Annotated in this window: 58 protein-coding genes (1 of these 58 only partly in view); 31 read left to right on the forward strand and 27 right to left on the reverse strand. The window is 69.0% G+C overall.

Features of this window, described 5'->3' with window-relative positions; all coding sequences use genetic code 11:
- A partial coding sequence (locus E2493_RS11585; protein WP_225421412.1) for a hypothetical protein occupies nt 1–343 on the forward strand: 343 nt, incomplete at its 5' end.
- A 161-nt stretch (nt 344–504) separates the two neighbouring features.
- Here E2493_RS11585 and E2493_RS11590 read toward each other — a convergent pair.
- Nucleotides 505–1,563 carry an alpha/beta hydrolase family protein gene (locus E2493_RS11590; protein WP_135086911.1) on the reverse strand — a complete coding sequence of 353 codons (1,059 nt, stop codon included), beginning with the start codon at nt 1,561–1,563 and terminating at the stop codon, nt 505–507.
- A gap of 141 nt (nt 1,564–1,704) precedes the next feature.
- Here E2493_RS11590 and E2493_RS11595 point away from each other — a divergent pair, with 141 nt between their 5' ends.
- Nucleotides 1,705–2,733, forward strand: a complete 1,029-nt coding sequence (locus tag E2493_RS11595; RefSeq protein WP_135086913.1) for a glycoside hydrolase family 5 protein — start codon at nt 1,705–1,707, stop codon at nt 2,731–2,733.
- A gap of 20 nt (nt 2,734–2,753) precedes the next feature.
- On the opposite strand, the gene E2493_RS11600 is transcribed toward E2493_RS11595, so the two are convergent.
- A complete protein-coding gene (locus E2493_RS11600) occupies nt 2,754–3,155 on the reverse strand; it encodes an endonuclease domain-containing protein (protein ID WP_225421414.1) in 402 nt (133 codons plus the stop codon).
- 164 nt (nt 3,156–3,319) lie between these two features.
- Here E2493_RS11600 and E2493_RS11605 point away from each other — a divergent pair, with 164 nt between their 5' ends.
- From E2493_RS11605 to tatC, 5 genes are all read left to right on the forward strand, one after another.
- Entirely contained in the window at nt 3,320–4,084 is a 765-nt protein-coding gene (locus tag E2493_RS11605; protein WP_135086917.1) for a segregation and condensation protein A, read from the forward strand.
- On the forward strand, nt 4,081–4,689 hold the full coding sequence (gene scpB / locus E2493_RS11610) for an SMC-Scp complex subunit ScpB (RefSeq protein ID WP_225421416.1): 609 nt from the start codon (nt 4,081–4,083) through the stop codon (nt 4,687–4,689). The genes E2493_RS11605 and scpB overlap by 4 nt, the downstream gene beginning before the upstream one ends.
- Nucleotides 4,690–4,920: 231 nt before the next feature.
- Nucleotides 4,921–5,181, forward strand: a complete 261-nt coding sequence (locus tag E2493_RS11615; protein ID WP_135086919.1) for a twin-arginine translocase TatA/TatE family subunit — start codon at nt 4,921–4,923, stop codon at nt 5,179–5,181.
- Between the two features lie 23 nt (nt 5,182–5,204).
- Nucleotides 5,205–5,720, forward strand: a complete 516-nt coding sequence (gene tatB, locus E2493_RS11620; RefSeq protein WP_135086921.1) for a Sec-independent protein translocase protein TatB — start codon at nt 5,205–5,207, stop codon at nt 5,718–5,720.
- Nucleotides 5,717–6,502 (forward strand): twin-arginine translocase subunit TatC, encoded by a 786-nt coding sequence (gene tatC / locus E2493_RS11625; RefSeq protein ID WP_135086923.1) that lies wholly within the window; start codon nt 5,717–5,719, stop codon nt 6,500–6,502. The genes tatB and tatC overlap by 4 nt, the downstream gene beginning before the upstream one ends.
- Nucleotides 6,503–6,529: 27 nt before the next feature.
- Here tatC and E2493_RS11630 read toward each other — a convergent pair whose 3' ends face one another.
- Nucleotides 6,530–6,877, reverse strand: coding sequence for a hypothetical protein (locus E2493_RS11630; RefSeq protein ID WP_135086925.1), 348 nt, complete (start codon nt 6,875–6,877; stop codon nt 6,530–6,532).
- A gap of 91 nt (nt 6,878–6,968) precedes the next feature.
- Between E2493_RS11630 and E2493_RS11635 the strand changes: the two genes are divergently transcribed.
- Nucleotides 6,969–9,023 (forward strand): putative bifunctional diguanylate cyclase/phosphodiesterase, encoded by a 2,055-nt coding sequence (locus E2493_RS11635; protein WP_167737495.1) that lies wholly within the window; start codon nt 6,969–6,971, stop codon nt 9,021–9,023.
- 67 nt (nt 9,024–9,090) lie between these two features.
- Here the strand turns inward: E2493_RS11635 and E2493_RS11640 are convergent, their stop codons facing one another.
- The gene (locus E2493_RS11640) at nt 9,091–9,216 is read right to left on the reverse strand and encodes an entericidin A/B family lipoprotein (protein ID WP_135086929.1); all 126 of its coding nucleotides are present in this window, start codon (nt 9,214–9,216) and stop codon (nt 9,091–9,093) included.
- Between the two features lie 420 nt (nt 9,217–9,636).
- On the opposite strand from E2493_RS11640, the gene E2493_RS21230 reads away from it, so the two are divergent.
- Nucleotides 9,637–9,810, forward strand: a complete 174-nt coding sequence (locus E2493_RS21230; RefSeq protein WP_167737496.1) for a hypothetical protein — start codon at nt 9,637–9,639, stop codon at nt 9,808–9,810.
- Nucleotides 9,811–9,912: 102 nt separating this feature from the next.
- Here the strand turns inward: E2493_RS21230 and E2493_RS11645 are convergent, their stop codons facing one another.
- Together E2493_RS11645 and E2493_RS11650 are read right to left on the reverse strand one after the other, a co-directional pair.
- A complete protein-coding gene (locus E2493_RS11645) occupies nt 9,913–11,493 on the reverse strand; it encodes a sensor histidine kinase (RefSeq protein ID WP_135086931.1) in 1,581 nt (526 codons plus the stop codon).
- Nucleotides 11,494–11,520: 27 nt separating this feature from the next.
- Entirely contained in the window at nt 11,521–11,724 is a 204-nt protein-coding gene (locus E2493_RS11650; RefSeq protein WP_135086933.1) for a NepR family anti-sigma factor, read from the reverse strand.
- 297 nt (nt 11,725–12,021) lie between these two features.
- Here E2493_RS11650 and E2493_RS11655 point away from each other — a divergent pair, with 297 nt between their 5' ends.
- The 3 genes from E2493_RS11655 (at nt 12,022) to E2493_RS11660 (ending at nt 13,754) form a co-directional block, all read left to right on the forward strand.
- The gene (locus tag E2493_RS11655; RefSeq protein ID WP_135086935.1) at nt 12,022–12,816 is read left to right on the forward strand and encodes a response regulator; all 795 of its coding nucleotides are present in this window, start codon (nt 12,022–12,024) and stop codon (nt 12,814–12,816) included.
- Between the two features lie 68 nt (nt 12,817–12,884).
- Complete coding sequence (locus tag E2493_RS21235) at nt 12,885–13,022, forward strand: hypothetical protein (RefSeq protein ID WP_167737497.1); 138 nt, start codon at nt 12,885–12,887, stop codon at nt 13,020–13,022.
- A gap of 90 nt (nt 13,023–13,112) precedes the next feature.
- Nucleotides 13,113–13,754 (forward strand): sigma-70 family RNA polymerase sigma factor, encoded by a 642-nt coding sequence (locus E2493_RS11660; RefSeq protein WP_404828317.1) that lies wholly within the window; start codon nt 13,113–13,115, stop codon nt 13,752–13,754.
- Between the two features lie 150 nt (nt 13,755–13,904).
- Here E2493_RS11660 and E2493_RS22070 read toward each other — a convergent pair whose 3' ends face one another.
- Nucleotides 13,905–14,033 carry a hypothetical protein gene (locus tag E2493_RS22070; RefSeq protein WP_263854082.1) on the reverse strand — a complete coding sequence of 43 codons (129 nt, stop codon included), beginning with the start codon at nt 14,031–14,033 and terminating at the stop codon, nt 13,905–13,907.
- Nucleotides 14,034–14,164: 131 nt separating this feature from the next.
- Between E2493_RS22070 and glnE the strand changes: the two genes are divergently transcribed.
- The 3 genes from glnE to E2493_RS11675 all read left to right on the forward strand — a co-directional run bounded on the left by glnE (nt 14,165) and on the right by E2493_RS11675 (nt 18,491).
- Nucleotides 14,165–16,885 carry a bifunctional [glutamate--ammonia ligase]-adenylyl-L-tyrosine phosphorylase/[glutamate--ammonia-ligase] adenylyltransferase gene (gene glnE / locus E2493_RS11665; protein ID WP_135086937.1) on the forward strand — a complete coding sequence of 907 codons (2,721 nt, stop codon included), beginning with the start codon at nt 14,165–14,167 and terminating at the stop codon, nt 16,883–16,885.
- Nucleotides 16,885–17,349, forward strand: coding sequence for a peroxiredoxin (locus E2493_RS11670; protein ID WP_135086939.1), 465 nt, complete (start codon nt 16,885–16,887; stop codon nt 17,347–17,349). Before glnE ends, E2493_RS11670 begins: the two co-directional genes overlap by 1 nt.
- Before the next feature lie 113 nt (nt 17,350–17,462).
- On the forward strand, nt 17,463–18,491 hold the full coding sequence (locus tag E2493_RS11675; protein WP_135086941.1) for a ribonuclease Z: 1,029 nt from the start codon (nt 17,463–17,465) through the stop codon (nt 18,489–18,491).
- Here the strand turns inward: E2493_RS11675 and phhA are convergent.
- Nucleotides 18,443–19,276, reverse strand: a complete 834-nt coding sequence (gene phhA, locus E2493_RS11680; protein WP_135086943.1) for a phenylalanine 4-monooxygenase — start codon at nt 19,274–19,276, stop codon at nt 18,443–18,445. The genes E2493_RS11675 and phhA overlap by 49 nt on opposite strands.
- Nucleotides 19,277–19,785: 509 nt before the next feature.
- Between phhA and aroF the strand changes: the two genes are divergently transcribed.
- From aroF to E2493_RS11705, 5 genes are all read left to right on the forward strand, one after another.
- A complete protein-coding gene (gene aroF / locus E2493_RS11685) occupies nt 19,786–20,802 on the forward strand; it encodes a 3-deoxy-7-phosphoheptulonate synthase (protein ID WP_135086945.1) in 1,017 nt (338 codons plus the stop codon).
- Nucleotides 20,799–22,361, forward strand: a complete 1,563-nt coding sequence (locus E2493_RS11690) for an anthranilate synthase component 1 (RefSeq protein WP_167737498.1) — start codon at nt 20,799–20,801, stop codon at nt 22,359–22,361. Before aroF ends, E2493_RS11690 begins: the two co-directional genes overlap by 4 nt.
- Nucleotides 22,358–22,963: an anthranilate synthase component II gene (locus E2493_RS11695; protein ID WP_225421418.1), complete on the forward strand. Its 606-nt coding sequence runs from the start codon at nt 22,358–22,360 to the stop codon at nt 22,961–22,963. The genes E2493_RS11690 and E2493_RS11695 overlap by 4 nt, the downstream gene beginning before the upstream one ends.
- Before the next feature lie 31 nt (nt 22,964–22,994).
- Nucleotides 22,995–23,804: a ferritin-like domain-containing protein gene (locus E2493_RS11700; protein WP_135086949.1), complete on the forward strand. Its 810-nt coding sequence runs from the start codon at nt 22,995–22,997 to the stop codon at nt 23,802–23,804.
- A 138-nt stretch (nt 23,805–23,942) separates the two neighbouring features.
- Nucleotides 23,943–24,875, forward strand: coding sequence for a M23 family metallopeptidase (locus E2493_RS11705; RefSeq protein ID WP_225421420.1), 933 nt, complete (start codon nt 23,943–23,945; stop codon nt 24,873–24,875).
- A gap of 273 nt (nt 24,876–25,148) precedes the next feature.
- Here E2493_RS11705 and purC read toward each other — a convergent pair whose 3' ends face one another.
- From purC to E2493_RS11730, 6 genes are all read right to left on the reverse strand, one after another.
- The gene (gene purC / locus E2493_RS11710) at nt 25,149–25,925 is read right to left on the reverse strand and encodes a phosphoribosylaminoimidazolesuccinocarboxamide synthase (protein WP_135086951.1); all 777 of its coding nucleotides are present in this window, start codon (nt 25,923–25,925) and stop codon (nt 25,149–25,151) included.
- Nucleotides 25,926–26,081: 156 nt separating this feature from the next.
- On the reverse strand, nt 26,082–28,106 hold the full coding sequence (locus E2493_RS11715; RefSeq protein ID WP_135086953.1) for a S9 family peptidase: 2,025 nt from the start codon (nt 28,104–28,106) through the stop codon (nt 26,082–26,084).
- Nucleotides 28,107–28,224: 118 nt separating this feature from the next.
- Nucleotides 28,225–29,454, reverse strand: a complete 1,230-nt coding sequence (kynU, locus tag E2493_RS11720) for a kynureninase (protein WP_135086955.1) — start codon at nt 29,452–29,454, stop codon at nt 28,225–28,227.
- Nucleotides 29,451–30,293, reverse strand: coding sequence for an alpha/beta hydrolase (locus E2493_RS11725; RefSeq protein WP_225421421.1), 843 nt, complete (start codon nt 30,291–30,293; stop codon nt 29,451–29,453). Before E2493_RS11725 ends, kynU begins: the two co-directional genes overlap by 4 nt.
- 108 nt (nt 30,294–30,401) lie before the next feature.
- Nucleotides 30,402–30,527, reverse strand: a complete 126-nt coding sequence (locus tag E2493_RS22075; RefSeq protein ID WP_263854083.1) for a hypothetical protein — start codon at nt 30,525–30,527, stop codon at nt 30,402–30,404.
- 22 nt (nt 30,528–30,549) lie between these two features.
- Nucleotides 30,550–30,744 (reverse strand): hypothetical protein, encoded by a 195-nt coding sequence (locus E2493_RS11730; protein ID WP_135086959.1) that lies wholly within the window; start codon nt 30,742–30,744, stop codon nt 30,550–30,552.
- Nucleotides 30,745–30,870: 126 nt separating this feature from the next.
- On the opposite strand from E2493_RS11730, the gene gcvA reads away from it, so the two are divergent.
- A complete protein-coding gene (gene gcvA / locus E2493_RS11735) occupies nt 30,871–31,794 on the forward strand; it encodes a transcriptional regulator GcvA (RefSeq protein WP_135086961.1) in 924 nt (307 codons plus the stop codon).
- Here gcvA and E2493_RS11740 read toward each other — a convergent pair.
- Nucleotides 31,775–32,638, reverse strand: coding sequence for a DUF4349 domain-containing protein (locus tag E2493_RS11740; protein WP_135086963.1), 864 nt, complete (start codon nt 32,636–32,638; stop codon nt 31,775–31,777). The genes gcvA and E2493_RS11740 overlap by 20 nt on opposite strands.
- Before the next feature lie 109 nt (nt 32,639–32,747).
- On the opposite strand from E2493_RS11740, the gene parC reads away from it, so the two are divergent.
- Nucleotides 32,748–34,991, forward strand: a complete 2,244-nt coding sequence (gene parC, locus E2493_RS11745; RefSeq protein WP_135086965.1) for a DNA topoisomerase IV subunit A — start codon at nt 32,748–32,750, stop codon at nt 34,989–34,991.
- 127 nt (nt 34,992–35,118) lie between these two features.
- The gene (locus E2493_RS11750) at nt 35,119–36,876 is read left to right on the forward strand and encodes a putative bifunctional diguanylate cyclase/phosphodiesterase (RefSeq protein ID WP_135086967.1); all 1,758 of its coding nucleotides are present in this window, start codon (nt 35,119–35,121) and stop codon (nt 36,874–36,876) included.
- Here the strand turns inward: E2493_RS11750 and E2493_RS11755 are convergent.
- From E2493_RS11755 to E2493_RS11765, 3 genes are read right to left on the reverse strand one after another with little or no spacing between them, the layout of a single operon-like run.
- Nucleotides 36,852–38,051 (reverse strand): CCA tRNA nucleotidyltransferase, encoded by a 1,200-nt coding sequence (locus E2493_RS11755; RefSeq protein WP_135086969.1) that lies wholly within the window; start codon nt 38,049–38,051, stop codon nt 36,852–36,854. The genes E2493_RS11750 and E2493_RS11755 overlap by 25 nt on opposite strands.
- Nucleotides 38,048–38,641 carry a CoA pyrophosphatase gene (locus tag E2493_RS11760; RefSeq protein WP_135086971.1) on the reverse strand — a complete coding sequence of 198 codons (594 nt, stop codon included), beginning with the start codon at nt 38,639–38,641 and terminating at the stop codon, nt 38,048–38,050. The genes E2493_RS11755 and E2493_RS11760 overlap by 4 nt, the downstream gene beginning before the upstream one ends.
- The gene (locus E2493_RS11765) at nt 38,638–39,198 is read right to left on the reverse strand and encodes a DUF1285 domain-containing protein (RefSeq protein ID WP_135086973.1); all 561 of its coding nucleotides are present in this window, start codon (nt 39,196–39,198) and stop codon (nt 38,638–38,640) included. Before E2493_RS11765 ends, E2493_RS11760 begins: the two co-directional genes overlap by 4 nt.
- A gap of 75 nt (nt 39,199–39,273) precedes the next feature.
- Here E2493_RS11765 and E2493_RS11770 point away from each other — a divergent pair, with 75 nt between their 5' ends.
- The gene (locus tag E2493_RS11770) at nt 39,274–40,038 is read left to right on the forward strand and encodes an SDR family NAD(P)-dependent oxidoreductase (protein WP_135086975.1); all 765 of its coding nucleotides are present in this window, start codon (nt 39,274–39,276) and stop codon (nt 40,036–40,038) included.
- Entirely contained in the window at nt 40,031–40,432 is a 402-nt protein-coding gene (locus E2493_RS11775; protein WP_135086977.1) for a dihydroneopterin aldolase, read from the forward strand. Before E2493_RS11770 ends, E2493_RS11775 begins: the two co-directional genes overlap by 8 nt.
- 36 nt (nt 40,433–40,468) lie before the next feature.
- Here E2493_RS11775 and E2493_RS11780 read toward each other — a convergent pair whose 3' ends face one another.
- The gene (locus E2493_RS11780; RefSeq protein WP_225421423.1) at nt 40,469–41,332 is read right to left on the reverse strand and encodes a hypothetical protein; all 864 of its coding nucleotides are present in this window, start codon (nt 41,330–41,332) and stop codon (nt 40,469–40,471) included.
- 242 nt (nt 41,333–41,574) lie between these two features.
- On the opposite strand from E2493_RS11780, the gene E2493_RS11785 reads away from it, so the two are divergent.
- The 4 genes from E2493_RS11785 (at nt 41,575) to E2493_RS11800 (ending at nt 44,146) form a co-directional block, all read left to right on the forward strand.
- Nucleotides 41,575–42,261 (forward strand): TonB family protein, encoded by a 687-nt coding sequence (locus E2493_RS11785; protein WP_135086978.1) that lies wholly within the window; start codon nt 41,575–41,577, stop codon nt 42,259–42,261.
- A gap of 59 nt (nt 42,262–42,320) precedes the next feature.
- Nucleotides 42,321–43,124 carry a MotA/TolQ/ExbB proton channel family protein gene (locus tag E2493_RS11790; protein WP_135086980.1) on the forward strand — a complete coding sequence of 268 codons (804 nt, stop codon included), beginning with the start codon at nt 42,321–42,323 and terminating at the stop codon, nt 43,122–43,124.
- An 83-nt stretch (nt 43,125–43,207) separates the two neighbouring features.
- Nucleotides 43,208–43,696 carry an ExbD/TolR family protein gene (locus E2493_RS11795; RefSeq protein WP_135086982.1) on the forward strand — a complete coding sequence of 163 codons (489 nt, stop codon included), beginning with the start codon at nt 43,208–43,210 and terminating at the stop codon, nt 43,694–43,696.
- Nucleotides 43,697–43,714: 18 nt separating this feature from the next.
- Complete coding sequence (locus E2493_RS11800) at nt 43,715–44,146, forward strand: ExbD/TolR family protein (protein WP_404828318.1); 432 nt, start codon at nt 43,715–43,717, stop codon at nt 44,144–44,146.
- 427 nt (nt 44,147–44,573) lie between these two features.
- Here E2493_RS11800 and E2493_RS11805 read toward each other — a convergent pair whose 3' ends face one another.
- The gene (locus E2493_RS11805) at nt 44,574–46,340 is read right to left on the reverse strand and encodes an ABC transporter transmembrane domain-containing protein (RefSeq protein ID WP_135086984.1); all 1,767 of its coding nucleotides are present in this window, start codon (nt 46,338–46,340) and stop codon (nt 44,574–44,576) included.
- Nucleotides 46,341–46,470: 130 nt separating this feature from the next.
- Between E2493_RS11805 and E2493_RS11810 the strand changes: the two genes are divergently transcribed.
- Nucleotides 46,471–47,691: a polyhydroxyalkanoate depolymerase gene (locus E2493_RS11810; RefSeq protein WP_135086986.1), complete on the forward strand. Its 1,221-nt coding sequence runs from the start codon at nt 46,471–46,473 to the stop codon at nt 47,689–47,691.
- 399 nt (nt 47,692–48,090) lie between these two features.
- On the opposite strand, the gene E2493_RS11815 is transcribed toward E2493_RS11810, so the two are convergent.
- The 7 genes from E2493_RS11815 to E2493_RS11845 all read right to left on the reverse strand — a co-directional run bounded on the left by E2493_RS11815 (nt 48,091) and on the right by E2493_RS11845 (nt 52,636).
- Nucleotides 48,091–48,360, reverse strand: coding sequence for a hypothetical protein (locus tag E2493_RS11815; protein ID WP_135086988.1), 270 nt, complete (start codon nt 48,358–48,360; stop codon nt 48,091–48,093).
- 76 nt (nt 48,361–48,436) lie between these two features.
- Entirely contained in the window at nt 48,437–49,393 is a 957-nt protein-coding gene (locus E2493_RS11820) for a hypothetical protein (RefSeq protein ID WP_225421424.1), read from the reverse strand.
- A gap of 14 nt (nt 49,394–49,407) precedes the next feature.
- Nucleotides 49,408–49,797: a YkvA family protein gene (locus E2493_RS11825; protein WP_135086992.1), complete on the reverse strand. Its 390-nt coding sequence runs from the start codon at nt 49,795–49,797 to the stop codon at nt 49,408–49,410.
- Nucleotides 49,798–49,816: 19 nt separating this feature from the next.
- Nucleotides 49,817–50,998 (reverse strand): acetyl-CoA C-acyltransferase, encoded by a 1,182-nt coding sequence (locus E2493_RS11830; RefSeq protein ID WP_135086994.1) that lies wholly within the window; start codon nt 50,996–50,998, stop codon nt 49,817–49,819.
- A 2-nt stretch (nt 50,999–51,000) separates the two neighbouring features.
- A complete protein-coding gene (locus tag E2493_RS11835; protein WP_225421425.1) occupies nt 51,001–51,486 on the reverse strand; it encodes a carboxymuconolactone decarboxylase family protein in 486 nt (161 codons plus the stop codon).
- Nucleotides 51,487–51,548: 62 nt separating this feature from the next.
- Nucleotides 51,549–52,004: a MaoC family dehydratase gene (locus E2493_RS11840; protein ID WP_135086998.1), complete on the reverse strand. Its 456-nt coding sequence runs from the start codon at nt 52,002–52,004 to the stop codon at nt 51,549–51,551.
- A 179-nt stretch (nt 52,005–52,183) separates the two neighbouring features.
- Nucleotides 52,184–52,636, reverse strand: coding sequence for a winged helix-turn-helix transcriptional regulator (locus E2493_RS11845; RefSeq protein WP_135087000.1), 453 nt, complete (start codon nt 52,634–52,636; stop codon nt 52,184–52,186).
- Nucleotides 52,637–52,742: 106 nt separating this feature from the next.
- On the opposite strand from E2493_RS11845, the gene putA reads away from it, so the two are divergent.
- A protein-coding gene (gene putA / locus E2493_RS11850; protein WP_135087002.1) for a bifunctional proline dehydrogenase/L-glutamate gamma-semialdehyde dehydrogenase PutA crosses the window boundary here: on the forward strand, nt 52,743–54,075 show its start. It continues 1,679 nt past the right edge of the window; the window shows 1,333 of its 3,012 coding nt (coding positions 1–1,333); the start codon lies at nt 52,743–52,745; the stop codon falls past the right edge of the window.

Raw genomic sequence — 54,075 nt, forward strand, 5'->3', positions numbered from 1 at the left:
CTTCCTCAGCGAGAGCTACATCTTCGAGCACAATGACCGCTTCGCGGTCGCTGCGGCCGAGGAGGGTGATGCCTTTGTCCCGTTCGTCGGCGATCTCGCCGGCGTGCTCTGCGCCAAGCACGAGCGGGTCGTCAGCAACGACAATTGCATCCGCTTCGAGGGCTTGGTGCTGCAAATTCCCGAGCAGCGTCACCGCCGTCACTACGTCAAGGCGACCGTCCAGGTGCGTCAGCAAGGCGACGGCTCCATCGCGATCTATCACGGTCCGAGGCGCCTCGCCGGCTACATGAGCGATGGCCGCCTGGTCATCGAACAGGGAGGACCCACGAAATCGGCCGCTTAAGTCTGCTCGGCGGCCGACCTGTGGCCTCCTGGTCGGTGCTCCGCACCGCCCACGATCCCACAGGTCGAACAGGAAAGAAGCGGACATTTGATGTGCTACGAAAGCCGGACATCTTTACGTGCTAGCGACATGCCGCTGCCTCTCCCCGGGGACGCGGCGCTTCAGCGCAGCGCCTCGAGCCAGCGCACCACCTCCGCCGCCAGCGTGATCCTCTTGTCCGCGAAGGCGTGGTCGCTTTCCAGGCCGACGTCCGTCACCCGCTTCGCGCCGGCCTTGCGCAGCGCCGCGGCGAAGGCCCTGTTCTCGGCGGCGAGCCCGCCGCTGGCATAGACGCTGAGCACTGGCGTCACGCTGAGGCGCGCGGCGAGCGGCGCCAGCGCCCATTGGCCGCCGCGGCGGTCGAGCTCGTCGGCGATGTCGGCGGCGGTGATCGGGCCGAGGGCGTGGCCGAGGTCGTCGAAGCTCGCGATCAGCGCCTGGCGCCCGGCGGCGCCGGCCGCCTTCACCTGGGCCGCGGTCTCGCCGATCGGCCAGGCGTCGAGCAGGATGAGGCCGGCCAGCGGCTCCCAACGCTCGGGCGGGCCGTGATCGGCGCGGGGCGCCGACAGCAGATCGTTCGCCGCGGTGAAGGCCGCCGCATAGCCGCCCATCGAATGGCCGGCGAGGACGAGACGGCTGCGGTCGATGCCGTATTCGCGCGCCGCCGCGTCGGAGCGGAGGAAGGCGAGGGCGGCCTTCGTGTCCTCCAGCGCGTGCTGGATCGAGAAGGTCCCCTGGCTGCCCCAGGCGCCGCGATAGGTGAAGGTGAGAACGTTCCATCCGGCGCGGCGGACCGCCTGGGCGAGATCGAGATTGCGCTCGTTGCCGGGCAGGCCGTGGAGGAGGAGCATGGTCGGCTTCGGCCCCTCGCCGGCGGCGAGCAGGAAGAGCGCGTTCATCCCGAAGCCGTTGGAGGGAATGACGAGCTGGCGGTTGCTCGCGGGATGCGCGGCATCGCGCGGCAAGTCCGCATAGGCCGCCTCCGGGATCTCGCGCCCCTGCGCGTCGAGGTAGATCGGCCTGCGACTCGGATCGCCTTGCATTGCGTCGAACGGCTCGAGCCTTTCCAGCTGGTTGGTCGTCACGGCCGCGGCCGTCGGATCGTCCGACGAGGTCTGCTCGGCGCTCGCGGAGGCGCAGGCGCCAAGAAAGAGACAGGCCACAAGGATCATGTGCTTCATAAAGGCTCCCCCTAGAGCCGGAGCCTAAGGCGCAGTCCGGCGCCTGACCAGCATTGAAGCAGGCGATTGCGCATCAAGCTTTGTGAACGCTAACATGTACGCGAGACCTGCTTCAGCAGGCATCAACAGGGAGAGTGATCGATGGGCTTCAGACATTTCCTCGCCGGTCTGGCGGCGCTGGCGGCGAGCGCCTGCGCGAGCGCGCCGAGCGAGACCGCGTCGGCGGGCGACAATGCCGCGCCGGCCGCGCCGGCGGCGACCGCGTTCAGGCGCGGGGTCAACATCATCGGCTACGATCCGATCTGGGAGGATGCGTCCAAGGCGCGCTTCCAGGAGCGGCATTTCGGCGAGATCAAGCGCGGCGGCTTCGACTTCGTCCGGGTCAATCTGATGGCCTTCCGCCACATGGACGGTGAGAACCGGCTCGACCCCAAGTGGCTGGAGCGGCTCGACTGGGTGGTGCGCGAGGCGACCGAGGCGGGCCTTGGCGTGATCCTCGACGAGCATGATTTCGATCCCTGCGCCAAGGACGTGCCGACCTGCCGGGTGAAGCTCGCCGCTTTCTGGCGCCAGGTCGCGCCGCGCTACAAGGACACGCCGGCGAGCGTCGCCTACGAGCTGATGAACGAGCCCTACGGCCCGGTCGACGCCGCCACCTGGAACGAGATGTCGGCCGAGCTGCTCGCCATCGTCCGCGAGACCAACCCGACCCGCATTGTCGTGATCGGCCCGACGCAGTGGAACAACTTCAGCCAGCTCAAGACGCTGAAGCTGCCCGAGAACGACCGCAACATCCTCGTCACCTTCCATTATTACGAGCCGTTCCGCTTCACTCACCAGGGCGCGAGCTGGGCCGGCGACATGAAGGACGTGAAGGGCGTGCAGTGGACCGAGGAGGGCCGGCTGCAGGCGCGCAGGGACTTCGCCGAGGTCGCTGCCTGGGCGGGGGCCAACGACCGGCCGGTGCTGCTCGGCGAGTTCGGCGCGTACGACAAGAGCGGCACGCCGGTCGACCAGCGCGTCGCCTATACGGTCGCGATCCGCGAGGAGGCCGAGGCGGCCGGCTTCCCCTGGGCCTATTGGCAGTTCGATTCGAACTTCCTGGTCTGGGACATGGAGAAGAACGGCTGGGTCGAGCCGATTCACAGGGCGCTGATCCCGCGGGAGTAAGGGCGCCCTGATCCTCCCTGTCAGCCCGCAGGGCTGATGGGGAGGGGGACCGCGCGCAGCGCGGTGGAGGGGCCAGCAGCGCAGGACGCCAGTATCTCCTTCAACACGCTTTCCGGCTCGCGGATCACGTCCTCAGCGATGAACCGGACGATCGTCACGCCGTGCTCTCGAAGCCACGCATCTCGCTTCGCATCTCTCTCGGGATTGTTCCCCATGTCGTGCACGGCACCGTCCACCTCGACCCCCAAGCGAGCAGCCGGACAGTAGAAGTCCAGGATGAACGGCCCGAGCGGGTGCTGCCTGCGAAACTTTACGCCTTGCGGCCGCTGTCTGAGAATGGTCCAGAGTATCTCCTCCGGAGGTGACATCGTTCTCCGCAGTGCCCGTGCTTTTGCGACCGTCCTCTTCGTCGTGCTCCGCACCGGCCCCTCCACCGCCTTCGGCGGTCCCCCTCCCCACCGCCTTCGGCGGCAGGGAGGATAACCCATCGGCATGGGGAAGTCAGTGGCCCGCCGAGCGTAAAGCGCCTCCACGCGGAGCACGAACCCCCTTCGCAACCTCGCCGCCGCGGCTTAGGCTCGCGCGCATGGACGAGAGCGACTCCCTGTTCGAGGATACGCCGCAGGTCGGATCGGCCGATCGGCTGACGCTCGACCTCGACGGCTGGGAGGGGCCGCTCGACCTCCTGCTCACCCTGGCGCGGTCGCAGAAGGTCGATCTCGCCAAGATCTCGATCCTGGCGCTGGTCGAGCAATATCTCGCCTTCATCGCCGACGCGAAGAAGCTGAAGCTCGAGATCGCCGCCGATTATCTCGTCATGGCGGCGTGGCTCGCCTACCTCAAATCGTGCCTGCTGCTGCCCAAGGATCCGGAGCAGGATCCCTCGCCCGAGGAGCTGGCGCTGCGCCTGCAATTGCGGCTGCAGCGGCTCAGCGCGATGCGCGAGGCGGGGGCGCGGCTGATGGCGCGGGACCGGCTCGGCCGCGACGTCTTCCTTCGCGCGGCGCCGGAAGGGCTGCGGGTGGTGCGCAAGTCGCTGTGGCAGGCGGACCTCTACGACCTGATCGCCGCCTACGGCAACGTCCGGGCGCGCAACGAGCCGGCGGTGCACGTCGTCGGCCGCCGCCCGGTGATGACGCTCGACGAGGCGCTGCACCGGGTCGAGCGGCTGCTCGGCCTGCGGCTCGAATGGACCCGGCTGGAGAGCTTCCTGCCCGAGACCCAGGACGGCGAGTATCGCAAGTCGGCGCTCGCCTCGAGCTTCGTCGCGGCGCTCGAGCTGGCCAAGCGCGGCAGGCTCGAGATCGACCAGGAAGCCGCCTTCGCGCCCCTGTTCGTGCGGGCGGCATGAGCACGGAAATGCCGGACGAGCCCGGCCCGGAGCCGCTGTCCGACGCGGTCCGCGCCGTCGAGGCGGTGCTGTTCGCCGCCGCCGAGCCGCTCGGCGCCGACGAGATCGGCGAGCATGTCGGCCAGGGGGTGGACGTCAAGGCGGCGCTCGCCGCGCTCGAGGCGCATTATGCCGGCCGCGGGATCAACCTGGTCGAGCGGGCGAAGCGCTGGCATTTCCAGACGGCGCCCGATCTCGCCAACCTGCTCCGCCGCGAGCGCGACGAGAGCCGCAAGCTGTCGCGCGCGGCGGTCGAGACGCTGGCGATCATCGCCTATCACGAGCCGGTCAGCCGCGCCGAGATCGAGGCGATCCGCGGCGTCCAGATCTCCAAGGGCACGCTCGACGTGCTGATGGAGGCGGGCTGGGTGCGGCCGGCTGGCCGGCGCGAGGTGCCGGGGCGACCGCTGACCTATGCCACCACCGCCGATTTCCTCGCCCATTTCGGCCTCGCCAGCCGCCGCGACCTGCCGGGCATCGACGATCTCAAGGCCGCCGGCCTGCTCGACCCGATCGACGCCGCGATGGAGCAGCTCGTGCTGGAGACGGGGCCGGAGGGAGAGTAGGGGGGGGCACATCCTCCCCATGAGGCTGCGCCTCAAAGTGAGGATTGTCTCCCGCCGCGCAAAACGCTTTCCCGACATCCGTCGAAGGGCTAGAGGCGCAGGCGGGGGTGACCGGCGTGACGAGCGCCGGCGCGCATCTATTTGGCGCGGGAGGCGCGGAATCGGGCCCGGCGCATTGAGCCGGGGCCGTTCAGTGCCTAGGTACGCACCAGGTTTTTTCGGAGAAGTCCCATGGGTGGTTTGAGCATCTGGCACTGGCTGATCGTCGGGGTCATCATCCTGCTGCTGTTCGGCAAGGGGCGTTTCTCCGACATGATGGGCGATGTCGCTAAGGGCCTGAAGAGCTTCAAGAAGGGCATGGCCGAGGACGACGAGCCGACGACCCGCACGCCGCCGCAGGCACCGCCGCGGCTGCGCGACGAGAGCAATCTCGAGGTTCCGGTCGATCGCACCAAGGACATCGACGGCGCCGGCAGCCGCCGCGAGCCCTGAACCCCCGCCGAGACGGACCCTAGATGTTCGACATCGGCTATTCGGAGCTCCTCGTCGTCGCGATCGTCGCCCTGGTGGTGATCGGGCCGAAGGACCTGCCGCGGGTGATGCGCACGGTCGGCCAGTGGGTCGGCCGCGCCCGCGGCATGGCCCGCCATTTCCGCTCGGGCATCGACACGATGATCCGCGAGGCGGAGCTCGAGGAGATGGAGCAGAAGTGGCGCGCGGAGAACGAGCGGATCATGCGCGAGCATCCGGCCGCGGCGAGCTGGGACGATCCGGTCGCGCTGCCGCCGCCGGCCGCCGGCGACGCTGAGGCCGACGCCGGCGAAATCATCCCCGCGACGGTGCCCGCGCCCGATCCGGGCAATGTGATGCTGCCGATCGAGCCGCCGGCTGCGGCCGAGCCGGCATCAAGCGCGCCCGCCGCGCCGCCGCCCGCCGACGACGGCCAGCTATCGCTGCTGCCGCCCGATCCCGCGCCGCCTCGGGGCGCGAGCGAAGGGGAGGGCGGCGCCGTCCGCCGGCCGCTGCCATGATCCGCGACATCGACGACAGCCGCGCGCCGCTGATGGACCATCTGATCGAGCTGCGGCGGCGGCTGATCTGGTCGTTCCTCGCGCTCGGCGCCGCCTTCGCCGTCTGCTTCTATTTCGCCGACGACATCTACGCCTTCCTCGCCCAGCCGCTGGTCCAGGCGTTCGGGCCCGGCCAGGGCAAATTGATCTACACCAAGCTCTACGAGGCCTTCTTCACCGAGGTCAGGGTCGCGCTTTTCGCCGCCTTCTTCCTCGCCTTCCCGATCATCGCCATGCAGATCTGGCTGTTTGTCGCGCCCGGCCTCTACGCCAAGGAGAAACGGGCGTTCCTGCCGTTCCTGATCGCGACGCCGATCCTGTTCCTGATGGGCGGGGCGCTGGCTTATTACGTGGTGATGCCGACCGCCTTCCGCTTCTTCCTGAAATACCAGGGGAACATGGGCGGGATCGAGCAGGAGGCGCTGCCCGCGATCGGCGAATATCTGTCGATGGTGATGCAGTTCATCTTCGCCTTCGGCGTCGCCTTCCTGCTGCCGATCCTGCTGATGCTGCTCGAGCGGGCCGGACTGGTCACCCGCAAGCAACTGGTCGGCGGCCGCCGCTACGCCATTCTCGTCGCGTTCGTCGTCGCGGCGGTGGCGACGCCGCCCGACGTCGTCTCGCAGTTCATGCTCGCGATACCCCTGTGGCTGCTCTACGAGATGTCGATGATCGCGATCTGGTTCACCGAACGCCGCCGGGCCCGAGAGGTCACCGCGAGCGCCGAAGCCGAGCAGGGCTGAGCCCGTCCCGAGCGACGGGCCCGGGATTCAGCGCGCCGTCACCTGGACCTTGTTGCCGCGATCGCTGGTGATCGCCCGGGTCTGGCCTCGGCGCAGCGGCACCGCATAGGGCCAGCATTCGCGGAAATTGCCCGACCAGGTGAAGCAGAGCTCGTCGCCGTCCATCGCCCAGCGGCCGGCCACCTCGCGGCCGCCGAACCGCGCGGTCACCGCCCCGCCGTCGCCGAGGCGCAGGGTGGACACCTGGCCCGCCGCGGTCCTCACCTCGAGGGTCTGACCGACGAGCGCGGCCGAGCGCGGCGACCGGTCGCCGCCGCCTCCGGTGGCGCAGGCGCCGAGCGCCGCAGCCAGGCCGAGCGCGAAAAATCGTCTCATGTCTCTTTCCTCCAGCTTCGTGTCGAACGCGGAACGAGGCCGCCGGTTCAACGGCAAAGCCGACGCACCCGTATTGTTACGTAACCGCCGGTTGACCGGCGTTAAGCACGGCCGGGCGATCACCCGCGTGCGCTCGGGGGAGCGCGAGGCGGCCGAGGGCCGGTCGGGGGGAGCAGGACCTTTGTGGAGCGCGTTCGATTCGGCGGAGCCACGCGTTCCGGGGGAGCGGTCGCTGCTGCACGAGCAGTTCCGCATCCTCGCCGCCCAAATCCCCTTCATGTACGCGTTGATGTTCGTCGACGCCTGCTTCCTCAGCTTCGCGATCTACGAGAAGGTGCCGGTTGCGCAGAGCCTCGGCGTGCCGGCGCTGCTCGTCCTCGCCGCGCTGGTCCGGGCCATGTTCTGGCTGCGCCGCCGCGACGCGCATCTCTCCGAGGCGAGGATCGCCCGCTATCTGAAGGTCACGCTCGTCACGGCGGGCGTGCTGAGCTTCGGCTTCGGCGGATGGGGCCTGCTGCTGTTCGAGAGCGCTGACCTGACCCAGCGCACCTGCATCGCGCTCTACATCTTCATCGGCGCGATCAGCTGCTCCTATTGCCTGCAGGCGCTGCCCGGCGCGGCGCGGCTGGTTCTCTATTGCGGGGCGGCGCCGATGACCTTGCGCCTGCTGGTCGGCAACGACCTTCTGCTGATCGGCCTTGGCGTCGACATGCTGCTGGTCATGCTGCTGATCCTGCGCCTGCTCGGCACCAGCTATTCGGGCTTCGTCGAGGTCGTCTCGTCGCGCACGACCGTGATCGCCGAGCGCGAGCGCGCCCGCGACGCCGAGCAGCGCGCGCACCAGCTCGCTTACCATGATCCGCTCACCGGTCTCGCCAACCGGCGTGCGCTCAGCGACCATATCGATCGCGCCCTCGCGGCACCGGCCGGGGGGGCCGGAGTCGGGCTGCTGGTCATCGATCTCGACCGCTTCAAGATCGTCAACGACGTGCACGGCCACCCGGTCGGCGACGCGCTGCTGCGCGACGTCGCGGCGCGGCTGATCGAGCTCGATGCCGAGAATGCCCGCGCCTTCCGGCTCGGCGGCGACGAGTTTGCGATCGTGGTCGAACCCGGCCCCGACGACAAGGACGCGCCGCGGCGGCTCGGCCGGCAGATCGTCCAGCATCTGGGCGAGCCGTTCGCGATCGGCGGGGTCATCCACCATATCGGGGCCAGCGTCGGCATCTCCCTCTTCCCGCACGACGCGCAGGATCGCGAGACGCTGATGCGCCGCGCCGACATCGCCCTCTACCGCGCCAAGGAAGCCGGCCGGAACCAGCATCGCTGCTTCGAGCCGCTGATGGACGCCGAGATCAAGCGGCGCTCTGTCCTGGAGCGGCAGCTGCGCGAGGCGATCCTGGCCGACGATCTCCGGCCGCATTTTCAGCCGCTGGTCGAGCTCGCCGGCCGGCGCCTGGTCGGCTTCGAACTGCTCGCCCGCTGGCCGCGGCGCGACGGCCTCAACATCGGCCCCGACCAGTTCATCCCGATCGCGGAGGAAAGCGGGCTGATCAACGAGCTGATGCTGCAATTGCTCGAGCGCGGCTGCCGCGAGGCGCTGGGCTGGGACGCGCGCCTCAGCATCGCGATCAACATCTCCCCGGTCCAGCTCAAGGACCCATGGCTCGCGCAGAAGATCCTGGCGACGCTCACCCGGCTCGCCTTCCCGCCGCAGCGGCTGGAGATCGAGGTCACCGAGAATGCGCTGATCGTCGATGCGGACAATGCGCGCAGGACGATCGAATCGCTGAAGAACCAGGGCATCAAGGTCGCCCTCGACGATTTCGGCACCGGCTATTCGTCGATGCACCATCTGCGCATGCTGGCCTTCGACAAGATCAAGATCGACCGCTCCTTCATCCAGGCGCTCGACACCGATCCCGATGCGAGGAAGATCGTGCGGGCGATCGTCGGCCTCGCCTCGAGCTTCGATCTGCCGGTGGTGGCGGAAGGGATCGAGACCGAGGCCGCGGCGCAGACGCTGGCGGCGCTCGGCTGCTCCTACGGCCAGGGTTATCTGTTCGGCGCGGCGCTCTCGGCCGAGCAATTGTGGCGCGAGTGGCTGGTCCCGGTCACCCGCGGCGGCGAGCTCGGCACCGCCTGAGCGGGCAACGAAAGAGGGCCGCCCCGGCGGGACGGCCCTCTTCGCAATCCAGGACGGATCGGGCGGCTCAGATCGCCTTGTCGCCGGCCTCGCCGACCGACTTGATATCCTCGCCGGCGCCCTTGACGGTGTTGCAGGCGCCGAGCGCCATCGTGGTGGTGAGGGCGAAAAGACAAAGAAGCTTACGGACCATGACAATTCTCCTGGGGCTACTCCAAGCGCATCGCTCGCGTTCGGTGTGCTGGCGGAGGCCTAAATGCCCGCTGGCGCGCGATGGTTCCGGCGCCGCACGGAGATGGGGGATGCCGGGCAGCGCCCGCGCCGGCAGGCGCCGGTCCGCAGACCAAAAAAAAGCCGCTCCGGCGGGAGCGGCGTCGCAGGGGGGGCCAGACGAATTTGAGCCCGGAGGCGCCACCGGGGGGGGGGAGGTTGGCGCGTCCGGGCTCATTTTCTGGATAGCGAGAGCGGGGGGGCAAAAGGTCACTATCCGAAGTGCACAACGTCGATGCAGTGCCCGGGTTCCGCGCCGTTCGAAAAAAATCTGCGCGAACGCATTTTTTTGAAACCCGCCGCGCCGGCTGCCGGTTCAGGGTCGAAAGACAGGAGACACGACGTGCCCAAACCGCCCGAGGCGACCCCGCACAGCGACATCGACGGCATCCACCGCGACGAGAAGAAGAACATCGACAGCGCCAACGAGGCCGGTCAGGACAGCAGCGATCTCCAGAAGGCGCACGAGGAATCCGCGGCGCGACCGCCCTATAGCGACGACAAGGGCGGCGGCTGAGCGGCGAGCAGCCTCCGCAGGAGCTGCGCAGCTGACGTCAGAGCTCCGAAAAACCCTTCCTCCCCTTACAGGGGAGGATGGTGGAGCCGCTTCCCGCCCGCCTCAGTGCCTGTCGGCCTTGTCGACCACGGCGATGTTGAGCGCGTAGCGGCCGATCTCGGTATCGCGGTCGATACTGGTGCGCAGCTGGCGCGACAGGCCGGTGACGATCCGCTCGAACCGGTCGCTCAATTTCTCGTCGCACGACACCTGGCCGCGCAGGCTGTCCGATTCGAGGACGAGCTCCGCCAGGGCAGGATTCGCGTTGCCGCCAGTGAGCGCGATCTGGACCGAGCTCGCGCCGCAGAACATGGCGAATTCGACGACCTCGGTGACCAGGAAGGCGACCGAGACGGCGACGTCCTGGGTCGCGTAATAAGGCTCGAGGTCGAGACGGATCGTCATCGACGCGGCCGAGCCCGGCGCCGTGGCGCGCAGGTTGGCGGCAAGCTCGGAGACGAGCGGCTTCAGGGCGACGCCGCGATTTTCCTCGAGCTCGGCATAATGGTTGCGGTGGACCACGGCGAGCGCGTCCACCCGCCGCTGGATCGAGGCGTAGGCGGCGGCGGCCGCCTCGTTGGGCGAGCCGCGCGAATGGATGTTGAGCAGCGACGCCACGACCTGCAGGTTGTTCTTCACCCGGTGATGGACCTCGCGGACGAGCTTGGTCTGCCGCTCCACCGCCGCCTCGAGCTCCGCTTCGTGGCGGGCAACAGTCTGGGCGACGCCTTCGAAGGCGAGGCCGAGATCCGAAATCTCCCGCGCCGGCGAGGCGATGCGCGGCAGGCCGAACTCGCGATCGCCGGGCTGATAGGCCGAGACGTGGCGCTGCATCCGGACCAAGGGCCGCAGCAGCAGGCGATCGACGACCAGCCAGCCGATCACCGAGGCGGCCAGCCACATCAGCACGGGGAGGAGGATCAGCAGCCCCTCGAGCGGAGTGATCGGGACGGCGCTGGCCGAGATGTCGAGCCGCAGCTGGCCGTCGGCCAGCGCTTCGGAGGCGTTGACGGTATGGACGAACGGACCGTCCTCATATTCGTCGCGCAGCACCATGCTGCGGCCATCCTGCCTGAGCGTCAGATCGAAGGCGGTGGAGGTGCCGGCGATATAGGTGATGCCGGAAAGCGTCTCGCGCGAATATTCGGCGACGCCTTCGAGCAGACCGGTGTCGCCGAAGACGAACAGCTGGAGCGCGCGACCGTCGGCGGTGATCCGGACGATGCCTTTGCCCGCGGGCCCGGTCCGGGGAAGCGGCGGACGGAAGCCCCGGCTCGCGCAGCGCACCTCGCGCCCCTGGGCGATCAGCGCGTACCGTCCGGGATAAGGCGCGTTCTCGAGCCGGGTCAGCGTCCGTTCGCAGACCCGCGAGCCCGGCGGCGCGACGGCGATCGCCCCGCCGGCAGTGCCGATGGTGATCTCCGCGCGGGTGAGGTTGCTGCTGATCCGCTGCGCCTTCACCTCGAGCCGCGAGATGGTCTGATCGGTGCGGTCCTGATTCTTCTGCTGCGCGCTCTGAATCGAGGCGAGGATCGCGACCAGGCCGAGCGGGAAGAGGGCGAGGCTGAGGATGAGCAGCATCTTCGCGCCCGTCGAGAGGCCCGCGAAGCGCGCTGCGATCCAGCCCTGTCTGTCTGCGTTCACGATGATCGGCCGCCTTGGCGGCGGCTCTTAGCCAAGCTTGCCCAGTAGATCGAGAAGATCCGGCGGGATGTCCTCGTTGATGGTCTGCTGATACGCGGCGCGCAGCGCGTGGCCGACCTCGGGCGTGTTCGCGCGCTTCTTGCTGGCTCTCGACTCGTTCCGATTGGCGCCGTCCGGGGAAGATGCCGCCCTGCGCCGGCGCTCGCCATCCTGTTCGTCTGCGAAAGTCAAATCAAATTACCCCTCACGGCCGGACGCCGCGCCCGCTGCCTAGACAAAAGGAACGTGCCTGGACAAGCGGTGAGTGGCCGATTGCAGCTGGCAAGCCCCGTGCCGCGCGCGAAATTAATCGCCCGCAGATGCCGTGGAAACAAAAAACTCCGCCATTGGTTCCACCCCTTCATGCGAGGGCGGGCCGACGTTTTTTCTGCACACGTCACCTTCCTTCGTGCCTTTATTGGGGCGGGGTTGCAAAGCCGTTTGCACGCTCTCACAAAGCCCCGGGGATTCGAATAGGAGTCGTAACGAATGTCGCTTGGTCAGGAACTCGCCCCCCATCTTCCCTTTCTGCGGCGCTACGCCCGCGCCCTGACGGGTAGCCAGGGGCACGGCGATGCGTTCGTCCGGGCGACCCTGGAGGCGATCGTCGCGGCGCCGGGCGATTTCCCGCGCGACGTCGATCCGCGGCTCGGCCTCTACCGCACCTTTCACGCGATCTGGTCGTCGGCCAATATCGAGGAAGATCCGGGCGCGAGCTCGGGCGTCGATCCCGAGAGCATCGCCCAGGCGCGCCTCGCCCGGATCACGCCGCTGTCCCGCCAGGCGCTGCTGCTGACCGCGATGGAAGGCTTCACCCCGGAGGACGCCGGCTACCTGATCGGCGCGCAGCCGAACGAGGTCGAGCGGCTGGTCGCCGAGGCGCTGGCCGAGATCGAGCGCCAGACCCGCGCCGAAGTGCTGATCATCGAGGACGAGCCGATCATCGCGATGGACATCGAGACGATCGTCCGCGACCTCGGCCATTCGGTTACCGGCGTCGCCGTGACCCGCGACGAGGCGGTCGCCCAGGCGATCGCGCGCCGCCCCGGCCTGGTCCTCGCCGACATCCAGCTCGCCGACGACAGCTCGGGCATCGACGCCGTCAAGGACATCCTGCAGGAATTCCAGGTGCCGGTGATCTTCATCACCGCCTTCCCGGAGCGGCTGCTGACCGGCGAGCGGCCGGAGCCGACCTTCCTGATCACCAAGCCGTTCCAGCGCTCGACCGTGAAGGCGGCGATCGCCCAGGCGCTGTTCTTCGATCAGGCGACGATTCCCGCCTGATCAACTATTTGCGGAACCCCCTCGTCCAGAGAGCGTTGCCCCGATGTAACGACTGGAACCGAGGAACCATGGACGAGGGTAATCCGCATATCGACACGACCAGGGCACGTCAGGGGGCGACCCCGCACATGACGCGCTACATCCTGCCGATATCGCTCGGACTGGTCGTCATCCTCTTCCTGCTCCTGTTGCTACTCTGGAGCTGAAAGCTTACATCTGAAGCGTGAAGGGGGCGCGCGTCCGCGCGCCTGAGCGGCATGACCGAATTCAGTGCATCCTATCATGACGGGGCCAGCTTGAGCCATACTCCTGCATCTGCCGACGAGATCGACGAGGTTCGTCCGGAACCGGTCCCGCTTCCCGACAACGAGTTCAAGGACCAGCTCGCGCAGGTCATTCCGCATCTGCGCGCGTTCGGGCGATCCCTCTCGGGAAGCCGCGACCTGGCCGACGATCTCGTCCAGGAGACGCTGCTGAAGGCCTGGGCGGCGCGCAAGCGCTTCCAGGCCGGCACCAACATGCGTGCCTGGACCTTCATCATCCTCAGGAACCTGTTCCTCAGCCAGATGCGCCGCGCGCGCTTCAAGGGCGAGTGGGACGAGATCACCGCGTCGAAGATGCTGGCGGCGCCGGCGAGCCAGGACCGGCACGTCGAGCTTTCCGACATGCAGCGCGCGCTGCTCCACCTCCCGCAGCCGCAGCGCGAGGCGCTGATCCTGGTCGGCGCCGGCGGCTTCGCCTACGAGGAAGCGGCCGAGATCTGCGGCTGCGCGGTCGGCACGATCAAGAGCCGGGTCGCCCGCGGCCGGGTCGCGCTCGAGAACCTTCTCGCCGAAGGCAAATTGCCGTCGCGGCGCGAGCACGAGACCGACGGCACGTCGGCGCTGCAGAGCATCATGAGCGAGGTCGAGGACCTCAGCCGCGACCGCGACCTCTAAGCGGCTGTCGCCGACGGGCGCCCACCGGCCTGGCCGGCGGCGTCCGCGGTGCGTCCGCCCGGGCGATCGCGGTCGCGCCGCTCCGCAGCAGGCGCAATGAAAAACCCCTTCGGCAGAGCCGAAGGGGCTGGCGGCAAGCCGGAAGGCGCGTCAGTCCTGGTCGAGGCGGGCGAGCAATTCCTCGAACATCTTCAGCGAGCGCACCTCGCCGTCCATCGCGAACGCCTGGCGCAGCGCGCTGCCGACGCCGGCGTGCACGGTCGGGGGGGCGACCTTCACGAACCGCCTCTCGGAAGCATCCACCATGGCTTCGTTTCTCGGATTCATTGTACTCACGCGGGTCCAACGCCCGGGACCGGCCCCGGTTGCAAATGTTGCGCACCCTCAATGGAACTGATCTGTGATGTTGTATGGACGACACATTAGGTAAATCCGTTGTTAACCAAGCACTTGCGAGGGCGCGCGAGCATTCGCCCTTCCTCCGGCTGCAGCTCGACCGCTTCCCGGCGGTGGCGGCGGCACTGGCCGAGGGGGCCGTCAAGGACGCGCTGGAACGGGCGCGCGACGCCGGCCGCGATGCGCCCGATACCGCTGCGGCGCTGCGCCGCGAGCGCAGCGCGACCGCGGCGGCGCTCGCGATCGGAGACCTCGCCGGGCTGATCCCGCTCGAGGGGCTGGTCACCACCCTGTCCGATCTCGCCGACCGCGCGCTGGAGCAGGCGATCGCGACCGCGATCGCCGAGCGCACGCCCGGTGAGGCGCCGCGCGGCTTCGCGATCATCGCGCTCGGCAAGCACGGCAGCCGCGAGCTCAATTATTCGTCCGACATCGATCCCCTGTTCCTGTTCGATCCGGCCACGCTGCCGCTCAAGCCGCGCGAGGAGCCGGGCCAGGCGGCGGTGCGGATCGGCCAGCGCGTCGTCGAGCTCCTCCAGAAGCGCGACGGCGACGGCTATGTCTTCCGCGTCGACCTGCGGCTGCGGCCCTCGCCCGAAGTGACCCCGATCGCGCTGCCGGTCGACGCCGCGATCTCTTATTACGAATCGTCGGCGCTGCCGTGGGAGCGGGCGGCGTTCATCCGCGCGCGCCACGCGGCGGGCGATGCCGAGGTCGGCCGCTATTTCCTCGAGGCGATCCATCCGTTCGTCTGGCGGCGCTCGCTCGATTTCGGCGCGATCGGCGAGCTCCAGACGATCACCCGGAGGATTCGCGACCATTATGCGCAGGGGCAGAGCTTCGGCCCCGGCTACGACCTGAAGCGCGGCCGCGGCGGCATCCGCGAGGTCGAGTTCTTCGCGCAGATCCATCAGCTGATCCACGGCGGCCGCGAGCCGGGGCTGCGGCAGCCGGCGACGCTCGACGCGCTCGCCGCCCTCGCCGAGGCTGGGCGCATCACCGCCGACGATGCCGAGGTGATGGCGGAGGCCTATCGGCTCTACCGCACGATCGAGCACCGGCTGCAGATGGTTGACGACCGGCAGACCCACAGCCTGCCCAAGGACGCGGAGGCGCTGGACAATGTCGCGCGGCTGCACGGCCTCGGCAACGGCGCGGCGCTGGTCGCCCTGCTCGAGCCGCATGTCGGACGGGTGGCGCGGCTCTACACTGGCCTGGCCGGGGAGGACGAGCAGCGCCTTCCGCTCGATCCGGAAGCGCTGGAGGCGCATCTCGCCGGCATCGGCTTCGGCGAGGCGGCGCAGGGGCGGGGGCGGATCGAGCGCTGGCGCACCGGCAAGGCGCGCTCGCTGCGCACCTCCGCCGCGCGCGACGCCTTCGAGGCGATGCTGCCGGTGCTGGTCGAATCGTTCGCCCGCGCGCCCGATCCGATGGCGGCGATGAACCGCTTCGAGGACGTGATCGAGCGATTGCCGAGCGGCGTCAATTTCTACCGCTTGCTCGAGGCGCGCCCCGGGCTGACCGCGCACCTCGCCGAGATCCTGAGCCACGCCGCGCCGCTCGCCGAGCAGCTCGCCCGGCGGCCCGAGCTGCTCGACGGGATGATCGATGCCTCGGCCTTCGCGCTGCCGCCGCCGCTGTCCGAGCTGGCGGCCGAATTCGCCCGCGCCGACCGGCCGGACGAGGATTATCAGCTGGTCCTCGACCGGGTGCGGCGGCGGGTCAACGAGCGGCGCTTCGCGCTGGGCGTGCAGCTCGTCACCGGCCGTAGCGCGCCGCTCGACGTCACCGAGGGCTATGCGCGGGTCGCCGAGGCGGCGATTCAGGTGCTCGCCGACGCGGCGATCGCCGAGTTCGAGCAGAGGCACGGGCGGGTCCCCGGATCGGAGCTGCTGATCCTCGCGCTCGGCCGCTTCGGCGGCGAGGCTTTGACCCATGCCTCCGATCTCGACCTCGTCTATCTGTTCAGCGGCACGCACGAGGCCGAATCCGACGGGTCGAAGCCGCTTCGCGCCACCGATTATTTCAACCGCCTGGCGCCGCGGGTGACGGCGGCGCTCAGCGTCGCCACCGCCGCGGGGCCGCTCTACGAGATCGACACGCGGCTGCGCCCGTCGGGCAAGGACGGATTGCTGGCGGTCAGCGTCGAGAGCTTCGACCGCTATCAGAAGGAGCAGGCCTGGACCTGGGAGCATCTCGCCCTGTGCCGCGCCCGGCCGGTGTACGGATCGGCCCCGGCCCGTGACGCGCTTCGCCGGGTGGTCGAGGAGACGCTGCGGCGGCCGCGCGACCGCGGCGCCGTCACCGCCGACGCGGTGCGGATGCGCGGCGAGATCGACGCCCACAAAAGGCCGAGCGGACCGTTCGACACCAAGCTCGGCCCGGGCGGCCTCGTCGATCTCGAATTCGCCGTCCATACCCTGCAGCTCACCACCGGCATCGGGCTCGATCCGCATCTCGAGGTGGCGATCGCGGCGCTCGCCGGCGCGGGGCTGGTGCCGGCCGACATCGAGGACGCCCTGCGCCTGCTGATCTCGATGCTGGTGATGTTCCGCCTGGTCTCGCCCAGCTCGGCGGAGCCGGCCGAGGCGGCGAAGCCGCTGGTCGCGCGGGCCTGCGGCCTGGCCGACTGGAACGCCCTGCTTGCAGCGCACGAGACGGCGCGGCAGAGGGTGTCGCAGCTTTGGCGCGGCGTCGCCGCGGCCGCCGGGCCGAACAGCGAAGGGATAGAGTGATGGTGAACGAAGGTGATGTGGCCCCGGACGTGAAGATGGTCAGCGTAGAGGGCAAGGAGATCAGCCCGACCGACTTCCGGAGCCAGAAGCTGGTCCTCTATTTCTACCCCAAGGACGACACGTCCGGCTGCACCGCCGAGGCGCAGGCGTTCAGCGCGCTCGCCGACGCCTTCGAGGAGGCCAATGCCTGGGTGCTCGGCGTCTCCAAGGACGATGCCAAGAAGCACGCGAAGTTCATCGAGAAATACGATCTCAAGGTCCAGCTCGCCACCGATCCGGACGGTTCGGTCTGCGAGGCGTTCGGCACCTGGGTCGAGAAATCGATGTACGGCCGCAAGTACATGGGCATCGACCGCGCGACCTTCCTGATCGACCGCGACGGCGTGGTGAAGGGCGTCTGGCGCAAGGTGAAGGTCCCCGGCCACGCCGAAGCGGTGCTCGAGGCGGCGCGGGCGCTGCCGTGAGTTTCTGACTTGCGCGCGCCCTTGCTTCCCCTCCCCCATCGAGGGGGAGGGACTGGGAGGAGGGAGTAGGTTGCGGCCTGCATCCGGCGCCGCGGCTTAGCGTTGGAGTTAGCATGACCCCCAGCTTTCACCCGCGCCTTGTCAACGACCGCTTCGGCGATCCGGGCGTGTTCGTGGAGATTCTGCATCGGCGCGAGGCGTTGCTGTTCGATCTCGGCGATCTCTCGCCGCTCTCGACGCGCGACCTGCTGCGGGTGAGCCACGTCTTCGTCACCCACGGCCATATCGACCATTTCATCGGCTTCGACGCATTGCTGCGCGTGCTGGTCGGGCGCGACAGGATCGTGGAGGTGGTCGGCCCGCGCGGCTTCGCCGACCGGGTCGGACACAAGTTGCTCGGCTATCAATGGGACCTGGTCGATCGCTACGAGACCGATCTGGTCTTCGAGGTCACCGAGCTCGAGGCCGATCTCACCACCCGCCGCGCCCGCTTCCGCTTCAAGCGCGGCTTCGCCCGCGAGGATCTCGGCGCGGGCGAGGCCCCGGACGGTCTCGTCGCGCGCGGCGACGGCTTCTGCGTCCGGGCGGCGGTGCTCGAGCATCACGGGCCTTCGATCGGCTATGCCGTGGAGGAGCCGGAGCACGTCAACATCTGGCGCAACCGGCTCGCCGAGCGCGGCCTCGCGCCGGGACCGTGGCTGCAGGCGCTGAAGCAGGCGGTGATCGACAGGCGTGGCGACGCGTTTCCGGTCGAGACGCCGGACGGGGTCGCTTCGCTCGGCGCGCTGCGGGAGATGCTCAGCGTCACGCCGGGCCAGCGGGTCGCCTACGTCACCGATGTCGCCGATACGCCGGGCAATCGGGAGGCGATCGCGCAGCTCGCCGGCGGCGCGGACCTGCTGTTCATCGAGAGCTGCTTCGCCGCCGGCGACGAGGCCCAGGCGCAGGCCCGGGCGCATCTCACCACCCGCGCCGCCGGCGAGATTGCCCGGGCCGCCGGAGTGCGCCGAGTGGAGCCCTTCCATTTCTCGCCGCGCTACGAGCAGGGCGGCGCGGACGCGATGATCGCCGAGGTGGCCGCCGCCTTCGAGAGTCAGACGCGCGCCGGATCGAGGTCAGAGAGCGGCGCCACGGCCTCGTAGAGGGCGTCGAGATCGGCCTCGAGCACGCTGTCGAGCAGGCCCTCGAAGCTGTCGATGACGAAATAGCCCGTCTGGAAGGCGTCGCTGCGATAGGTGGTGCGCAGCACCTCGGCGAGATCGAACGGGCGGCGCCGGGGCATGGCGCTCTCCAGGCTGAAGCGGGATTCGCCGAAGCTCGACAGGATGCCGGCGCCGTAGATGCGCAGCGCGCCGTCCTCGCGGGCGAGGCCGAACTCGACCGTGTACCAATAGAGGCGGGCGAGCCGATCGAGCACGCCCCTGTCGAGCGCCTCGAGCCCCTTGCGGCCGAGCGCCTGCATGAAATCGGCGACGGCGGGAAGGGCGAGCAGGGGAACATGGCCGAACACGTCGTGGAAGACGTCGGGTTCCTCGAGATAGTCGAGCTGGTCGCGGCTGCGGATGAAATTTCCCGCCGGGAAGCGTCGGTTGGCGAGATGCGCGAAGAAGACGTCGTCCGGCACCAGCCCGGGGACCGAGACGACGGTCCAGCCGGTGCGGGCGTGGAGCCGGGCGTTGAGCTCGCCGAGCTCCGGGATGCCGGGCCGCGAGAGACGGAGCACGTCCAGCCCCTCGGCGAAGGCGCGCACCGCGCGGCCGCGCAGCATCTCCTGCTGGCGGGCGAAGAGCAGGTCCCAGACCGCATGCTCCTCGGCGGTGAACCTCTCCCAATGCTGGGGGACGGTCCAATCGGCCGCGGCGCCGGCGGGCGGCGTGGCCGCGACCGGCGGCGAAATCTCGGCGGAGTCGATGAAATCCTTGAACATTGGCGGCCTTCCTCGTGCGAAAAGAAAGACCCCGCCCGGAGCGGTCCGGACGGGGTCGATTGAAGCTCGATCTGCGATCAGCGCGTCAAATCAATCCCGTCCCCGGGGCGTAATAATAGGAATAGACGGTCGCGCTGACGCGGCGGCCGGCGAGGGCCGAGGCGTCGAGAGAGAAGAGCGCGAGCGCAGTCATTGCAATTCCTGCCTGACCTTCGGGATCCCGTTTGTCAACCCGAAGGGGAAGGGCGATGCTGCGCCCCAGCGGATGAACCCCGCCTTGCCGCGCCTCGGCGGTTGACCGGGACACCATGGCCGTTTAGCTGTTTGCGAGATGACGCTTTCTTCCTCGTCTTTCGCTCCGACTCGCACTCTGTGGTGGCGCTGGCCCTCGCAGACCGACGCGGCGCGCCCATCGACGGAGTAGAGGAAGCCCGAGCTTCCTTCGCAACCGACCAAGGCCCGCCCTCCAGGCGGGCTTTTTTTTGACCTTCAGACACGGAAAACCTCCCATGATCATCGTCCTCAAGCCGGAAGCCTCGGCCGAAGTCGCCCAGGAACTGCTCGATCAGATCGCGGCCAAGGGCCTGAAGCCGCTCCACATGCCCGGCAGCGAGCGCGTCGTGCTCGGCGCGCTCGGCGATGAACGGGTGCTCGCCGAACTCGCCCTCGAAGGCCATCCGATGGTGGAGTCGCTGAAGCCGATCCTCGCGCCGTACAAACTGGTCAGTCGCGAGATGCACGCGCACGATACGGTCGTGCGGCTCGGCAAGGTCGCGGTCGGCGGCCGCGGCTTCACCGTCATCGCCGGGCCCTGCGCCGTCGAGACCGAAAGCCAGATGCGCAACACCACGCGGGCCGCCAAGGCCGCCGGCGCCCACGGCCTGCGCGCCGGCGCCTTCAAGCCGCGGACCAGCCCCTATGCCTTCCAGGGCCATGGCCTCGAAGGGCTGAAGCTGCTGCGCGCGACCGGCGACGAGTTCGACCTGCCGGTGGTCACCGAGGTGATGGAGACGGCCGACGTCGAGGTGGTCGCCGAATATGCCGACGCGCTGCAGATCGGCGCCCGCAACATGCAGAACTTCTCGCTGCTGAAGGCGGTCGGCCGCGCCGGCAAGCCGGTGGTACTGAAGCGCGGCATGGCCGCCAAGGTCGAGGATCTGCTGCTCGCCGCGGAATATCTTCTCGCCGAAGGCAACGAGCAGGTGATCCTGTGCGAGCGCGGCATCCGCACGTTCGAGACCGCGACCCGCAATACGCTCGATCTCAACGCCATCCCCTACATCAAGCAGAAGACCCATCTGCCGGTGCTGGTCGATCCCTCGCACGGCACCGGCGTGCGCGACTTCGTCATCCCGATGGCGCTGGCGGCGGCGGCGTGCGGCGCCGACGGCATCCTCGTCGAGATGCACGAAAATCCGCCCGCCGCCTGGTCCGACGGCGCGCAGTCGCTCTACCCCGAAGGGTTCGAGCGGCTGATGGCGGCGCTCGAGCCGATCACCGCCGCCGTCGGACGGCAGTTGCGGTGACCGCCGCCGCGCTCTCCGGCGGCGGCGCCAAGGCGCTCACCCGCCGGCTCTACCGCTCGCCCGATCCGCTGGCGCTCTACGCCGCGCTGAGCGACCGCGGACGGCGCAGCGATACGATGCTGGTCGAGACGCTCGCCGGCCCGACGCTGATCATGGACCAGGCGGCGCTGCGCATCGAATGCCGCGGCCAGGAGGTCCATCTCGCCGCGCTGACCGCCTCGGGCGCGCTCCTGCTGCGCACCCTTGCAAAATGCTTCGCGCATTTCGTCGCCGGCGAGAGCGGAGGGGCCGAGCGGCGGCTCGTGCTGCGCTTCCCGCGCCCCTGCGGCGACGACGCCGAGGCGCGCCTGCTCGCCGCCTCGCCCTTCGACGTGCTCCGGGCGCTCTCGACCGGCATGCGGAGCGACACGCCGGAGGAGCCGTTCACCCTCGCGCTGCTCGGCACCGTGGCGTTCGATCACGTCGATCTGTTCGAGGACCTGCCGGCACCGGCCGAGGACGCGCTCGGCTTTCCCGATTTCGTCTTCTGGCTCGCCGAGAGCCTGATCGTGTTCGAGCAGGGGCTGGCGCCGCGGCTGGTCTGCACCGCCTTCGCCAGCGACGATGCGGCCGAATCGACGCGCGCCCATTTCAGCGCCGCCGACCGCCTCGCGGCGCTCGCCGAACGCTGCGAGCGGCCGCTGGACGAGGTGGGTCCCGCCGCGCCGAGCGATCCCGCCGTCGCCGAGACCGATCTCGACGACGCGGCCTATGGCGCGGTGGTGGCGCGGATGAAGGCGCACATCCTGGCCGGCGACGTCTACCAGATCGTGCCGTCGCGGACCTTCCGGGCGCCCTGCGCAGATCCGATCGCGGCCTTTGCCGCGGTGCGCCGGCTCGATCGCTCTCCCTACATGTTCTTCATGGCCGCGCCCGATCACCTGCTGTTCGGCGCCTCGCCCGAGACTTCGGTGCGGATCACGCGCGAGGACAAATGGCCGATGGTCGAGGTCAAGCCGATCGCCGGCACCCGGCCGCGCGGCGGCGACGCCGACGAGGACGACCGGATGGAGGCGGACCTGCGCCTCGACCAGAAGGAGATCGCCGAGCACATGATGCTGGTCGATCTCGCCCGCAACGATGTCGCCCGGGTGAGCATCCCCGGCACGCGGCGGGTGGCGAAGCTGATGACGGTCGAGCGCTATGCGCGGGTCATGCACCTCGTCTCCTCGGTGAAGGGGGCGCTGGCGATCGGCTATGACGCGCTGCACGCGCTCCAGGCCTGCCTCAACGTCGGCACCCTCTCGGGCGCGCCCAAGCTCAAGGCGACCGAGCTGCTCCGCCGCACCGAGCGGACGAAGCGGGGCCCCTATGGCGGCGCGCTCGGCTGGCTGAACGGGGAGGGGTTGATGGACACCGGCGTCGTCATCCGCTCGGCGGTGGTGCGGGACGGCATCGCCTACGTCCGCGCCGGCGCCGGCGTGGTCCACGACAGCGATCCGCAGAAGGAAGCGGACGAGACGCGGCGGAAGGCCTCCGCCATCCTTTCGGCGCTCGGCGCCCCGGAGACGAAGCTGTGAGCGCCCCCGTTACCGCCAATGTGCTGATGATCGACAATCTCGACAGCTTCACCTTCAACCTGGTCGAATCGATCGAGCGGCTCGGCGCCAAGGTGCGGGTGCTGCGCAACAGCGTCGCCGCCGCCGACGCGCTGGCGCTGGCCGAGGAGAGCGGCGCCCATCTCGTCCTGTCGCCGGGACCGGGACGGCCGGAGGATGCCGGATGCTGCCTGGAGCTGCTCGCCCTCGCCAGGGGGCGCGTGCCGGTGCTCGGCGTCTGCCTCGGCCATCAGGCTATGGTGCTCGAGGCGGGCGGCGAAGTGGTGCGCGCGCCGGCGCCGGTGCACGGCAAGACGTCGCTGCTGGTCCACGACGGGCAGGGACCGTTCGCCGGGCTCGACGGGCCGGTGCAGATCGGCCGCTACCATTCGCTCTGCACCCGCAACATTCCGCCGCGCTTCACCGTCCATGCCGAGACCGAGGGCATGGCGATGGCGATCAGCGATCCCGCGGCGCTGCAGACCGGCCTGCAGTTCCACCCGGAATCGATCCTGACGCCGACCGGCAACCGGATGCTGGCGAACATCCTGCTGAAGGGGCGGGGCCAGAGCGACACACCGTGACGCGTGGCGGGCCATCCGCTACGCGCCTCGCATGATACCGGATACTCTCGCCCAGGCTTGCCGCAACGTCCTCCTTACCGCCGAACCGCGGGAGAAGGTGCGCGCGGCGCGGGAGGCAGCGCGGGGGTGGCGGCGGGGAAGGCTGGCGCACGTCTTCGACGTCGCGATGCCGGACCGGCCGGCGCGGCCCGAGGCGCCCGAATTGCTGCCCGCCTCGCGCATGCCCAAGCGCGGACGCGGCGGATCGGAGCGGGGGCGGATCGCGATGCTGCACGCGCTCGCCCATATCGAGTTCGGCGCGATCGACCTCGCCTTCGATCTGGTCGGCCGGTTCGGCGGCGACTTCCCGCCGGACTTCGCCGACGACTGGATCGGCGTCGGCGCCGACGAGGCGATGCATTTCGCCTTGCTCGACCGGCGGCTGCGGGCGCTCGGCGGCGGCTATGGCGCGATGCCGGCGCACGACGGTCTGTGGGAGGCCGCGGAGGAGACCGCGGGTGACGTCCTCGCCCGCCTCGCCGTCGTCCCGATGGTCCTGGAAGCGCGCGGGCTCGACGTCACGCCGGCCACCGTCGCGCGGTTCGAAGCGGCCGGCGACCGGCGCTCGGCAGCCATATTGAACCGTATTTTTACGGATGAAATTCGCCACGTCAGGGCCGGAACGAAATGGTTTGTCTCCCGGTGTCAATCGCAGGGATTCGCGACAATTCCGCACTGGCAACGATTGGTCCGGAGGCATTTTCGGGGTGCGATTAAGCCACCTTTCAACGACTCGGCGCGCGACCAAGCCGGTCTGTCCCGCGATTTCTACCTCGGGGTTGCGGCGTCAAAAGATGTTTAACAATCTCCGGCCACACGTCGCGGGGTGGGCAAGATTCCTTGACGTCACAGGCCGGGCAGCGAAGTCCGGCACTTTGGTTTGGACATAGAAGAGGGCGGCCTTGGCGCTTCGAAGCCGAGACCGGACCGGGGACAGATAGTGCTGACTGAGACGATCAACGCCGGCTGGGGGAAAGGGTTCCGTAAGCTCTTCCGCTCGCGCGACATTTTCCTGCACGACGGCCGCAGCCTGCGCCGCGTGCGGATCAGCGCCGGCGTGCAGCTGTTCGGCGCCGTCGCCGCCCTGCTGACGCTCTGCTGGTCGGTCTTCGCCGCGGCCCAGCTCGCCACCGTCGACAGCGCGCCGGTTCCGGCCGACGTCGCCCGCATGGAGCGCGAGGTCCGCGCGATGCAGGCCGATGTCGCCGCCATCCGCGAAGCCGCGCAGAAGCGCTTTCAGCTCACCGCCGGCGAAGTCCGGCGCCTCGGCCTCGATCCGCAGCGCCTGCAGGCCGGCGGCGTCGGCGGCCCGTACGAGCCGGTCGATACCGACCACGCCGCCGATCCCAATTTCAAGGCGCTGTTCATGAGCTGGAAGCAGCTCGACAGCCTCGAGCAGGGCACGATCGCCATTCCGTCGCTCGAGCCGGTGAAGGGCACCCGCTTCACCTCCGGCTACGGCGTCCGCTCCGATCCGTTCAAGGGCCGCGCCGCGATGCACGCCGGCCTCGACCTCGCCGGTCCGATCGGCACCCCGATCTACGCGACTGCCGACGGCACCGTGGGCCGCGCCGAATATAACAATGGCGGCTACGGCAACCTCGTCGAGATCGAGCACGGCCACGGCATCCAGACCCGCTACGGCCATCTCTCCAAGTACATGGTCAGCGCCGGCCAGAAGGTGAAGCGCGGCGACCTGATCGCCCTGATGGGCTCGACCGGCCGCTCGACCGGCAGCCACCTCCATTACGAGGTCCGGATCGACGGCAAGGCCGTCAACCCGATCCCCTTCATGCAGTCGTCCGATTACCTCCAGTCGGTGCAGCGCCGCGCCGCCGCGGTCGCGATCGGCGGACCGGCCAAGGCCGAGTAAGACTTCAGGAGAGAGCCAGAAGGCCAGAGCCCCGGCGGAAACGCCGGGGCTTTTTTCATATCGGCACTCGCCGGGGCGAGTGCCCGGCACTCGCCGGGGCGAGTGCCGGGGGAAGGGGAAGGGCCGGGTAAAATTGCTCCGGTCCGAAGCTCGTCGTCCCGGCGCAGGCCGGGAGCTCAGGACGAGACGTCCCAAACGCCAAGGGAGCGCGCCATTGACGGCGGCGCGGACTGACCCCGAGATCCCGGCCTCCGCCGGGATGACGGACCCGGACTATTTGCCGCGCTTGGCGCGGTGCTGGTCGAGGTCGAGGACGCTGTTCTCGCCTTCCGGAAGCAGGCCGAGGCGGCGGGCGACTTCCTGATAGGCTTCGGCCTCGCCGCCGAGGTCGCGGCGGAAGCGGTCCTTGTCGAGCTTCTCGTTGGTGGTCATGTCCCACAGGCGGCAGCCGTCGGGGCTGATCTCGTCGGCGAGGATGACGCGGGCGTAGTCATTCTCCCAGATCCGGCCGAACTCGAGCTTGAAGTCGACCAGGCGGATGCCGATCGCCGCGAACAGGCCGCAGAGGAAGTCGTTCACGCGCACCGCCATGTCGGCGATGTCGTTCATCTCTTCCTGGCTCGCCCAGCCGAAGCAGGCGATATGCTCGTCGGCGATCAGCGGATCGCCGAGCGCATCGTCCTTGTAATAATATTCGATGATCGTGCGCGGGAGCTGGGTACCCTCCTCGATGCCGAGGCGCTTCGACAGCGAGCCGGCGGCGACGTTGCGCACCACCACCTCGATCGGGATGATCTCGACCTGGCGGATCAGCTGCTCGCGCATGTTGAGCCGGCGGATGAAGTGGGTCGGCACGCCGATCGTGCCGAGCAGGGTGAAGACGTGCTCCGAGATGCGGTTGTTGAGCACGCCCTTGCCGGAGATCGTGCCCTTCTTCTGCGCGTTGAACGCGGTCGCGTCGTCCTTGAAATACTGGATCAGCGTGCCCGGCTCGGGGCCCTCGTAGAGGATCTTGGCCTTGCCTTCGTAGATCTGGCGGCGGCGGGACATGGCAAAGCTCCGACTCGAAAAAGGTGCGCCCCGCCCGCGGCGTCTCCTCGCGGGAGCGCGCGGGCGGGGCGGAGGCGTGCCCTATAGCCGATGGGTCCGGGCGGCGCAATTCGCCGGACCGGCCTCCCGCCGCGAGCGGCGGGAGGTTCGAGCGTCCTATTTCGAGGCGAGCGCGTCGGTGAGTCCCGGCGCGAATTCCGCCCCGTGCGGCACCTGCGCGGTCGATGCCTTCACGGCGCCGCCGATCGGCTCGGCGCGGCCGCCGAGGCACTTCGCGAGGAAGTTCTCGGTCACCGCATTGAACGCGATGTTGTTGGCCGGCCTGGCGAAGCCATGGCCTTCGTCAGGAAAGACGACATAGGTGACGGGAATGTTCTTCGCCTTCATCGCGTTCACGATCTGCTCCGATTCCGCGACGTTGACCCGCGGATCGTTGGCGCCCTGGCCGATCAGCAGCGGCTTGCGGATCTGATCCGCCTTGTAGAGCGGCGAGCGCTCCTTGAGCAGCGCCTGGCCCTCGGGCGTGTTGGGATCGCCCATCCTCTTGTAGAATTGGGTGCGGATCGCGGTCCAGTAAGGCGGGATCGTCTTGAGCAGGGTCTCGAGGTTCGACGGGCCGACGATGTCGACGCCGCAGGCGAACTTGTCCGGCGTGAAGGTGAGGCCGGCGAGCGTCGCATAGCCGCCGTAGGAGCCGCCCATGATCGCCACCTTGTCGGCGCTGGTGACGCCGCGCCCGACCGCCCAATCGACCGCGTCGAGCAGATCGTCGTGCATCTTCCTGCCCCATTGCAGATCGCCGGCCGAGATGAACTTCTTGCCGAAGCCGGTCGAGGCGCGGAAGTTGGGCGAGAGGACGGCATAGCCGCGATTGGCCAGCCACTGGTGATAGCCGTTATAGCCATAAGCGTCGCGGCCCCAGGGACCGCCATGGATCAGCAGCACCAGCGGCACCGCCTTGTCCGGCCGGCCGTCCCCGTCGGGATCGCTGCCCGGCGGGAGCGTGAGATAGGAGACCATGTTGAGGCCGTCGCGAGTCCTGATCTCCACCGGATGCATGGCCGCCAGCGGCGCGCCTTCCAGCTCCGGCCGGGTCGTGTAGAGCTTGGTCAGGCGCTTCGCCTTGCGATCGTAGAGATAGGCGGAGGAGGGGGCGGTGACCGGATCCTCGGCGACGATCCACTTGTCGTCGGCGTCGGTGCGGGAGGCGACTGCGAACTCGCCCTTCAACCGGCTCCTCAGGAAATCGAGATCGCCCTTCACCGCCGGATCGAGCGGCGTCCACTCGTTGCGGAAGTAATTGACCGCATAGGCCTCGATCCTGCCCGTCTTCGGGTTCTGCAGGGCGCCGCCGATGTCCGCGCGCGGGTTCTCCGCAAGCACCGTCTTGCGGCCGGTGGCGACGTCCTGCGCGATCAGCGCGGCGGTGTCGCGGCCGCGGCTGTCGATCCAGTAGAGCGTCTTGCCGTCGGTGGTGAAGCCGGCAGGGGAGGTGGTCTGGCTGTCCTCGAGCCCGACTTTCTCGAACGGCTGCGCGTCGACGACGTTGTTGGTCACCCGGTAGAATTCGCTGCCGCCGTCGTCGGTGGGCTTGGTGGCGCCGCGAATGGCGAGCTGCTCGTCCGCCAGGAAGCCGGAATAGCCGCCGGTGTTGATCAGCACCGGAGTCAGCTTGCCGGTGGCGAGATCGAGGCTGTGGACGTCATGCCAGCGCGCGTCGCGGTTGTTGATGCCGACGAGGATGTGGTCCTTGACGTCGGTCGAGATGCCGACGATCTGGACCCGCGTCTTCTCGAACGGGGTCAGCGTCTTTTGCGCACCCGAGGCGACATCGACGCCGTAGAGCAGGAAATTCTCGTCTCCGCCCTTGTCGTTGATGAACAGGATCTGCCGGCTGTCGGGCGACCAGAAGTAGCTGCGGATCGGCCGCTCCTTCTCGCTGGTCAGCGCCCTGGCCTGCTGCGGGTTCGAGGCCGGGGCGACCCAGACGTTGAGCACCCCGTCGCGCGGCGCGATCCAGCTCAGCCACTTGCCGTCGGGAGAGAGGCGCCCCGCCGCCTTGCTGGGATTGCCGAAGATCTTCTCGCGCGGGATCAGCGGCACATTGCTCTGGGCGAGCGCCGCGGTCGCGGCGACGGGAATGAGAAAAGCAGCGGCGGCCAGCAGCACGGATTTCTTCATGAACACCCTCCCTGTTCGTCCAAGCCGTTGCGTACCTTATGATTCGCAGCGGCCGAGGCGCAGATGATGTGTCTTATTGAAATAAGACACAAGAGGGTTGTGGACGCGGGCGCGCCAATCAGGTCACCTTGCCGCGGACGGCGAAGCGCGGGTCGCGCCAGCGCCCGGTGTCGAGGATGTCGGCCATGATCGCGACGGCGCGGAACACGTCCTCGAAGCCGAGATAGAGCGGGGTAAGGCCGAAGCGGACCACGTCGGGTGCGCGAAAATCGCCGATCACGCCTTCGGCGATCAGCGCCTGGCAGATCTCGAAGGCGTGCGGGTGGCGGAAGGAGATGTGGCTGCCGCGGCGCTCGGCATCGGCCGGCGAGATGCAGGCGAGCGCTGGGCATGTCTCCGCGACCAGCGAGGCGAACAGGTCGAACAGCGCAACCGACTTGGCCCAGATCGCGTCCATCGTGATTCCGTCGAATGCGTCGACGCCGCTCTCCAGGGCCGCCATCGCGAGGATCGGCGGGGTGCCGGCGAGGAAGCGGGCGATCCCCGGCGCCGGCACGTAATCGTCGGTGAAGGCGAACGGCGCCGCATGCCCCATCCAGCCGCGCAGCGGCGAGACGAGCTGCTCCTGGAGGTGCTCGGCGACGTAGAGGAAGGCCGGGGCGCCGGGGCCGCCGTTCAGATATTTGTAGCCACAGCCGACGGCGAGCTCGGCGCCGTCGCGGTTGAGGTGGAGCGGCACCGCCCCGGCGCTGTGCGACAGGTCCCAGAGGGTTCGCGCCCCTGCCGCCTTGGCGCGCGCGGTCACCGAAGCCATGTCGAAGCGGAACCCCGCCTTGAAGTGGACGTGGGTGAGCAGCAGGAGGTTGGTGTCCGCGCCGATGCGGGCCTCGATCGCCTCGCGCTCGGCGATCTCGAGCCCGAGGTTCGGGACCAGCTCGGCCGCGCCCGAGGCGATGTGCAGGTCGGTGTGGAAATTGCCGGCTTCGGACAGCAGCGTCGGCCGCTCGGGCGTCAGCGACGCGGCGGCGACGATCAGCTTGAACAGATTCACCGAGACGCTGTCCGCGACGATGACCTCGTGCGGCTGCGCGCCGATCAACGCGGCGATCTTGGCGCCGACGCGTTGCGGCGCCTCGATCCACCCGTGATCGTTCCAGCTGCGGATCAGGCTGGTGCCCCATTCCTGCTCGACCGCGCGGCGCTGCCGCTCGGGCGTGGCGGCGGGCAGGGCACCGAGCGAATTGCCGTCGAGATAGATGATCCCGTCCGGCAGCAGGAAACGGTCGCGGCAGGCGCGCAGCGGATCTTCGGCATCGAGGGCGCGTGCCCGGGCGAGGTCGATCGTCATCGGCCGAGCGCCTTCTCGATCTCGCCGCGCGCCACCCGCCAGGCGTCGCTCTCCGGCGCGATCAGCTCGACATGGCCGGTGCGGTCGACCATCCGGATCGTCACGTCGTCGCCGGCGGCGCGCATCGGCTGCGCATAGCCTTCCGCATAAGCGGCGGGAATGATCCGATCCTGTACACCGTTGACCAGCACCTGCCGCACGCCGAGCGGCGCAAGCCGCGGCACCGACGTGTCGTCGAACCGGCCGCCGGTCAGCTGGGCGATCACCTCGGTGCCGCAGCCGCTGCCCGGGGGGCGCGCCGCTTCCTCGAGATCGGGAAGCCCGCCGAGGCTGACCACGCTCGCGATCGGCAGCGGATCGGCGCTGCGCAGCGGACTGTCCGCCGGCAGACGTGGCCGGCCGGCGAGCCACAGGGCGAGGTGCCCCCCGGCGGAATGGCCGATCGCGACCACGCGCGAAAGATCGAGGTGGTATTCGGCCGCGTGGGCGCGGAGCGCATCGGTGGCCGCCGCCGCATCGAGGAAGGTGCCGGGATAGCCGCCGCCGTCGCGATCGACGCCGCGATAGTCGATGTTCCAGACGGCGATCCCGCGCGCCCGAAGATCGGCGGCGATCCAGTTCATGATCCGCCGGTCGGCGATCTCGCTCTGCCAGCAGCCGCCATGGACCATCAGCACCGTCGGGTGCGGACCGGACCCGGCGGGCAGCCAGAGATCGACGATCTGCATTTGCGCCTCGCCGTAGCGGACCGATGCGGTCGGCTCGGGCCGCTCCCGCTCGAGCAGGTCGGGCCAGACCATCAGGCCGTCGGGGCGGGTGTCGGGGGCCGCAGGGTTCACGGCGCAAGCGGCTAGCGCGAGGGCGAGGGCAGCGGCAAGCGCTTTCGGGCGGGCGATCATCCGCCCTTCATGGCCGAGCGGACGGCGCGCCGCCAGCCCGGCCGAGGCTCAGCAGGCGCCGCGCCGCTCCTTCCACGGCGCCGCGAACTGGATGCGGTTGAGCTTGCAGAAGGCGGCATCGAGGGCGGCGAGGCTGCGGCGGAGGCGGGCGGCGAGGCGGATGATGGTCGACATGGCGAATCTCCCGGAGTCGTGATCAGACCGCGGAGGCGGTGAAGGTGAGGAGGGTGAGGCTGGTGGCGACGGTCGCGGCGAGCAGCTGGGCGCCGGCCGGCCGGTCCGCGAGGACTCGCCCGATCGCGCCGGCCAGGCTGCGGATCGACCCGCCGATCCATCTGGAAAACTGATCATGATGATCGATCCAGAGCTGCGCATCATATTGATCCCGCATCGTTCTTCTCCCGTCTGGTCTAGAGAGCCGAAGCGTTCGGCTGCAGCAGGAGAATGGCGCTTTCCGGAGCGCGCCGCCAACTAAAGGCTCGACACGGGTGATAAGCAGGACTTATCATCTTCAACGATGCGCCACCTTCCGCCCCTGGCCGCCGTCCGCGCCTTCGAGGCCGCGGCCCGCCACGAGAATTTCTCGCAGGCGGCGGCGGAGCTCGGCATGACCCAGGCCGGCGTGAGCTACCAGATCAGGCTGCTCGAGGAGCGGCTCGGCCTTCCCCTGTTCGTGCGCTCGAAGCGGCGGGTGACGCTGAGCGACGCCGGCCGCAAGGTCGCGCCTTTGATCTCGGCCGCGCTCGACGGCATCTCCGAAGCATTCGAGAGTGTCACCCAGGAGGATGACGGCGTGCTGACGATCAGCACGGCCCAGACCTTCGCCGCCAACTGGCTCGCCCCGCGGCTCGGCAATTTCCAGATCGAGCGGCCGGAGCTCGCCGTGAGGCTCCAGACCAGCGAGCGCCTGGTCGATTTCGCGCGGGACGAGGTCGACGTTGCGATCCGCATGGGGGCGGGGCCGTGGCCGGGCCTCTGCCAGCACTTCCTGATGCGGCTCCACAACACGCCGTTCTGCAGCCCCGCCTTCCGCGATCGTCACCGGATCGAGCGGCCCGAGGACCTGCTGCGGGTGCCGCGGCTGAGCGCCGACGATCCGATGTGGCGCACCTGGCTGCGGGCGGCCGGAGTCGTCGAGGCCGAGCCGGCGGGATCGCGCGGAATCCGGCTCGATTCGCAGGTGGCGGAGGGCAATGCCGCGCTCGCCGGGCACGGCGTCGGCCTGCTGACGCCGCTCTACTGGCGCAGCGAGATCGCCGACGGGCGCCTCGTTCGCCTGTTCGAGCCGCTCGCCTTCGAGCGCGCCTCGATGTGGCTGGTCTATCCCGAGCACAAGCGCGCCCGGCCGAAGATCCGCGCCTTCCGCCTCTGGCTCGAGGCGGCGGTGCGCCGCGAGGCCGAGCTCGGCCCCGCGGAGGTGTTCACGCCGCCGGAGCCCTGACCGGCTCGGCGCGGGGCGCGGCGCCGCCGAGGAAGCGGCGGTTCACCCAGCGCCAGATCAGCGCGACGGCCAGGACGAGCGCGATCCAGGGAAGCAGGGTAAGGACGACGACGATCAGCGCGGCGAAGCTGCCCTCGAGCATGCCGAGGGCGTTGCGAGCGGCGCGCGCGATCGGCCCCCCGGTCTCGCCGGACCGATAGTCGAACACCACGGGCGTCGTGGCGAGCTGGCTGCGGCGATCGGTCTGCTGCGCCTGATTGGCACGCGCCGCCTCACGCAGCTGCTCGGCCTGCCGCTGCAGCTCGGCGCGCTCGGCGGCCGGGAGACCGCCGGCGGCGAGACGCCGCTCGATCGCGGCGAGCTCGGCGGAGACGCTCTCGCCTTCGCGCGCACCGGCCTGGATCTCGGCACCGACGTCGGTGCCCGTGATGTCGGCGCTGCGGACCTCGCCCTGGGCCCGCTCGACCGCGGCGATGCCGTCCCGCCCGAAGCCGCGGGCCAGCGCCGGATCGAGCTTGAACGCCAGCTGGGCGCTGACATCCTCCTCGCCGTCCTGCTCGTAATGCATGCCGGTGATCCGGCAGCGGCTGACGCCGAGCTTCTCGCAGGCTGCGGCATGCTGCTCCTGCACGGCCGAGATCCGCGCACCCGGCAAAGCGAAGACGTAGCGATAGTTGAAGGCGACGCCTGGCGCCGCGGTGGGCGTGACACCGGGCGGGGTCGGGCGGCCGGAGGCGTCGGTGCTCTCCGCGAGCTGCTCGCCGCCGGAGGTGCCGCGATCATCTTCGGCGCCGCTGCAGCCGGCGAGCAGAAGGACCGTGAACAGGGCCACTGCCTTGCGCATCTTGCTCTCCTTCGAGCCCGTTTCGAGCTTCTTCTTTACTCTACCGCAAGAGTAGACAATCAGCAATAGCGGCTCGCATCGCGCCCTCCTCCTTGCTATCGCTCGCGCCATGTCCGACGCCGTCAACGATATCGATCCGATCGAAAACACGCCTTTCGACAAGGCCTTGTCGCAGCGTTACCTGGTCTACGCGCTGTCGACGATCACCGCGCGCTCGCTGCCCGACGTGCGCGACGGGCTGAAGCCGGTGCACCGGCGCCTGCTCTGGGCGATGCGGCTGCTGCGGCTCGATCCGGCGGCCGGCTACAAGAAATGCGCCCGCGTCGTCGGCGACGTGATCGGCAAATATCATCCGCACGGCGACCAGTCGGTCTACGACGCGATGGTCCGCCTCGCGCAGACCTTCTCGCTGCGCTACCCGCTGGTCGACGGCCAGGGCAATTTCGGCAATGTCGACGGCGATAACGCCGCGGCGATGCGCTACACCGAGGCGCGCCTCACCCAGGCCGCCAACGACCTGATGGCCGGCCTCGACGAGGGCACGGTCGACTACCGCCCGACCTACAATGGCGAGGAGGAAGAGCCGGAGGTCTTCCCCGGCCTGTTCCCCAACCTGCTCGCCAACGGCGCCAGCGGCATTGCGGTCGGCATGGCGACCTCGATCCCGCCGCACAACCTCGCCGAGATCATCGAGGCGGCGATCCACCTGATCGACAATCCGCAGGCCGAGCCCTCGGCGCTGATGGATTTCGTTTCCGGTCCGGACGTCCCGACCGGGGGCGTGATCGTCGACAGCGCCGAGGCGATCGCGCTCGCCTATCGCACCGGTCGCGGCGCCTTCCGCGTGCGCGCGCGCTGGGCGACCGAGGACCAGGGCCGGGGAACCTGGAACGCGGTGATCACCGAGATCCCGTTCCAGGTGCCGAAATCGAAGCTGATCGAGCAGATCGCGGCGCTGATCTCCGACAAGAAGCTGCCGATCCTCGCCGACATCCGCGACGAATCCGACGAGCAGATCCGGATCGTGCTCGAGCCGCGCAGCCGCACGGTGGAGCCCGCGCTGCTGATGGAGAGCCTGTTCCGGCTCACCGATCTCGAGGTGCGGATACCGCTGAACATGAACGTCCTCGACGCCGATCGCACGCCGCGCGTGATGGGCCTCAAGGAGGTGCTGTCCGCCTGGCTCGCGCATCAGTTCGAAGTGCTGGTGCGCCGATCGCAGCATCGCATCGCCAAGATCGAGGACCGGGTCGAGCTGCTGGTCGGCTATCTCGCCGCCTATTTGAACCTCGACCGCGTGATCCAGATCATTCGCGAGGAGGACGATCCCAAGGCGGTGATGATCGCCGAGTTCGAGCTCAGCGACCGCCAGGCCGAGGCGATCCTCAACATGCGCCTGCGCTCGCTGCGCAAGCTCGAGGAGATGCAGATCCGCGGCGAGCGCGAGACGCTGGAGAAGGAGCGCGATCAGCTGATCAAGCTGGTCGGCTCGCCGGCGCTGCAGCGCAAGCGGCTGCAGAAGGATCTGACCGCGCTGCGCGACCGCTACGGTCCGGATACGGAGCTCGGCCGCCGCCGGACGCTGATCGAGGAAGCGGCGCCCGCCCGCGAGATCCCGCTGGAGGCGATGATCGAGCGCGAGCCGATCACCGTGATCATGTCGCAGCGCGGCTGGATCCGGGCGATGAAGGGCCATGTCGACCTCTCCAACCCGGACGCGATGAAGTTCAAGGAAGGCGACGGGCCGCGCTTCTTCTTCCACGCCCAGACCACCGACAAGATCCTGCTCGCCTCGACCACGGGGCGTTTCTACACGCTCGGGGCCGACAAATTGCCGGGCGGCCGCGGCTTCGGCGAGCCGGTGCGGCTGATGGTCGATATCGAGGGAGAGGGCGACATCGCCGCCTTGGTCCCGGCCGCGCCGGGGGCGAAGCTGCTGCTCGCCTCGTCGGACGGCCGCGGCTTCCTCACCGCCGCGGCCGGCGCGATCGCCGAGACCCGCAAGGGCAAGCAGGTGGTGAACGTGCGCACCGGCGCCCGCCTCGCGATCGTGCGGCCGGTCGGTCCCGAAGACGATTATGTCGCCGTCATCGGCGAGAACCGGAAGATGGTCGTGTTCCCGATCGCCGAGCTGCCGGAGATGGGCCGGGGCCAGGGCGTCCAGCTCCAGCGCTATCGCGACGGAGGCCTCTCCGATGCGCGGACGCTGCGTTTCGCGGACGGGCTGAGCTGGAGCATGGGCGGATCGAGCGGGCGCAACCGCACCGAGGCCGATCTCTCGGCCTGGCGGACGGCGCGCGGCGCCGGCGGGCGAATGGCGCCGAACGGCTTCCCGCGCGACAACAGATTCTGACCCGCGACCGCTGATCGAGACTCGCTGCAGCACCGCAGGAACGGGGCGGCGGCGCGGGCCGCGAGCCGTAAAGACTAGCCCATGTTGCTCAACCGGCTGTTAACGCCTGCGGCCCTATTCCCGGCTCATGGAAGCCGCTGCCGCGCCTGCGCGAACCTGTGACGACGCCGACGCGGGCGAGCTGCCGGAGGCGTCGCACGACGCGCGGATGAGCACTTCGGTGCGGCAGGACTATATCGACGCCCTGCCGATCGCCGCCGCCGTGTTCCGGCTCGGCGACGGCGCGCCGCTGTGGATCGACATCGCCAACGAGCCGTTCGTCGATCTCGCCGGCTGGGACCTGCTGGCCGGTCCGCGCGAGGCGAGCGAAAGCGCGTTCCTCGACGACAGCGGCCTCGGCGATGCGATCGCGCAATTCCTCAAGACCAACGAATGCACGCGCCAGTTCGAGAGCAGCGACGGCCAATTGGTCGGCGCGCGGCACTTCGTCGTTCGCCTGGCGCGCCTCCGCGCCTATCCCGGTCTCGGCGTCCGCTGCCTCGTCTCGCTGATCGACCGCACCGCGCAGGTCGAGACCGAGCGGAGCCTTCGCGCCGAGATGCTGCGCGACAGCCTCACCGGTCTTCCGAACCGCCTCGCCTTCAACGAGGAGGTCGAGAAGGTGCTGGAGGATCCGGCCTTCCTGCCCGGCAGCCACGCCGTCCTGGTCGTCGACATGACTCGCTTCAGCCGGGTCAACGAATGCGTCGGATCGATGGCCGGCGACGAGCTTCTGATCACCTTCGCCCGCCGGCTGTTCTCGTCGCTGCGCGCCGGCGATTTCCTCGCCCGGACCGGCGGCGACGAGTTCGGCCTGCTGCTCAAGCTCGACAAGGGGCTGGAGGACGCGATCCAGGCGGCGGAGCGGATCCGCACCGCGCTCTCGGCGCCGTTCCGGCTGTCCGAGCTCGAGATCCGGGTCGATTGCGCGATGGGCTGCGCCCTGCTCGGCGGATCGGAGGAGCTTGCCGAGGAAGTGCTTCGCAACGCCCAGTTCGCGCTCAAGCGGGCCAAGGTCGACGGCGGAATCCGCTTCTACGAGCCCAACCAGGCGCGAGCCGCCAGGCGGCGGTTCAGCATCGAGACCGAGCTCAGGCGCGCGATCGAGGGCAACGAGCTCACGCTCGCCTTCCAGCCCCTGGTCGATCTCAAGACGGGCGCGGTCTCCGGCTTCGAGGCGCTCGCCCGTTGGGAGAACGGCCGCCGCGGCGCCATTTCGCCGGTGGAGTTCATCCCCGTCGCCGAGGAATCGGGGCTGATCGTCCCGCTCGGGCGCTGGGCGCTGGAAGCGGCGGTGGAGACGCTCGCGTCGTGGGACCGCAAGGCCGGACGGACGCTTCCGCTCTCGGTCAGCGTCAACCTCTCGGCCATTCAGATCGCGCGCGACGACGTCGCCACCCGCGTTTCCGCGGCGCTGGAGGCACACGGAATCGGCGGTGACCGGCTGACGCTCGAGCTGACCGAAAGCGCCATCGTCCAGGATCCGCGCCGCGCGACCAAGGTGCTCCAGGAGCTCAAGGATCTGCGCGCCCGGGTGGCGATGGACGATTTCGGCACCGGCTACACGTCGCTCGCCTATCTCCAGCGCCTGCCGATCGACGTGCTCAAGATCGACCAAAGCTTCGTCGCTGCAATGCTCGGCGACGGCGATTCGATCGCGATCGTTCGCGCCATCCTGTCGCTGGCCGACGCACTCGGCATGGACACGACCGCCGAGGGGATCGACTCTCCCGAGCTCGCCAAGGCGCTGACCCGGCTCGGCTGCACGCATGGCCAGGGCTTCTACTTCGCGCGGCCGCTGCCCGGAGACGCGGCGCTCGATTACTGGCTGGCGCGCAGCGCCTGATCGACCAGGGTGCGGGCGAGCGCCTGCTGGGTTTCCGCCTCGGCCGGAAAGCCCGCTTCGGCCCAGCTCCGCTCCAGCGCCTGCAGCGTCGCCGCCACCACCGGACCGGGCCGGAGCCCCATCGCGATCAGGTCTCCCCCGCCCAAGGAGAGACGCGGCCGCTGCCAGGATTCGAGCGAGGCCGCGTCCGCCGCATCGCCGCTGCCGAGCAGGATCCGGTCGACCGCCTCGTCCCGGCCGAGGCGATAGGCGAGGCGCTGCGCCGGCTCCCCAGCGTCGGCAGCGGACCGCCGGGCGGCGCTGGCCAGGCGCTTCGCGGCCTTGTTCGACAGGCGCAGGCGCGCGGCGACCGAAGCCGCGACCTCGGCATTGGCCGGGAGCAGCGCCGCCAGGCGGCGCAGCGGGTCGGCGGCGAGACCGGCCTCGGCCTCGCGCGCGATCAGCGCCTCGAGCGGCTCCGCGTCGGAAATCTCGGGCAGCACCGGCCGCAGGATTCCGCCGTCGATCATCAGGCGCACGGCGCCGCACGGCGCGGGCAGGGCGAGGAGCTTCAGCACCTCGTCGGCGATCCGCTCGCGCGAGAGCGCCATCAGGTCGTTGGCCCGCGCCACGCAGGCGGCGAGCCCTTCCGGCTCGGCGGGCCCGCGCCCGAAGCGCGCGTGGAAGCGGAAGAAGCGCAGGATGCGCAGATGATCCTCGGCGATGCGCTTCAGCGGCTCGCCGATGAAGCGGACGCGGCCCGCGGCGAGATCGCCCTCGCCGTCGAAATAATCGTGGACGTCGCCGGTCTGCGGATCCGCCGACAAAGCGTTGATCGTGAAGTCGCGGCGCGCCGCGTCCTCCTTCCAATCGTCGGTATAGGCGATGGTCGCGCGCCGTCCGTCGGTGGAGACGTCGCGGCGCAGGGTGGTGACCTCGACCGGCCGCCCTTCCACGATGGCCGTGATCGTCCCATGGGCGAGCCCCGTGGGCACCGCCTTGATGCCGGCGCGGCGCAGCCGGGCGAGGACCTCGTCAGGCCTCAGCCGCGTGGCCAGATCGAGATCGGAGACGGGAACGCCGAGCAGGGTGTCGCGAACCCAGCCGCCGACATAGCGAGTCTCGCCCTCCCGGGCGCCCAGGGTGTCGAGGAGCCGCCTGAGAGCGGCGGTGGTCGTAACGTCGGGAAGCTTCACGACACCAGCTCCAGACGGCGCGACAGGTTGACGATCATCGCCGCCGTCGCGCCCCAGATGCGCCGCCCGTCCCACATGATCTCGTAATAGGAGCGGCGCTGTCCCTGGAAATCGACGGTGCGCACGGTCTGCCGCGCCGGATCGAGCAGGAAATCCAGCGGCGCCTCGAACATGCCCGCGACCTCGCGCGGATCCGGGCGCAGCGGGAGGTCCGCCGGGACGACGCCGACGATCGGAATCACCTGGAAACCGGTGATCGTGCGGTAGGGATCGGCCTCGCCGATCACGTCGACCACGGCCGGCGCGAGGCCGATCTCTTCCTCCGCCTCGCGCAGGGCGGCTTCGATCGGCCCGCGATCCTCGGGCTCGATCCGGCCACCCGGGAAGCTGATCTGTCCCGGATGCTTGCGCATCGTGTGCGGCCGCTCGGTGAGGATGACGGTCGGCACCGCCCGGTCGACCACGGCGACGAGCACCGCTGCGGGGACGCTCGCCGGGCCGTCGTCCTCGAGCAGATCGCCGGCGAGCAGCTCCGGACTGCGCGTCCGGCCCAGCTCGAGCGCCTCGCGGAGGCGGTCGGCGAGGCTCATTCGACGGGCTCGAGCGCGAAGAACGCGCCGTTGCTCCACACCCCGCCGCCTTCGGCGAGCGCCAGCTCGGCAAGCTCGTAATAGGCGGCGCGGCCGATCAGCGCATCGAGGCCGGGGCGGACCTCCAGATAGGGATGGGGGCCGTCGCTGCGATCCTCCAGCCAGAGACGGTGGCGCGGGCCGGCGACGATCACATCGCCGGTGTTCAGCCTGAAGGCGATCCGGCGCGCCTCGCCTTCGCCTTCGGTCTTGAGCTCGACCGCAACGAACGGCGCGTCCTCGACCGCGATGTCGAGCTTTTCGACCGGGGTGACGAGCACGTAGCCGCCGTCCGGCTCCCTGCGCAGGATGGTGGAAAACAGGCGCACCATCGCCGGCCGGGCGATCGGGCTACCCTGATGAAACCAGCTGCCGTCCCGCGCGATGCGCATCTCGCTGTCGCCGCAGCTTTCCGGGGTCCACGCCTCGACGGGGGGAAGCTTCTTTTCCTCGGCGAGCCGCGCGATCTCGGCGAGCGACAGGCCGGACAGATCCTGGAGGGGCGGGAGCATCGGCATGGCCCGGCGTTAGGCGAGGGACCGGGGGGCGGGCAAGCCTTGCCGCTGGCCGGGGCGGCGCCTAACGCTCCGGCCATGGAGAGCGAATTCCAGGGACCGCGAACCGCGATCGTCACCGGCGGCGGCAAGCGCATCGGCGCTGCCTTGTGCCGCGCCCTCGCCGCCGACGGCTGGCATCTGCTGATCCACTGCAACCGCTCGCGGGCCGAAGCCGAAGCGCTGGCCGCGGAGCTTGGCAACGCGCGAACGGTGGCGGCGGAGCTCGGCCGGCCGGACACGGCGGAAACGATCATGGCCGCGCTCGCCGGCCTGCCGCCGGCGCGGCTGCTGGTCAACAACGCCTCGCTCTTCGCCTATGACAGCGCCGACGATTTCACGATCGAGCAATGGGACCGGCATCTCGACATCAACCTGCGGGCTCCGGCGCTGCTTTCGCAGGCGTTCGCGCGGCGCGCCGAGGTCGGCGGACTGATCGTGAACCTCCTCGACGCGAAGCTCGAGGCGCCGAATCCCGACTTCTTCACCTACACGGTGTCGAAGGGCGGCCTCGCCACCCTCACCGAACTCGCCGCGCGCGCCTGGGCGGGGCGGGGGATCCGCGTCTGCGGCATCGCCCCTTCGGTGACGCTTGTCTCCGGCCCTCAAAGCCGCGACAATTTCGATGCGGTGCATGCGCTGAACGCGCTCCGCCGCGGTGTCCGGGTCGAGGAGATCGTCGGCGCACTGCGCTTCCTCATTGCGACTCCGACCATTACCGGGCAGACGATCACGCTCGACGGCGGGCAGCGCTTTCTCGGCCTCGCCCGCGACGTCCAGTTCCTGGAGACCGACGATGAATGACCGGCCGAGGCTCGATGGCCTCGTCCCCGAACGGCTGGCGCCGAAGACGCGCAAGATCGTGCTCGAGGATTATACGCTCCCCGCCGACATCGGCTTCCACGACTTCGAGATCGGCACGGCGCAGCGCCTGTCGATCACCGTCGAGGTCTGGCTCGACGAGGCGGCCTTCGCCGCCAGCGATGCGGTGGAGGACGCCTGGGACTATGACGTCCTGCGCCGGGAGATCGGCGCGCTGGTCAGCGGCCGGCGCTACAATCTCCAGGAGACGCTGGCGCGCGCCATCTACGACGTGGTCGCCGCGCGGCGCGGAGTCACCGGCCTGCGGGTGTCGACCCGCAAGCCGGACATCTATCCCGATTGCGGCGGCGTCGGAGTCGAGCTCGCCTCCTTCTGATCCGCGCGTCCCGGCGGAGGCTGCTCGACGCCTCCGTCAGGCGCGCGTCCGCGTCCGCGGACAGGGGCCGAGCTGCTCGAGGATGAAGCGGTAGTCGTTCTGGATGGCTGCGGCGCCGGCGGCATCGGCGTCCGCCAGGCTCCGGCCGGGGAGAGCGCGCGGCAGGGTGCAGGCGAGGCGATACCAGAGCAGTGAGTCGCGTTTGGGCGCGGCCGCGGCGTCGTCGACGATCTCGCTCAGCGCCACCGCCCATTGCGGGGTCTCGCCCGGCCGGCGCAGCACCGTCATCGAGACCGGCTGGTTGGCGGCGGTCTGCAGGAAGATCTGGGTCTCGCTCTCGCCGGGGATCGCGCCGGGAACGTGGAAGGCGCGGCCGATGCCGGTAATCCTGGGCGCTGCGTCCGGCTGAGTCGATTCGCGCAGGATCGTCCGCACCTGATCGGTGCGTGCCGCCGCGTAGGGAATCTGGGCGTCCGGCGCGGCGAGCTGGATCTCGTCCGCCTTGCCCGGCACGGGAAGGCCGAAGACGAGGAATTCGGTGCCCTTGCGAACCTTCGGAACCTTGCCTTTGGGATCCCGTGGCAGGTCGACGACGTAGCGGATACGGCTGGGGAGGCCACCGTCCGCGCTGCGGATCAGCGAGACGATTTCTGCCTCAATGTAGACTCGCCCGAAGCCGGGGCGAACGCCGGCGGCCGCCTCCTTCTTGAGCTCCTGCGCACGCGCGACCCGGACGTGCGCGGCGATCGGCGCCGCCAGAGCCAGATCCGCGAGGTCGGCGTAGGTAGGCGCATTCACCTGAATCGAAGGGGCGGAGCCCTGCGAATCGCCGGCCGTCGCGACTCCGCTCAGCAGCGCCAGAGCGACGCCGAGAGCGATCCTGGAAACGTTAATCTTCATTCCGGCTCCGCAAATATTTCATGTTCCTGCCATAGCCTTAGCCTCATTAACGCCGGATTTCAGCCACTTTTGCCACCGGTGGCAGGAACGCACAGGAGGATTGCACAGGCGTTTGGGACACGATAGAGACACGCCGCAGTCGCAATGATATGTTGAAACATCAATGGACCCGAAGGGTGCGAAACGCGTTGTTGGTTAACGCCGTGCCCGGAAGAGTTTGAGAGAGGGAGTCTGGCTGGTTAATGTCATATGCTGACAACAACAGGATGAGCTCGAGCCGGATTGCCGCGATCGTGGTCGTGGCGCTCCTCCATGCTCTCCTCGGCTACGCCTTCGTTACCGGCCTGGCCTTCAATGTGGTCAAGAAGGTGGCGCAAGACCTGAAGACCTTCAACGTCGAGGAGCCGCCGCCCCCCGAAGAGGAGCCGCCGCCCCCGCCGCCGGAGCAGCCGCAGGTCGAGACTCCGCCGCCGCCGATCGTCAGTCCGCCGCCGCTGGTCCGCATGCCGACGCCGCCGCCGCCGGTCGCCGTCGTCAACACGGCGCCGCCGACCACGGTGATCACGACGACCGCGACTCCGGCGCCGCCGGCGCCGCCGGCGCCGCCGCCTCCGCCGCCGCCGCCGCCCGCCAAGAAGGTCGAGGCCGCGCGCGCCAAGGCGAACCTCGCGTCCTACGTCTCGAACGCCGACTATCCGGCCGCCGCGCTGCGCGGGGAAGAGGAAGGCACGACCGGATTCCGACTCGAGATCGGTCCCAACGGCCGCGTCACCAACTGCACCGTCACCTCGTCGAGCGGATCCTCTTCCCTCGATTCGACGACCTGCAGGCTCATGCGCAGCCGTGCCCGCTTCACGCCGGCGATCGACAGCAACGGCAATCCGACGTCCGACTCGGTCAGTAGCCGCATCACCTGGCGTCTCGAATAGGCCTTGCCCGATTTCGATTGCCGACATCGCAAGTTTCAATTGAGAGGAAAGTAACAATCATGGCCAACCCAGCAGCAGCCCCCGGCGGCGAAAATCCTTATGGTCTTTTTGCTGCGCTCGAGCAGGGCGGCGCGATCGCCTGGTCGGTGTTCATCATCCTGGTGATCATGTCCGCCGCCTCCTGGTACGTGCTGTTCGTCAAGCTGTTCGAACAGCAGAAGATCATCAATCAGGGTCGTCGGGCACGCACCTCGTTCTGGCAGGCGCCGAACCTGCGCGAGGGCGCCAACAAGCTGGAGAAGAACAGCGCCTATCGTCAGATCGTCGACGACGGCATTCTCGCTCTCGAGCAGCACGACAAGCTGACCGATCCGATCGATCAGCACGACTGGATGCAGAACTCGCTGGCCCGCAGCCACGGCGCGATCGCCTCGCGTCTCAGCACCGGCCTCGCGCTGCTCGCCACCGTCGGTTCGACTGCGCCGTTCATCGGTCTGTTCGGCACCGTCGTCGGCATCTACCGCGCGCTGGTGAAGATCGGCGCCGCCGGTCAGGCCTCGATCGACGCCGTCGCCGGTCCGGTCGGTGAAGCGCTGATCATGACCGCCCTCGGCCTCGTCGTCGCGGTTCCGGCCGTGCTCGCCTACAACTGGCTGCAGCGCCGCAACAAGGCGATCCTCGAGGAGCTCGCCCGCTTCTCGAACGACCTGCACGGCTACATGATGTCCGGCGGCGCCGTCCGTCCGACCGTCACCACCCGTGGCGCCGCCACCCCGGCCGCGGCGGCCGGTGCGACCAAGGCGGGCTCGACCGCCTCGGGCAGCGCGCAGGGCACCACCACCCCGGGCCTCAAGAAGGTCTAAGGACAGTCCCGGCGGAGCGGCCCGTCCGCTCCGCCGGTTGCTCAGTTCGCTGCAGGCTTTGAGACAGAGTAGGAATCAATAAGATGGCCATGAGTGTCGGCGGCGAAGGCGGTGAAGACACCCCGATGTCCGACATCAACACGACGCCGCTCGTCGACGTCATGCTGGTGCTCCTCATCATCTTCCTCATCACCGTTCCGGTGGTGATCCAAACGGTGAAGGTCGATCTGCCGGAAGTCCGGTTCGAGCCGACCACCACCAAGCCGGAGAACGTCTCGCTCTCCGTGCGCACGGAGGATGACGGCAGCTGCGGGATTTACTGGAACCTCAAGCGGGTGAACTCCGAGGAGCTCCTCGATCTCGCCGCGAAGAAGCTCGAGGCCGAGGTCAAGAAGGCCGGCGGTCCCGACAACATCACCGAAGAGAATATGCCCGAGGCGCATATCCGCGGCGACATCAACACGCCGTACCGTTGTATCGGCGGCGCGGTCTTCACGATGCAGCGGGCAGGGTTCGCACGGGTCGGCTTCATTTCCGAGCCGGCGCCCGGCGGCGCCACCACCCGCCTCTAGAGTTCAGGAGTCACGACAATGGCAATGGCAGTTGGCGGCGGTGAATCCGACGAGCCGATGATGGACATCAACACCACCCCGCTGATCGACGTCATGCTGGTGCTGCTGATCATGTTCATCATCACGATCCCGATCCAGACTCACGCGGTGAAGCTGGATCTGCCGCAGAACGACAATACGCAGACCCCGCCCCCGGTCGATCCGGTGAAGAACAAGATCGTCATCACGCCGCAGGGCGCGGTGCTCTGGAACGGCGAGCAGGTCGACCTGGTCCGGCTTCGTCAGTATCTGGACCTCTCCCAGACGATGACGCCGATCCCCGAGCTGCACCTGCAGCCCGATCCGGCGGCCCGCTACGAGCTGGTCGACGAGGTTCTCGCGGTCACCAAGCGCGCCGCGGTCGAGAAGATGGGCTTCGTCGGCAACGAGGCCTACGCGACGGCCTTCTGAGGCTGCGACAGCGACGGAACAGGAAGGGCGGCCCTCGGGCCGCCCATTTTGTTTGCCATCGGCCCAATGCGCCATCCCGGCGGAGGCCGGGATCTCAGGTCGAGAAAGCGCCAACGTCCGTAAAGGGCGCTGCCGCCGTTGCGCCGCTGCGATGCGACGCCGGCGTCCACGAACGAAGTGCAACACACCGGCGGCTCATTCTTGCGGCACGCTCCCTTGCCGCCGGCGTGTATTCTCCCCGAGATCCCCCAAGTTCACACACGAAGTGCAACACACCCGCCTCATCGTCGCCGCGGCGCGCTCCCCTGCCGCCGGCGCCTGCTCTCCCCGAGATCCCGGCCTACGCCGGGATGACGGTGAGGGGCAGGCGCGCTCCAAGTGAGGCGTCAGCGAACGAAGGCGCCGGCGCGGTTAGCCCCTGTACTCGTCAGGCAGCGGCGTCGAACTGAAGGCGGGCGAGGCGGGCGTAGAGGCCGTTCTGGACGAGCAGGCTCTCGTGATTGCCCTGCTCGACGATCCGGCCATGGTCCATCACCACGATCCTGTCGGCGGCCCGGACGGTGGCGAGGCGATGGGCGATCACCATCGTGGTCCGGTCCTTCATCAGCCGCTCGAGCGAGGCCTGGACGAGACGCTCGCTTTCGGCGTCGAGCGCCGAGGTCGCCTCGTCGAGGAGGAGGAGGGGCGCATCGCGCAAAATGGCGCGGGCGATGGCGAGGCGCTGGCGCTGCCCGCCGGACAGGCGGGCGCCGCCTTCGCCCATGAACGTGTCGAGGCCCTCGGGAAGGGCGCGGAGGAAATCGGCGGCATTTGCCGCCTCGGCCGCGGCCCAGAGCGCCTCGTCGCTCGCGTCCCAGCGCCCGTAACGGAGATTGTCGCGCGCGGAGGCGGCGAAGATCACCGTCTCCTGCGGGACCAGCGCGATGCGCGCGCGCACGTCGGCGGGATCGGCGTCGCGCAGGTCCACTCCGTCGAGCGATATCGATCCGGCTTCGGGATCGTAGAAGCGCTGGGCGAGCTGGAACAGGGTCGACTTGCCGGCGCCCGAGGGACCGACCACCGCCACCGTCTCGCCCCGCGCGACCTCGAGCGAAAAATCGACCAGGGCGCTCACCTCGGGGCGGGTCGGGTAGCGAAACGCGACCTGGTGGAAGGCAATCTCGCCCCGCGCCGGCTCCGGCAGCGCGCGAGGCCGGGCCGGAGCGGCGATCGTCGGCTGCTCCTGCAGGAGCTCGGACAGGCGCCCGGCGGCGCCCGCGCCGCGCAGCAGGTCTCCATAGACCTCGGTGAGGGCGCCGAGCGCGCCGGCGACGAGGCCGCCGGTGAGCACGAAAGCGGCGATCGTGCCGCCGGACAGGCGGCCGGCCTGAACGTCGAGCGCGCCCTGCCACATCACCAAGGTGATGCCGCTGAAGATCAGGGCGATCACCATCGCGGTCATCACCGCGCGCAGCCGGATGCGGCGCCGCGCGGTGTCGAACACGCTGTCGACCGCCGCCTGGAAGCGGGAGGCCTCGCGTGCCTCCTGGCCGAAGGCCTGCACGACCTTCATCGCGCCGAGCACCTCGTCGACCATCGCGCCGACCTCGGCGACCCGGTCCTGGCTCTCGCGTGAGACATTGCGCACCCGGCGCCCCATCAGCACGATCGGGGCGACGATCGCCGGAATGCCGAGGAGCAGCATGGCGGCAAGCTTCGGCGCCAGAGCGAACAGATAGACGATCCCGCCGATGCCCATCACGACGTTGCGCAGCGCCACCGAGATGGTGGTGCCGACGACCTGTTCTATAATGGTGGTATCGGCGGTGAGCCGCGACGCGATTTCGGAAGGACGATTTTCCTCGAAGAAGCTCGGCGCGAGACGCAGCAGGTTGCGCTGAACCGAGGAGCGGACGTCGGCGACGACCCGCTCCCCCAGCCAGGAGACGAAATAGAAGCGGAAGGCGGTGGCCAGCGCCATCACGACGACGACGACCAGCAGATACTGGAACCAGCGGCCGACTTCGCCACCCGAGGCATTGAAGCCGCGGTCGATGATCAGCCGGAAGGCGTTGGGGATGGCGAGCGTCGCTGCCGCGGCCACCAGCAGGGCGAGCAAGGCGCCGGCGACATGGCCGCGATAGCGGGCGGTGAAGCGCCAGATGATGGCCAAGTTCGAAAGTTTTCTCGGCGCGCCGGCGCTGTCCTCTGCCATCCGGGCCGCCTAGCAGCGCCTGCCGGACGGCTCAACAGAAGAGGCGGAGCCTTCGCGCATACCGTTGGTTTACTTAGGGTAATCGTTACCCGTTGACGCGCCGTCCGGCGGGTCTCATCTTGGAGAGCAGATGCTTTACGACGCCTATGAAATGCAGCGTTCGCTGCTCGCCGGAGCCAGCACGCTCGCCAACATCGGCGCCGGCTGGATGCAGAACCCCGCCAATCCGTTCGCCTACAGCCAGATGGGCCCGATCGTCGCTTCGGCGCTCGACGTCTTCGCCCATGCCTCGGCGCCGCGCGGCAAGCCCGCGTTCGGCTTCGACGCCGTGGAGATCGACGGCGAGCTGGTGCCGGTGCACGAGGAGATCGTGCTGAGGAAGCCGTTCGGCCAGCTCAAGCGGTTCGTCCGCGAGGGCGTGGAGAGCGGACCCAAGCTGCTGATCGTGGCGCCAATGTCCGGCCATTACGCCACCCTGCTGCGCGGCACGGTCGAGCGGATGCTTCCGGGGCACGACGTCTACATCACCGACTGGCGCGATGCGAAGCTGGTTCCGCCCGAAGCAGGCCGCTTCGATCTCGACGATTATATCGATTATCTGATCACCGTCCTCGAGCATATCGGGCCGGGCGCGCACATGCTCGCCGTCTGCCAGCCGTCGGTGCCGGCTTATGCGGCCGCCGCGGTGATGAGCGAGGACCGCCACCCGTGCCGCCCGCGGACGCTGACCATGATGGGCGGGCCGGTGGACACGCGCAAGGCGCCGACCGCGGTCAACACGCTGGCGACGCAACGTCCCTACGCCTGGTTCCAGCGCAACGTCATTGCGACCGTGCCGGTGCTCTATCCGGGCAACGGCCGCCAGGTTTACCCCGGCTTCCTGCAGCTCGCCGGCTTCATGACGATGAACCTCGGCAACCACCTCACCAGCCACTGGGAGATGTTCAAGCATCTCGTCGAGGGCGACGGCGAGAGCGCCGAGGCGACCAAGGCGTTCTACGACGAATATCGTTCGGTCTGCGACATGACCGCCGAATTCTATCTGCAGACCATCGACGTCGTCTTCCAGCGCCACCTGCTGCCCAAGGGCGAGATGATGCACCGCGGCCGCCGCGTCGATCCGGGCGCGATCACCGACGTCGGCCTGCTCGCGATCGAGGGCGAGCGCGACGACATTTCCGGGATCGGCCAGACCAAGGCGGCGCTCGACATCGCCGTCAATCTGCCCCGCAAGCACCGCAAATACCATCTTGCGCCCGGCGTCGGCCATTACGGCATCTTCAACGGCAGCAAGTGGCGCGGGAAGATCGCGCCGGTCGTTGAGCAATGGATCGCGGCCCACGAGGGGTGAGGCCCTACCCAAGCTATTGGTATCTCTTGAAAACCTATTTGTCCGGCCTATCTTCCAATCAGTGTTCAACAACTGAAAGGAGGTGGTCTGATGTCTCATTGTCACATGCCGAACGCGGCTGATCTGGTGAGCGTCGCCTCCGCGGGGGCCTGCGCCTAAGGATTACAGCCGCGACCGGCTGACAATGTGGAGGCCGTCGGGGCGACCCGGCGGCCTCTTGTTTTTGGGGCTCAGAGTTGCTGGCGCGGGCAAACCAAAGACGTCACCCCGGCGAAAGCCGGGGTCTCGATGAGAGTTCTCGGGGCGCCTTTGGAGCGCGCCCTTGCGGACTGCGCCTTTTCGACCTGAGGTCCCGGCCTTCGCCGGGACGACGGGTTTGGACAGGAGGCCGGGAGAACCTCAGGCCGTCGCGCTCGCGCCTCGATCCTCCGCCTCGATCGCGGCAACGACCATTCGCTCCCAGGTCGCGACGTCGCCGGCTTCGGCCATGATCTGGTCGGGCTCGCGCAGGGTGCGCAGCACCGAGAGGGCGTCGCCGACATAGTCGCGCCAGATCTCGTCGACCCGCGGCCCCGCGGACGGATCGGCGCCGTCGGCGTTGATGCTCACCACCCTGCCGGCGATGACCCTCGCGATCCGCTCGACGATGGACGTGTTCGATACCGGCATTCCGCTCCTCCTTCGTTTCGAGCCGACAACGGCAGAAGCGGCAGGGGGTTTCGTGCGGCGGGGAGAATTGGCGTGCTCAGGCCTGGCAGCCGCCGAGCCGGCGCAGGCTGGCCTCGATCAGCGGCCGCACCTCGTTGGCCGGCATCGCAGCAAGGGTCTTCAGCGGGCGATCCTTGCCGATCTCCGCGGCGACGAGATAGCCGACGTAATAACCGTAGCGGGGCGGCAGCGGGCCGCCCGATGCCCGTCCCATGAACAAGGGCCGGATATCCTCGTCGCTGGTGGAGTCGAGCTGCGCGACGATCGGGCAGAGCGCCGCGCGGCGGTCCTTCTCGACCGCCGGGCGCAGCGGCACCGGCTGGGTGAGCAGCAGCTGGTCGTCGCTGGCCGCCGGATTGAGCCGGTGTGCCACATAGGTGGCGAGACCCTCGTTCCACAGGCCGCACCAGAGCGCATCACAGTCGGAGAACGTGCGCCCGTGCAGCAGATGGAAGAGCTCGTGATGGAAGAAGGGCCGGATGTCGCGGTCGCCATGGATGCGGGCGATCACGTCTGCGCCGAACATCAGCCGGCTTCCGCCCGGCAGATCGCGCGTGCCGCCGTCGAACTCGCCGGCGCTGTGGACGAGGAGGATCGGCGGGTAGTCGGTCATCGGGCCGAATTCGGCCTCGAAACTGTGCTGCGCCGGGACGAGGGCAGCGGCGAAGCGATCGCGCACCGCCTCGATCGCCGTCCGCTGCTCAGGCCAGCTCTTCAACGCGCTCAGGATCGCCGCGTCATAGCCCGGAAAGGGCGAGCGGCCGCTGTAGAAGCCGGGTAGCCGGGTGGCGAAATAGGCCTTGAACGCCTCCAGCCGCGCCGCATCGGCCTGTCCCTCGCTCTGGGCCTGGAAGGCGGCGAAATCGTCGACCAGATCGACGAACGCGAGCGGCGTCGAGGCTCGCGCTCCCTCGGCTGTCTCAGGGCGCCGGTCGGTCGCGGTACAGGCGCAGAGCGCCGCCACGACCAGCAGCAACGAAGCAATCCTTCCCATCCTGTCCCCCAAAGTCACTCATAGGTCCAGATCCAGACCTGCCACACGGCCAGCGCGGCAACCAGCCATAGAGCCACGACGATCGCTGCCCCCCAGGCCGATTTCGGGCGCCCGGCCGCGGCGGCGGCGGCGGCGCGGTGCTCCGCGAACAGGCCCTTCGGCAGCAGACGGACGAACAGCCACAGGCCGAGGGGGATGAGGATCGCGTCGTCGACCAGCCCGAGCACCGGAATGAAATCCGGGATCAGGTCGATCGGCGACAGCGCGTAGGCCGCGACGAGCAGGCCGAGGGCCCGGGCATGCCAGGGGCAGCGCGGGTCGCGCGCCGCCAGCCAGACGGCGTGCACGTCGATCCGCAGCCGCTCGGCCAGCGAGGGACGGACCTTCGGATCCGCGCGACTCATCGCGGCGCGTCCCTGCGCCTCAGAGCACCTCGAACAGCCCGGCCGCGCCCATGCCGCCGCCGACGCACATCGTCACCACGACGAAGCGGGCGCCGCGGCGCTTGCCCTCGATGAGGGCGTGACCGGTCATCCGGGCGCCCGACATGCCGTAGGGGTGGCCGATCGAGATCGAGCCGCCGTTGACGTTCATCTTCTCGTCAGGGATGCCGAGCTGGTCCTGGCAGTAGAGCACCTGGACGGCGAAGGCCTCGTTCAGCTCCCAGAGATCGATATCGGCCACCGTGAGACCGAAACGGCCGAGCAGCTTCGGCACCGCAAAGACCGGGCCGATGCCCATCTCGTCCGGCTCCGTCCCCGCCACGGCCATGCCGACGTAGCGGCCGAGCGGCGTCAGGCCGCGCTTGGCGGCGAGGCCCGCCTCCATCAGCACGCAGGCGGAGGCGCCGTCGGAGAGCTGAGACGCATTGCCGGCGGTGATCGCACCTTCCGGCCCCATCACCGGGTGCAGCTTCTTGAGGTCCTCGATGGTGGTCGACGGACGGTTGCCCTCGTCCCTGGCGATGGTGACCTCGTGCATCGAGGTCTCGCCGGTCTCCTTGCTGGTCACCTTCATGGTGGCGGTGACCGGCACGATCTCGTCGTCGAACTTGCCGGCGGCCTGCGCTGCGGCGGTGCGCTGCTGCGACCTCAGCGCATATTCGTCCTGGCGGTCGCGGCTGACCGAGTAGCGCTTGCCGACCACCTCGGCGGTCTGGATCATCGGCATGTAGACGCCATTGTGCATCGACAGCAGCTCCGGGTCGGGTCCGAGGCGCATCTCCGGCGTCTGGACGAGCGAGATCGATTCGACACCGCCGGCGACAGCGACGTCCATCCGATCGACGATGATCTGCTTCGCGGCAGTGGCGATCGCCATCAGGCCGGAGGCGCATTGGCGGTCGATCGACATTCCGGACACGGTGACGGGCAAGCCGGCGCGCAGCGCCGCGGTACGGCCGATCGTCGTCTGCACCCCCTGCTGGAGCGCGGCGCCGATGATGCAATCGTCGACCTCGGCGGGATCGATGCGGGCGCGCTCGACCGCCGCGCGGATCGCATGCGCCGCAAGGGTAGGGGAGGGCGTCGCGTTGAACGCGCCGCGATAGGCTTTCCCTATCGCGGTGCGCGCGGTCGAGACGATGACGGCTTCACGATTGGCCATGATCAAGCTCCTGTTGAAGGCAGAATGGGCATCCCCTGCTCGGGGGCTAGAGCGAGCGCGCCGCAGATCAGCGACACGCCGTGATAGAAAGCGACGAGCTGGATGACCTCCAGTATCTGGTCGTCGGAGCAGTGAGCACGCAGGTGCTCGAATTCCTCATCGTCGAGGCGCTTGCGATCGATCAGGGCGTCGGTGGTCTCGAGCAGCGCGACCTCCGCGTCCGACCACAAGCTCCGGTCGATCGCCGGCGCGGCCGTATCCCGAAGCTGCGCCGCGCTGAGCTCCGCTCGCGCGCCGAACAGCGTCGCGTGGATTCCCCATTCGTAGCTGCAGCCGCACCGGGCGGTGGTGCGATCAATCACGATCTCGCGCTCGCGAAGCGGCAGGGGACCCTTGTCCAGCAAGGATCCTGCGGCGAACTTCGTCCAGGCACGCTCCGACGTCGCGATGCTCCGAAACAGCGCGAGCGGAGGCACGTCCGGCGGCATCGTCCGCGTCATCGCCTCTGCGAACCAGTCCGGCCACGGCGCTTCGAGAGGCGCGATCCGGCTCACAGGAAGATCAGTCCGATCCAGGCGGCGGTCAGGGCGGGCTTGTCCTCGCCTTCGATCTCCACCGTCACGTCGTGGACGAACTGCCACTGCCCCCGCCGCTTTTCCTCTACCGAACTGAGCACGAAGCGGCCGCGCACCCGGCGGCCGGAGCGGACCGGCGCTATGAAGCGGACCCGTTCGAAGCCGTAGTTCACGGCCATCTTGATGCCGTCGGGCACCAGCATCACGCCCGCGGCCATCTGGCTGAGCAGCGACAGGGTGAGGAAGCCGTGGGCGATCGTGCCTCCGAACGGCGTCCGTGCCGCCGCCTGCGGATCGACATGGATGAACTGGTGATCGCCGGTCACGTCGGCGAAGGTGTCGATCGCCTGCTGATCGACGACGATCCAGGGCGAGACGCCGATCTCCTCGCCGACCCTGCTGCTGATGTCCTCGATCGCCGCGAGCGGCATGTCGCTTCCCCAATTGCGCGTCGGCGGCCGCCGACCAGAGGGTCCTAAAGCCCTCGACGCCGCGGACTCAAGCCTTGCCCGCGCCGGTCGAGAGCATCGGGCGAGCGCGACGCTACGGCATTGCCGGGGATGGCGCTGCAATTTTTTGGCCGGCTCGCGGCGGTGCCCGTCTTCGTGCCTCAGACGGGCAGCGCGACTCCGCTCTTCACCTCCTCGATCACCGGGTAGCTTCGCGTCTCTCGTACCCCCGGCATTTCGGCGAGCGTGGTGAGGAAGACGCGGTAGGTGCCCATATCGGGCATGCGCAGCTTCAGCAGATAGTCGAAGCCGCCGGCCACCATGTGGCATTCGATGATCTCCGCCCGCTCGCGCACGGCTTCGGCGAACTCGCGGAAGACGTCGCCGGTGGTGCGGTCCAGCGTCACCTCGATGAAGATCAGCAGCGGCTGTCCGAGCTTCTCCGGATCGAGCAAGGCGGCGTAGCCGAGGATGTAGCCGCGCTCGCGCAGCCGCCGCATCCGCTCGAGGCAAGCGGACGGAGACATGCCGCACCGGGCGGCGAGCTCCTGATTGGTGATGCGACCATCCTCCTGAAGGATGCGCAGCAGCTTCCTGTCGGTCTCGCTCAACATGGGAAATTCGCTGTATCCGCCTCTTGCCGAAGGATCTGCGGGAAATCCGTCAGAGACCCGCGAAATTACGTCAGATTTTCGGCTCGCGACAGGCTATTCCTGCGCCATGCCGACTCCGATCCATCGCGAAGCGATCCGCCGCCTTCACCGGGCTCCCGAGCCCGAGGTCCTTGCTCCCCTGCTGCGTGACGCGGCGCTTTCGCCCGAGGCGCGCCGCAGGATCGAATCGCGCGCGCTGGCGATGCTCGCCGATCTTCGCGCCGCCCAATCCTCCGGCTGGGTGAACCAGTTCCTGCAGGAATACCGGCTCAACACCTCGGAGGGCGTCGCCTTGCTGTCGCTCGCCGAGGCGTTCCTGCGGGTTCCGGACCCGGAGACCGCCGACGCGCTGATCGCCGACAAGCTCGGCAATGCGGACTGGCGCGCCCATGCCGGCAAATCGCATTCGAAGCTGGTCAATTCGGCGACCTGGGGTCTGGTGATCGGCCGCGCGCTGGTCAGCGAAAGCGAGCAGGCGAGCGCGCTCAAGCGGCTGCTCTCCCGCGCCGGCGAGCCGTTCGTCCGCCAGGCGGTCGGCGCCGCGATGCGGCTGATGGGGGAGATCTTCGTCATGGGCCGGACGATCGACGAGGCGATCGGCCGGATGGACAAGCGCGAGAACCGCGGCTTCACCGCGAGCTTCGACATGCTCGGCGAATCCGCCCGCACCTTCGCCGATGCCGAAGTCTATTTCCGCGCCTATGATCAGGCGATCCGCGCCGTCGGCCGGGTCGCCGAGCGCGGCCATTCGATCTCGGTCAAGCTCTCCGCGCTCCACCCGCGCTACGAGGTCGCGCAATACGATCGCTGCGTGCCGTCGCTGATCGAGCAGGTCGAGGCGCTGGCGACCCTCGCCAAGGACGCCGGCATCGCCTTCACCATCGACGCGGAGGAGAGCGAGCGGCTGGAGATGAGCCTCGACATCATCGAGGCAGTGGCCGGGCTTCCCGCGCTCCGCGGCTGGGACGGCCTCGGCATGGCCGTCCAGGCCTATGGCAAGCGCTGCCGGCCGGTGCTCGGTTGGGCCGATGCGCTCGGCGCCGCCACCGGCCGCCGCATCGCGGTCCGCCTGGTGAAGGGCGCTTATTGGGACAGCGAGATCAAGCGCACCCAGGAGCTCGGCCTGCCCGATTATCCGCTGTTCACGCGCAAGGCGGCGACCGACGTCTCCTATCTCGCCTGCGCCCGTGACATGCTGGCGGCGAGGAACATCTACCCGGCTTTCGCCACCCACAATGCGCTGACCGTCGCGACCATCCTCGAGCATGCCGGCGCGAGCCGCGACTTCGAGTTCCAGCGCCTCCACGGCATGGGCGAGGGCCTGTACGAGCAGCTCGTCCGCGAGGAGGGCTACCACACGCGCATCTACGCCCCGGTCGGCGGCCATCGCGACCTGCTCG

The sequence above is a fragment of the Sphingomonas parva (ex Maeng et al. 2020) genome (genome assembly GCF_004564275.1).
GTDB classification, from domain to species: Bacteria; Pseudomonadota; Alphaproteobacteria; order Sphingomonadales; family Sphingomonadaceae; genus Allosphingosinicella; species Allosphingosinicella parva.

What these genes read in the sequence shown, in the direction of transcription:
- E2493_RS21235 (WP_167737497.1), top strand. Translation starts at nt 12,885, where the DNA reads ATGGACGAGGGTAATCCGCATATCGACACGACCAGGGCACGTCAGGGG.
- E2493_RS11595 (WP_135086913.1), top strand. Translation starts at nt 1,705, where the DNA reads ATGGGCTTCAGACATTTCCTCGCCGGTCTGGCGGCGCTGGCGGCGAGC.
- E2493_RS11775 (WP_135086977.1), top strand. Translation starts at nt 40,031, where the DNA reads ATGAATGACCGGCCGAGGCTCGATGGCCTCGTCCCCGAACGGCTGGCG.
- E2493_RS11615 (WP_135086919.1), top strand. Translation starts at nt 4,921, where the DNA reads ATGGGTGGTTTGAGCATCTGGCACTGGCTGATCGTCGGGGTCATCATC.
- E2493_RS11715 (WP_135086953.1), bottom strand. Translation starts at nt 28,106, where the DNA reads ATGAAGAAATCCGTGCTGCTGGCCGCCGCTGCTTTTCTCATTCCCGTC.
- E2493_RS11655 (WP_135086935.1), top strand. Translation starts at nt 12,022, where the DNA reads ATGTCGCTTGGTCAGGAACTCGCCCCCCATCTTCCCTTTCTGCGGCGC.
- E2493_RS11815 (WP_135086988.1), bottom strand. Translation starts at nt 48,360, where the DNA reads ATGCCGGTATCGAACACGTCCATCGTCGAGCGGATCGCGAGGGTCATC.
- E2493_RS11675 (WP_135086941.1), top strand. Translation starts at nt 17,463, where the DNA reads ATGACCCCCAGCTTTCACCCGCGCCTTGTCAACGACCGCTTCGGCGAT.
- E2493_RS11810 (WP_135086986.1), top strand. Translation starts at nt 46,471, where the DNA reads ATGCTTTACGACGCCTATGAAATGCAGCGTTCGCTGCTCGCCGGAGCC.
- E2493_RS11830 (WP_135086994.1), bottom strand. Translation starts at nt 50,998, where the DNA reads ATGGCCAATCGTGAAGCCGTCATCGTCTCGACCGCGCGCACCGCGATA.
- purC (WP_135086951.1), bottom strand. Translation starts at nt 25,925, where the DNA reads ATGTCCCGCCGCCGCCAGATCTACGAAGGCAAGGCCAAGATCCTCTAC.
- E2493_RS11805 (WP_135086984.1), bottom strand. Translation starts at nt 46,340, where the DNA reads ATGGCAGAGGACAGCGCCGGCGCGCCGAGAAAACTTTCGAACTTGGCC.
- E2493_RS11835 (WP_225421425.1), bottom strand. Translation starts at nt 51,486, where the DNA reads ATGCCGCCGGACGTGCCTCCGCTCGCGCTGTTTCGGAGCATCGCGACG.
- E2493_RS11760 (WP_135086971.1), bottom strand. Translation starts at nt 38,641, where the DNA reads ATGAGCCTCGCCGACCGCCTCCGCGAGGCGCTCGAGCTGGGCCGGACG.
- E2493_RS11740 (WP_135086963.1), bottom strand. Translation starts at nt 32,638, where the DNA reads ATGCGCAAGGCAGTGGCCCTGTTCACGGTCCTTCTGCTCGCCGGCTGC.
- glnE (WP_135086937.1), top strand. Translation starts at nt 14,165, where the DNA reads ATGGACGACACATTAGGTAAATCCGTTGTTAACCAAGCACTTGCGAGG.
- E2493_RS11780 (WP_225421423.1), bottom strand. Translation starts at nt 41,332, where the DNA reads ATGAAGATTAACGTTTCCAGGATCGCTCTCGGCGTCGCTCTGGCGCTG.
- kynU (WP_135086955.1), bottom strand. Translation starts at nt 29,454, where the DNA reads ATGACGATCGACCTCGCCCGGGCACGCGCCCTCGATGCCGAAGATCCG.
- E2493_RS11670 (WP_135086939.1), top strand. Translation starts at nt 16,885, where the DNA reads ATGGTGAACGAAGGTGATGTGGCCCCGGACGTGAAGATGGTCAGCGTA.
- E2493_RS11820 (WP_225421424.1), bottom strand. Translation starts at nt 49,393, where the DNA reads ATGGGAAGGATTGCTTCGTTGCTGCTGGTCGTGGCGGCGCTCTGCGCC.
- E2493_RS11790 (WP_135086980.1), top strand. Translation starts at nt 42,321, where the DNA reads ATGGCCAACCCAGCAGCAGCCCCCGGCGGCGAAAATCCTTATGGTCTT.
- tatC (WP_135086923.1), top strand. Translation starts at nt 5,717, where the DNA reads ATGATCCGCGACATCGACGACAGCCGCGCGCCGCTGATGGACCATCTG.
- E2493_RS11845 (WP_135087000.1), bottom strand. Translation starts at nt 52,636, where the DNA reads ATGTTGAGCGAGACCGACAGGAAGCTGCTGCGCATCCTTCAGGAGGAT.
- E2493_RS11605 (WP_135086917.1), top strand. Translation starts at nt 3,320, where the DNA reads ATGGACGAGAGCGACTCCCTGTTCGAGGATACGCCGCAGGTCGGATCG.
- E2493_RS22075 (WP_263854083.1), bottom strand. Translation starts at nt 30,527, where the DNA reads ATGTCGACCATCATCCGCCTCGCCGCCCGCCTCCGCCGCAGCCTCGCC.
- E2493_RS11700 (WP_135086949.1), top strand. Translation starts at nt 22,995, where the DNA reads ATGATACCGGATACTCTCGCCCAGGCTTGCCGCAACGTCCTCCTTACC.
- scpB (WP_225421416.1), top strand. Translation starts at nt 4,081, where the DNA reads ATGAGCACGGAAATGCCGGACGAGCCCGGCCCGGAGCCGCTGTCCGAC.
- E2493_RS11750 (WP_135086967.1), top strand. Translation starts at nt 35,119, where the DNA reads ATGGAAGCCGCTGCCGCGCCTGCGCGAACCTGTGACGACGCCGACGCG.
- E2493_RS11640 (WP_135086929.1), bottom strand. Translation starts at nt 9,216, where the DNA reads ATGGTCCGTAAGCTTCTTTGTCTTTTCGCCCTCACCACCACGATGGCG.
- gcvA (WP_135086961.1), top strand. Translation starts at nt 30,871, where the DNA reads ATGCGCCACCTTCCGCCCCTGGCCGCCGTCCGCGCCTTCGAGGCCGCG.
- E2493_RS11840 (WP_135086998.1), bottom strand. Translation starts at nt 52,004, where the DNA reads ATGCCGCTCGCGGCGATCGAGGACATCAGCAGCAGGGTCGGCGAGGAG.
- E2493_RS11765 (WP_135086973.1), bottom strand. Translation starts at nt 39,198, where the DNA reads ATGCCGATGCTCCCGCCCCTCCAGGATCTGTCCGGCCTGTCGCTCGCC.
- parC (WP_135086965.1), top strand. Translation starts at nt 32,748, where the DNA reads ATGTCCGACGCCGTCAACGATATCGATCCGATCGAAAACACGCCTTTC.
- phhA (WP_135086943.1), bottom strand. Translation starts at nt 19,276, where the DNA reads ATGTTCAAGGATTTCATCGACTCCGCCGAGATTTCGCCGCCGGTCGCG.
- E2493_RS11590 (WP_135086911.1), bottom strand. Translation starts at nt 1,563, where the DNA reads ATGAAGCACATGATCCTTGTGGCCTGTCTCTTTCTTGGCGCCTGCGCC.
- E2493_RS11795 (WP_135086982.1), top strand. Translation starts at nt 43,208, where the DNA reads ATGGCCATGAGTGTCGGCGGCGAAGGCGGTGAAGACACCCCGATGTCC.
- E2493_RS11785 (WP_135086978.1), top strand. Translation starts at nt 41,575, where the DNA reads ATGTCATATGCTGACAACAACAGGATGAGCTCGAGCCGGATTGCCGCG.
- aroF (WP_135086945.1), top strand. Translation starts at nt 19,786, where the DNA reads ATGATCATCGTCCTCAAGCCGGAAGCCTCGGCCGAAGTCGCCCAGGAA.
- E2493_RS11825 (WP_135086992.1), bottom strand. Translation starts at nt 49,797, where the DNA reads ATGAGTCGCGCGGATCCGAAGGTCCGTCCCTCGCTGGCCGAGCGGCTG.
- E2493_RS11730 (WP_135086959.1), bottom strand. Translation starts at nt 30,744, where the DNA reads ATGCGGGATCAATATGATGCGCAGCTCTGGATCGATCATCATGATCAG.
- tatB (WP_135086921.1), top strand. Translation starts at nt 5,205, where the DNA reads ATGTTCGACATCGGCTATTCGGAGCTCCTCGTCGTCGCGATCGTCGCC.
- E2493_RS11800 (WP_404828318.1), top strand. Translation starts at nt 43,715, where the DNA reads ATGGCAATGGCAGTTGGCGGCGGTGAATCCGACGAGCCGATGATGGAC.
- E2493_RS11770 (WP_135086975.1), top strand. Translation starts at nt 39,274, where the DNA reads ATGGAGAGCGAATTCCAGGGACCGCGAACCGCGATCGTCACCGGCGGC.
- E2493_RS11630 (WP_135086925.1), bottom strand. Translation starts at nt 6,877, where the DNA reads ATGAGACGATTTTTCGCGCTCGGCCTGGCTGCGGCGCTCGGCGCCTGC.